Source organism: Lactococcus sp. AK05 (assembly GCF_041026685.1).
Classification (GTDB): domain Bacteria; phylum Bacillota; class Bacilli; order Lactobacillales; family Streptococcaceae; genus Lactococcus; species Lactococcus lactis.
Genome location: NZ_JBFTEI010000001.1, coordinates 865,072 through 922,742, shown reverse-complemented (window position 1 = coordinate 922,742; position 57,671 = coordinate 865,072). Strand labels below are relative to the sequence as shown.

The 57,671-nt window shown below is 34.0% G+C and carries 50 protein-coding genes, 2 riboswitches and 1 other annotated feature (2 of these 53 only partly in view); of the genes, 44 read left to right on the top strand and 6 right to left on the bottom strand.

Annotation, left to right across the window (positions count from 1 at the left end):
* Window positions 1–380, top strand: partial view of a histidine phosphatase family protein gene (locus AB6B24_RS04365; RefSeq protein ID WP_311802738.1) — the 3' portion only. The gene continues 265 nt to the left of window position 1, outside the view; only the last 380 of its 645 coding nucleotides appear in the window; the start codon falls outside the window, past its left edge; it ends in the stop codon at window positions 378–380.
* Here AB6B24_RS04365 and AB6B24_RS04360 read toward each other — a convergent pair.
* The gene (locus AB6B24_RS04360) at window positions 335–1,438 is read right to left on the bottom strand and encodes an SLC13 family permease (protein WP_369164206.1); all 1,104 of its coding nucleotides are present in this window, start codon (window positions 1,436–1,438) and stop codon (window positions 335–337) included. The two genes, AB6B24_RS04365 and AB6B24_RS04360, sit on opposite strands and share 46 nt — an antisense overlap.
* Before the next feature lie 370 nt (window positions 1,439–1,808).
* Between AB6B24_RS04360 and AB6B24_RS04355 the strand changes: the two genes are divergently transcribed.
* The 12 genes from AB6B24_RS04355 (at window position 1,809) to AB6B24_RS04300 (ending at window position 18,182) form a co-directional block, all read left to right on the top strand.
* Window positions 1,809–3,653 carry an AAA family ATPase gene (locus AB6B24_RS04355; protein ID WP_311802736.1) on the top strand — a complete coding sequence of 615 codons (1,845 nt, stop codon included), beginning with the start codon at window positions 1,809–1,811 and terminating at the stop codon, window positions 3,651–3,653.
* Window positions 3,634–4,929, top strand: coding sequence for a 3-isopropylmalate dehydrogenase (locus AB6B24_RS04350; RefSeq protein WP_311802734.1), 1,296 nt, complete (start codon window positions 3,634–3,636; stop codon window positions 4,927–4,929). Before AB6B24_RS04355 ends, AB6B24_RS04350 begins: the two co-directional genes overlap by 20 nt.
* 216 nt (window positions 4,930–5,145) lie before the next feature.
* A complete protein-coding gene (locus tag AB6B24_RS04345; RefSeq protein ID WP_311804186.1) occupies window positions 5,146–6,993 on the top strand; it encodes a sialate O-acetylesterase in 1,848 nt (615 codons plus the stop codon).
* 26 nt (window positions 6,994–7,019) lie between these two features.
* Complete coding sequence (locus AB6B24_RS04340; protein WP_038600713.1) at window positions 7,020–8,327, top strand: ABC transporter substrate-binding protein; 1,308 nt, start codon at window positions 7,020–7,022, stop codon at window positions 8,325–8,327.
* Between the two features lie 67 nt (window positions 8,328–8,394).
* Window positions 8,395–9,339, top strand: a complete 945-nt coding sequence (locus AB6B24_RS04335) for a carbohydrate ABC transporter permease (protein WP_015426534.1) — start codon at window positions 8,395–8,397, stop codon at window positions 9,337–9,339.
* 14 nt (window positions 9,340–9,353) lie between these two features.
* Window positions 9,354–10,196 (top strand): carbohydrate ABC transporter permease, encoded by an 843-nt coding sequence (locus AB6B24_RS04330; RefSeq protein ID WP_031560090.1) that lies wholly within the window; start codon window positions 9,354–9,356, stop codon window positions 10,194–10,196.
* A gap of 1 nt (window position 10,197) precedes the next feature.
* Window positions 10,198–11,331: a glycosyl hydrolase family 8 gene (locus tag AB6B24_RS04325; RefSeq protein ID WP_311802729.1), complete on the top strand. Its 1,134-nt coding sequence runs from the start codon at window positions 10,198–10,200 to the stop codon at window positions 11,329–11,331.
* A 13-nt stretch (window positions 11,332–11,344) separates the two neighbouring features.
* On the top strand, window positions 11,345–11,971 hold the full coding sequence (locus tag AB6B24_RS04320; protein WP_311802727.1) for a polysaccharide deacetylase family protein: 627 nt from the start codon (window positions 11,345–11,347) through the stop codon (window positions 11,969–11,971).
* Window positions 11,972–11,999: 28 nt separating this feature from the next.
* Window positions 12,000–13,994, top strand: coding sequence for an alpha-glucuronidase (locus AB6B24_RS04315; protein ID WP_311804185.1), 1,995 nt, complete (start codon window positions 12,000–12,002; stop codon window positions 13,992–13,994).
* Between the two features lie 203 nt (window positions 13,995–14,197).
* Window positions 14,198–15,946: a metallophosphoesterase gene (locus AB6B24_RS04310; RefSeq protein WP_311802723.1), complete on the top strand. Its 1,749-nt coding sequence runs from the start codon at window positions 14,198–14,200 to the stop codon at window positions 15,944–15,946.
* 26 nt (window positions 15,947–15,972) lie between these two features.
* The gene (locus AB6B24_RS04305; protein WP_311802721.1) at window positions 15,973–16,368 is read left to right on the top strand and encodes a hypothetical protein; all 396 of its coding nucleotides are present in this window, start codon (window positions 15,973–15,975) and stop codon (window positions 16,366–16,368) included.
* Between the two features lie 239 nt (window positions 16,369–16,607).
* Window positions 16,608–18,182: a zinc ABC transporter substrate-binding protein AdcA gene (locus tag AB6B24_RS04300; RefSeq protein ID WP_311802719.1), complete on the top strand. Its 1,575-nt coding sequence runs from the start codon at window positions 16,608–16,610 to the stop codon at window positions 18,180–18,182.
* Window positions 18,183–18,279: 97 nt separating this feature from the next.
* Here AB6B24_RS04300 and AB6B24_RS04295 read toward each other — a convergent pair whose 3' ends face one another.
* Together AB6B24_RS04295 and AB6B24_RS04290 are read right to left on the bottom strand one after the other, a co-directional pair.
* On the bottom strand, window positions 18,280–19,665 hold the full coding sequence (locus tag AB6B24_RS04295; protein ID WP_311802718.1) for a M24 family metallopeptidase: 1,386 nt from the start codon (window positions 19,663–19,665) through the stop codon (window positions 18,280–18,282).
* Entirely contained in the window at window positions 19,658–20,419 is a 762-nt protein-coding gene (locus AB6B24_RS04290) for a DeoR/GlpR family DNA-binding transcription regulator (protein ID WP_311802717.1), read from the bottom strand. Before AB6B24_RS04290 ends, AB6B24_RS04295 begins: the two co-directional genes overlap by 8 nt.
* 195 nt (window positions 20,420–20,614) lie before the next feature.
* On the opposite strand from AB6B24_RS04290, the gene AB6B24_RS04285 reads away from it, so the two are divergent.
* The 7 genes from AB6B24_RS04285 (at window position 20,615) to AB6B24_RS04255 (ending at window position 28,401) form a co-directional block, all read left to right on the top strand.
* Complete coding sequence (locus AB6B24_RS04285; RefSeq protein ID WP_369164202.1) at window positions 20,615–21,346, top strand: alpha/beta hydrolase; 732 nt, start codon at window positions 20,615–20,617, stop codon at window positions 21,344–21,346.
* Between the two features lie 92 nt (window positions 21,347–21,438).
* On the top strand, window positions 21,439–21,984 hold the full coding sequence (locus tag AB6B24_RS04280) for a GNAT family N-acetyltransferase (RefSeq protein ID WP_021462679.1): 546 nt from the start codon (window positions 21,439–21,441) through the stop codon (window positions 21,982–21,984).
* 222 nt (window positions 21,985–22,206) lie between these two features.
* Window positions 22,207–23,055: a ribosome biogenesis GTPase YlqF gene (ylqF, locus tag AB6B24_RS04275; RefSeq protein ID WP_311802713.1), complete on the top strand. Its 849-nt coding sequence runs from the start codon at window positions 22,207–22,209 to the stop codon at window positions 23,053–23,055.
* A gap of 111 nt (window positions 23,056–23,166) precedes the next feature.
* Window positions 23,167–23,943 carry a ribonuclease HII gene (locus AB6B24_RS04270; RefSeq protein ID WP_311802711.1) on the top strand — a complete coding sequence of 259 codons (777 nt, stop codon included), beginning with the start codon at window positions 23,167–23,169 and terminating at the stop codon, window positions 23,941–23,943.
* A gap of 552 nt (window positions 23,944–24,495) precedes the next feature.
* On the top strand, window positions 24,496–25,326 hold the full coding sequence (locus AB6B24_RS04265) for an XRE/MutR family transcriptional regulator (protein ID WP_311802709.1): 831 nt from the start codon (window positions 24,496–24,498) through the stop codon (window positions 25,324–25,326).
* A gap of 143 nt (window positions 25,327–25,469) precedes the next feature.
* Entirely contained in the window at window positions 25,470–26,981 is a 1,512-nt protein-coding gene (gene gadC / locus AB6B24_RS04260; protein WP_038600763.1) for a glutamate:gamma-aminobutyrate antiporter, read from the top strand.
* Window positions 26,982–27,000: 19 nt separating this feature from the next.
* The gene (locus tag AB6B24_RS04255) at window positions 27,001–28,401 is read left to right on the top strand and encodes a glutamate decarboxylase (protein WP_311802706.1); all 1,401 of its coding nucleotides are present in this window, start codon (window positions 27,001–27,003) and stop codon (window positions 28,399–28,401) included.
* A 108-nt stretch (window positions 28,402–28,509) separates the two neighbouring features.
* On the opposite strand, the gene AB6B24_RS04250 is transcribed toward AB6B24_RS04255, so the two are convergent.
* A complete protein-coding gene (locus tag AB6B24_RS04250; protein ID WP_003130180.1) occupies window positions 28,510–29,256 on the bottom strand; it encodes a mechanosensitive ion channel family protein in 747 nt (248 codons plus the stop codon).
* 160 nt (window positions 29,257–29,416) lie between these two features.
* Here AB6B24_RS04250 and AB6B24_RS04245 point away from each other — a divergent pair, with 160 nt between their 5' ends.
* Entirely contained in the window at window positions 29,417–30,439 is a 1,023-nt protein-coding gene (locus AB6B24_RS04245; protein WP_003130182.1) for a branched-chain amino acid aminotransferase, read from the top strand.
* 32 nt (window positions 30,440–30,471) lie between these two features.
* Here the strand turns inward: AB6B24_RS04245 and AB6B24_RS04240 are convergent, their stop codons facing one another.
* Complete coding sequence (locus AB6B24_RS04240; protein ID WP_058204666.1) at window positions 30,472–31,083, bottom strand: sugar O-acetyltransferase; 612 nt, start codon at window positions 31,081–31,083, stop codon at window positions 30,472–30,474.
* 168 nt (window positions 31,084–31,251) lie between these two features.
* Between AB6B24_RS04240 and gltB the strand changes: the two genes are divergently transcribed.
* The 19 genes from gltB to rplL all read left to right on the top strand — a co-directional run bounded on the left by gltB (window position 31,252) and on the right by rplL (window position 51,253).
* On the top strand, window positions 31,252–35,712 hold the full coding sequence (gene gltB / locus AB6B24_RS04235; protein ID WP_369164198.1) for a glutamate synthase large subunit: 4,461 nt from the start codon (window positions 31,252–31,254) through the stop codon (window positions 35,710–35,712).
* Complete coding sequence (locus AB6B24_RS04230) at window positions 35,712–37,151, top strand: glutamate synthase subunit beta (RefSeq protein ID WP_311802703.1); 1,440 nt, start codon at window positions 35,712–35,714, stop codon at window positions 37,149–37,151. The genes gltB and AB6B24_RS04230 overlap by 1 nt, the downstream gene beginning before the upstream one ends.
* 115 nt (window positions 37,152–37,266) lie before the next feature.
* Window positions 37,267–38,526: a diaminopimelate decarboxylase gene (lysA, locus tag AB6B24_RS04225; RefSeq protein WP_311802701.1), complete on the top strand. Its 1,260-nt coding sequence runs from the start codon at window positions 37,267–37,269 to the stop codon at window positions 38,524–38,526.
* A 151-nt stretch (window positions 38,527–38,677) separates the two neighbouring features.
* Window positions 38,678–38,917, top strand: a complete 240-nt coding sequence (locus AB6B24_RS04220) for a YneF family protein (protein ID WP_003130191.1) — start codon at window positions 38,678–38,680, stop codon at window positions 38,915–38,917.
* 154 nt (window positions 38,918–39,071) lie between these two features.
* Complete coding sequence (racE, locus tag AB6B24_RS04215) at window positions 39,072–39,887, top strand: glutamate racemase (protein ID WP_311802699.1); 816 nt, start codon at window positions 39,072–39,074, stop codon at window positions 39,885–39,887.
* Window positions 39,888–40,493, top strand: a complete 606-nt coding sequence (locus AB6B24_RS04210; RefSeq protein ID WP_311802697.1) for a nucleoside-triphosphate diphosphatase — start codon at window positions 39,888–39,890, stop codon at window positions 40,491–40,493. It begins immediately after the preceding gene.
* Between the two features lie 47 nt (window positions 40,494–40,540).
* Window positions 40,541–41,044 (top strand): metallophosphoesterase, encoded by a 504-nt coding sequence (locus tag AB6B24_RS04205; protein WP_021465146.1) that lies wholly within the window; start codon window positions 40,541–40,543, stop codon window positions 41,042–41,044.
* Window positions 41,045–41,074: 30 nt separating this feature from the next.
* The gene (gene cbpB / locus AB6B24_RS04200; RefSeq protein WP_010905865.1) at window positions 41,075–41,536 is read left to right on the top strand and encodes a cyclic-di-AMP-binding protein CbpB; all 462 of its coding nucleotides are present in this window, start codon (window positions 41,075–41,077) and stop codon (window positions 41,534–41,536) included.
* The gene (gene xerD / locus AB6B24_RS04195; protein ID WP_010905864.1) at window positions 41,514–42,230 is read left to right on the top strand and encodes a site-specific tyrosine recombinase XerD; all 717 of its coding nucleotides are present in this window, start codon (window positions 41,514–41,516) and stop codon (window positions 42,228–42,230) included. The genes cbpB and xerD overlap by 23 nt, the downstream gene beginning before the upstream one ends.
* Window positions 42,231–42,259: 29 nt before the next feature.
* Window positions 42,260–42,988: a segregation/condensation protein A gene (locus tag AB6B24_RS04190; RefSeq protein ID WP_153241641.1), complete on the top strand. Its 729-nt coding sequence runs from the start codon at window positions 42,260–42,262 to the stop codon at window positions 42,986–42,988.
* A complete protein-coding gene (gene scpB, locus AB6B24_RS04185; RefSeq protein ID WP_162523687.1) occupies window positions 42,981–43,547 on the top strand; it encodes an SMC-Scp complex subunit ScpB in 567 nt (188 codons plus the stop codon). The genes AB6B24_RS04190 and scpB overlap by 8 nt, the downstream gene beginning before the upstream one ends.
* Window positions 43,534–44,253, top strand: a complete 720-nt coding sequence (locus tag AB6B24_RS04180) for a pseudouridine synthase (protein WP_003130202.1) — start codon at window positions 43,534–43,536, stop codon at window positions 44,251–44,253. Before scpB ends, AB6B24_RS04180 begins: the two co-directional genes overlap by 14 nt.
* Window positions 44,254–44,350: 97 nt before the next feature.
* A riboswitch (FMN riboswitch) is annotated at window positions 44,351–44,487 on the top strand.
* A gap of 114 nt (window positions 44,488–44,601) precedes the next feature.
* A complete protein-coding gene (locus AB6B24_RS04175) occupies window positions 44,602–45,222 on the top strand; it encodes an ECF transporter S component (protein ID WP_003130203.1) in 621 nt (206 codons plus the stop codon).
* A gap of 148 nt (window positions 45,223–45,370) precedes the next feature.
* Window positions 45,371–47,188: an ABC transporter transmembrane domain-containing protein gene (locus tag AB6B24_RS04170; RefSeq protein ID WP_311802694.1), complete on the top strand. Its 1,818-nt coding sequence runs from the start codon at window positions 45,371–45,373 to the stop codon at window positions 47,186–47,188.
* Entirely contained in the window at window positions 47,172–48,998 is a 1,827-nt protein-coding gene (locus AB6B24_RS04165; RefSeq protein WP_311802693.1) for an ABC transporter ATP-binding protein, read from the top strand. Before AB6B24_RS04170 ends, AB6B24_RS04165 begins: the two co-directional genes overlap by 17 nt.
* Before the next feature lie 120 nt (window positions 48,999–49,118).
* A complete protein-coding gene (locus tag AB6B24_RS04160) occupies window positions 49,119–49,877 on the top strand; it encodes a helix-turn-helix transcriptional regulator (protein ID WP_038600812.1) in 759 nt (252 codons plus the stop codon).
* Window positions 49,878–49,892: 15 nt separating this feature from the next.
* Entirely contained in the window at window positions 49,893–50,081 is a 189-nt protein-coding gene (locus tag AB6B24_RS04155; RefSeq protein WP_003130209.1) for a hypothetical protein, read from the top strand.
* A gap of 70 nt (window positions 50,082–50,151) precedes the next feature.
* Window positions 50,152–50,277, top strand: a sequence feature (ribosomal protein L10 leader region).
* Between the two features lie 25 nt (window positions 50,278–50,302).
* On the top strand, window positions 50,303–50,818 hold the full coding sequence (rplJ, locus tag AB6B24_RS04150; protein ID WP_003130213.1) for a 50S ribosomal protein L10: 516 nt from the start codon (window positions 50,303–50,305) through the stop codon (window positions 50,816–50,818).
* 69 nt (window positions 50,819–50,887) lie between these two features.
* Window positions 50,888–51,253, top strand: a complete 366-nt coding sequence (gene rplL, locus AB6B24_RS04145) for a 50S ribosomal protein L7/L12 (RefSeq protein WP_003130214.1) — start codon at window positions 50,888–50,890, stop codon at window positions 51,251–51,253.
* 110 nt (window positions 51,254–51,363) lie between these two features.
* Here the strand turns inward: rplL and AB6B24_RS04140 are convergent, their stop codons facing one another.
* Entirely contained in the window at window positions 51,364–52,041 is a 678-nt protein-coding gene (locus AB6B24_RS04140; protein WP_311802691.1) for a hypothetical protein, read from the bottom strand.
* A 536-nt stretch (window positions 52,042–52,577) separates the two neighbouring features.
* Here AB6B24_RS04140 and wecB point away from each other — a divergent pair.
* From wecB to thiD, 4 genes are all read left to right on the top strand, one after another.
* Window positions 52,578–53,666 carry a non-hydrolyzing UDP-N-acetylglucosamine 2-epimerase gene (gene wecB, locus AB6B24_RS04135; protein ID WP_311802690.1) on the top strand — a complete coding sequence of 363 codons (1,089 nt, stop codon included), beginning with the start codon at window positions 52,578–52,580 and terminating at the stop codon, window positions 53,664–53,666.
* Window positions 53,656–56,130 (top strand): glycosyltransferase, encoded by a 2,475-nt coding sequence (locus AB6B24_RS04130; RefSeq protein ID WP_311805114.1) that lies wholly within the window; start codon window positions 53,656–53,658, stop codon window positions 56,128–56,130. Before wecB ends, AB6B24_RS04130 begins: the two co-directional genes overlap by 11 nt.
* A 101-nt stretch (window positions 56,131–56,231) precedes the next feature.
* Window positions 56,232–56,334, top strand: a riboswitch (TPP riboswitch).
* A gap of 80 nt (window positions 56,335–56,414) precedes the next feature.
* A complete protein-coding gene (thiM, locus tag AB6B24_RS04125; protein ID WP_311802688.1) occupies window positions 56,415–57,167 on the top strand; it encodes a hydroxyethylthiazole kinase in 753 nt (250 codons plus the stop codon).
* Window positions 57,168–57,180: 13 nt separating this feature from the next.
* Window positions 57,181–57,671, top strand: the 5' portion of a protein-coding gene (gene thiD / locus AB6B24_RS04120) for a bifunctional hydroxymethylpyrimidine kinase/phosphomethylpyrimidine kinase (RefSeq protein WP_058204677.1). 313 nt of this gene lie beyond the right edge of the window; the window shows 491 of its 804 coding nt (coding positions 1–491); it begins with the start codon at window positions 57,181–57,183; its stop codon lies beyond the right edge, outside the window.

Below are 57,671 nucleotides of genomic sequence, written 5' to 3'. Positions count from 1 at the left end.
AAACGTATCAAGAAATTGAAAAACTCGCCCCTCTAGAATGGAATAATTTCTTCAATCACCCCTTTAATTACTTTCCATCTAAAGATGGTGAATCCTTTGCTCAACTTGAAGCCAGACTAAAAGTTTTTATCAAAGAAGAAGGACTCAGGGAGCGCTCAGGCAAAATCGCAATCGTTTCTCATCGCATAACGATTAGAATGCTGATTTCTCTCTTATTAAACAACAAAGAGCTCTATGGCAAGATGGACCTTAGCTCGACATCATTGAGTATCATCGAAATAAAAAATAAAAAAGCAAAATTAAAGCTCTTAAACTCTACAGCACACTATCAATATTATCGAAGAAATAAAATCCCAATTCCGATAAAAACAAGTAGATAAAGAAAATTTAAAAGCGTAAAAAGGCCGAAAAATTTCAAGGTAGATTTGTCTTTAACATTCAATTGATATTGCCTTAAGGCTAGCAAGTTAGCCAAAGAAGCCACTAGAGTTCCTAAACCACCGATTGTCACTCCCAAGTATAAAGCAGAAAGTTGTCCGGTAAATTTTGATAGTAAGACAGCAGCAGGAACATTGCTGATGACCTGACTAGATAAGATTGAGGTAAAGAAAATAGAGAGGTCATTATTCATCAGCTGATGAAGCCAATCATGAATCAAAGGAATACGCCCAAGTGCACCAACAATAATAAAGAAATTGATAAAAGTTAAGATGATTCCATAATCCACTTCTTGATAAACTTTTTTCTCGATAAGATAGGCACAGACCAAGCTTGCAATTAAAGAAATCCAAACAGGAATCAGAGCTAATACACCCAAAAGTACAATTAAGGTCGTGAATCCTAACAAATATAGATCTCGTTTTTTGATAGAAAATGCCTTGTTTTCTATCTGGCTGACAGCTCTCTTTGAAAATAATAAGGCACATAAAAATAAAGTCAATAAGCTGACCAATCCTAAAGGTATGGAGAGTTTGAAAAAGTCTAAAAGTTTTAAATGATAATAAGAGACCAAATACAAATTTTGAGGATTACCAATAGGTGTAATCGCACTACCTAAGTTGGCATAAATGGTCATCAAACTAATCAAGCCAATTTTAGGTAACTTCACCTTTCGGTCGATATTAAAAACAATCGGCACCAAAGTTAAAATCGCCACATCATTCGTAAAAAACATCGAACCAAAGAAAGACAAGAGCAGCACCACTAAAGCCACTTGTCTCAAGTTTTGACATTTATCAATAATAAAGGCCGCAAAATATTTTAAAATACCAAGAATTTCAAAAATAGAAATAAGAATAATCAAGCTCAAAAGAGCCAAAATGGTTTTCAAATCAATATCAGAAGCTCTGACCGTCCCAAAAATTAAAGAAAGTAGCGCTATAACGAAAGTAAACAAAAAGGTTTTATTAGAAAAAATACGTTTTAGAGTAGTAGCCATGGCGTCTCCTATTCTGAGGAGTTATTTTAGTTCATTTTAGCATAAAAAAATTAAAGAATAGATAGATATGAATTTGGAAAAAATATAAAAGAATAATGAATTTTAAGAAATTCTAAAACACCGAGTTGTTGGGCTTTTGGTGATTAAAATTTCTTGTTGCTTTGCTTGAGAAATATAAAAATAGATTTGACTACCGCAATAGAACTGTATCAGATCGTTGATAATTATAAATTCCCATGCAAAATAATAAATAATACTACTTTCGGTTTAAAAACCTCCCCAGAATAATAAAGTGGTATACTATAATCATTAACATCTGCATGATATCTAAAAATTACGATTAATAAAAAATGTTGAAAGAGGTTAGGGTGTGTCTAATTTAAAACCAAGAGTATGGAAAATTTCTCAGGGAGGAAATGGTAATACATCTATTCAAAATAGTTCATATAATGATAATAAAGTTTATTTTAGTTTTGACCAAATACAAGAAAAAAGTTATCAATTCGATGGTAATTTCAATAATCGACGAGGAGAAAATCAGATTGCAATATTTAAAGATATTGTAAATATTGGAGACTATGTGATTGTTCCAAAATCTAATCTTCACGGTGCATTTCTAGGGAGAATATCATCAGATTATACTTATCAGGAAAATAGTGGTGAGTACCCGAGAACGAGAAAGTTAGAAACGATTAGTAGACTTGGTAATTTTAAATTAAATAATATAAAAAATAAGTTGAAATGGGAACAGGCTACGATTGAGAAGCTTGATTATGATAATGTTCAAGAATTATATGAGGATTTTGATATAAATGATGATGAAACATTGGAAAAAGATTATCAAAACTTTTTCAACATGCTCAAATTTTGGATTCAACAAACAAATCAAAATATAGCAAATGCTGGACAACGTGTTACATTTAAAGAAATTAGGGAAGTTAACTTAGAAAGGGCAAGTAAAGAATTTATTGATCCCAAATTTGAACCTGAATATATTCACTATTCGAATTTTGATATCCAAATTTCTTTTGTAAGACAAGGAAATTATAAGGGAGAAAAAGTCAATTTCGTTGTTTGGAAACGTGATAATAATAACCAAAGTTGGTGGCTTAATATCAGGTATTCTTATGATAGACAAAAAATAATTTGTAATTATCGATCTGATCTCGAGAATAACACCGATTCCACTCACTTTAAAGAATATATGGAAAGCTATGGATTAAATAAAGAGGCTGTTTTTGAAATATCCGATCTAAACCTTGAAGGTATAAAGGCAAATAATTCAGTAAAAAATTTGTTCAATACTTTCTATGAGATGATTAAAAAGACAAGAAAATATGGGATTGAGTTAAAAGGAAGTATGAAAGCACAAGAATTAACAGATAAATTAAAGCAAAGTTATAATATTATTCTTCGTGGTGCACCTGGGACGGGTAAAACTTATTTATCAAAAGAAATTGCTGCAAACATGATAGGATGTACTACTTCAGAATTAAGTGAAAGCACGCAATTTGAATTTGTTCAATTTCATCCAAGCTATGATTATACTGATTTTGTTGAGGGATTAAGACCAATTCAAAAGGATGGTCAGATCGGGTTTGAAGCTAAAGATGGTATTTTTAAAAGATTTTGTAAATTAGCAGCTCAACATGCAAAAGATAAAAACTTTGTTTTTGTAATAGATGAAATTAATCGAGGAGAAATTTCTAAAATATTCGGTGAATTATTTTTCTCTATAGATCCTGAATATCGTGGAAAAGCTGGAGCAGTTACTACTCAATATTCTAATCTTTTTATAAATGATGACAAGTTTTATATACCAGAAAATGTTTATATTATAGCAACAATGAATGATATTGACCGTTCTGTAGATACTTTTGATTTTGCAATGCGTCGGCGTTTCACTTTTGAGGAAATAACAGCGAATGATTCGCAAATAATGTTGAAAGATAATGAAAGTAAACTTTTAATGAATAGAATTAATGAGCAATTAGTCTTACCTGAATTTGGTTTATCTACAGATTACCAGATAGGAGCAAGTTATTTCAGGATTCTAGAAGGAGAGTATGCTTATTCAAGTAGAGAGCTATGGAACAATAAATTAAGACCCCTATTTAATGATTATTTTCGAGGAGAAAGAAATGTTAGCCAAAAAATAGAAAAATTAGAAAAAGTATATTTTGGGGATGATACTGATGATTTTAATCAAAGATAATAGCGATGTTTCTGAATATAAATCAAATCCTATTATCCAAGAATTAAAAGATAGAGATTTGGCTAATTTGGAGAAAGAGGGATTTATTATCTTTCCCTCTACATTAATTAGGTCAGATGATTTAGATAAAGATTCACAGATTTTTATGTCTCATAATGAGAAAATTAGAACAGGAAACATTGTTGGATTTTTAAAAAAAGGGAAAAAAGAAGTTCGTATCTGCTCTCGTTTTTATGATGCAGGAGTTAATAAGGAAGATTATTTTTTGAGATTTTTACTTCAAAAAGTATTAAATATAAATGTGGTTAACACTAATATTAATACGGATAGCAATAATGAATTTTATGATTTATTAGTTTATCTTTTCCCAATATATTTTGAGAACGCATTAAATAAGGGAGTATATAAGGAGTATACTACTAAGAAATACAATAATGCCAATGTAAAAGGGGTAGTAAATGTTGCGAAACACCTTAAAACTAACATCCCATTTCAAGGTAAAATAGCTTATGAAACAAGAGAGTTTAGTTTTGATAATAAAATTACCCAATTGGTTCGCCATACTTTAGAAAAATTGCGAAAAGATTATGAGTTGAATTTTTTAGGTATAGAAAATATCAAGGAAAATATTCGTTCCATTGAACAGGTGACACAAACATATTCGAAGTATGATAGACTAGATGTTCTACAAGAAAACATATCAAATCCTGTTCGACATGGGTATTTTGAGGAATACTATCTTTTGCAAAAAATATGTATTAAAATTTTAAATGAAAATAAAATAGCTTTTGGAGAAGAGGGCCAAGAGGCTCAGGGAATAATCATTGATGTAGCTTGGCTATGGGAGGAATATTTAAATACTCTTTTAAAAGAAGAATATGAGCATCCACAAAATAAAAATTCTAGTGGAGGCATTTCATTATTTGTAGATAGAACTCATACAATATATCCCGATTTCTATAAAGTTGATAAAACCAAAGTGATTGATGCAAAATATAAAAACTTAGATCAAAGAGGAATGAAGCGAGAGGATAGATACCAGATTATTAGCTACCTCCATATCTTAAAAGCTCAAACTGCAGGAATTGCCTATCCAAGTAGAATGTTTAACCAAAATAAAGATATGGGAATTCTTGATGGGTATGGTGGAAGGTTGTTTAAAATTCCTTTACTAATACCTCAAGATTCTAAAAGTTATGAAGAATTTTGTGAGATTATGCAACAGAGTGAACAAAGGTTTGTTGAGGAACTTGACTTGGACATTTTTGGAATATAAATTCTTATGAATAATTAAATGACATAAAAAGAGTGAGAAACTATCTCACTCTTTTTATTTTTGATAATTTTGTTATTTCACTACTAACAACCCAAAACACAACATTTCCCAGTTCACATCGTAAGAAAAATCAGAAAACCAAACCATGAAAGCGCTATATTTATTTTTAGATAAAAACTTATATATAAGTTTTGTAACAAACGAAAGAGATAAACCATGAAATCATCTATCTTTATTCCATATCTTCTAAGAGATGGTGCAATCTTAAAAAGAAATCAAGAGAACCATTTCTGGGGATATACGGGTTCAGAACAAGAAGTCACATTATCTTATGAGGAAATTATATTAAAAACTAAATCTGACGAAAAAGGTTTTTTCGAAATTATTCTTCCAGCACACGAAGTAAGTGAGAGCATTGACTTCAAAATTTCAACTGTTGATGCAAAAATTGTTCTTAAAGATATTTGTTTTGGTGATGTATTCCTGCTTGGTGGTCAATCCAATATGGAACTTTGGATGGAACGTCTCAAAACCCGCTATCCTGATGAGATTGAACGGGCAAAAAATCCTTGGATTCGCTATTTTGAGGTGCCACAAGAGCCTTCTTTTGATAACATCAAAACAGAATTAAACTCAGGACAATGGAAAAGAGCAATTGGTGAAGATTTAAAGAATTTGTCAGGGATAGGTTATTTTTTTGCTAAAGAAAAATTTTCAGAAGATGGTGTACCAATTGGCTTGATTGCTACAGCAGTAGGTGGGACACCGCTTAATGCTTGGTTGAGTGAAGAGTCTTTAACCAAATTTAATTCTCTTCCACCATCCTATAATGCTTTAAAAAATAAAAAATATCTAAAAGAAATTCAAAATCTTGACCTGCTCTATCAGGATAACTATCAGAAACTTTGCGAAGAAACGGATGAAGGTTTATATCAATCTTGGCAAGACCCTAACTTTGATGATAGGAATTGGTCTGAGATTTCATTAAGTGAGACTTGGAATGAAAAATATACTTTTCCAGGTACACTTTGGTTAAGAAAAAAACTTGAAATTTCAGATGAATTTATTGGAAAAATGGGAGAGTTGGGCTTTGGGACAATGGCCGATGCTGATGTTATCTATGTCAATGGAAAGAAAGTTGGTAGTATTGACTACAAGTATCCACCTAGAAATTACAAAATATCTAAGTTAACAAAAAATTTTACGATTGCAATTCGTCTTAAAATCTATAACGCTCCTGGTGGAATCACACATAGTAAGCCTCATATTCTCTTAGTTGGAGAGAATCGTTTAGATTTAAATCATGGATGGAAAATTAGGCGAAGCAGTACATTGCCTGAACGTCATAAAGCATACTTTATTAATTATGAACCAACTGGTTTATATAATGGTATGATTGCACCTTTACAAAAGTTAAAGTTTGCAGCTATTCTCTGGTATCAGGGTGAAAGTGATGCAGGTAGTCCGCAAAATTATGGCCTACGTTTTCGAGAATTAATCGAAAGTTGGCGAAAACTTTTTAAGCAACCAAATTTACCTTTTCTTTATGTCCAGTTACCAAATTGTGATACTGAAAAAGATGCAGATTGGGCAAGACTTCGTGAAGAACAAAAAGAGGGGCTAAAAATATCACGAACAGCCATGGTCGTGACAATCGGAGATGGAGAAGATGATGATCTCCACCCTTTAAATAAAAAAGATGTCGCTCATAAACTATTAAACGCTTACCATGATGTTAAATTATTCCCAAATGGTTATTGTATAGGTCCTCTTGCTAAAGAAGCTATACAAGCGAAAAAGAATGTCATTATCCTTTCATTTGAAACTTTTGGAAAAAAATTTAACGTTGAGAAAAATAAAAATTTTGAACTTTATCAAGGAGGACATAGTTATAAAGTAAAAACTTACCGTCAAGTTGGGGAGCAAATCATTTTGGAGCTCCCTGCTGACCTATCACTTCAACCTGATGCGAAAATCAGGTACAACTGGAGCAATGCTCCGCAAGCATTTATTTGGAATGAAGAGGGATATCCAGCTTCTCCCTTCGAATTAAATATTCAATAAAAAACTCATAATAGGAGAAAAACAAAATGAATCTCGCCAAAAATTGGAAAAAGCTTTGCCTTGGCTCTGTTGCTTTACTTGCAACTGTAACCCTAGTTGCTTGTGGTACAAGTACAAGTAGTTCGAAAAAATCTGCTGGCAATGCTGATTTGAACAAAAAACAGACTATTACATTATGGTCATTTACTACGATGCAACCACAGATTGATGAATTAAAAAAGGAAAAACCAAATCTTACCATCAAACAAGTTGTTGTTCCCTATGCTAACTTTCAAACAAAACTAGACTCTGTTTTGGGAACAGATAAAGCGCCAGATATGGTGGCGTTAGATGCAGGTTTTGTTGAAAAATATGTTCAATCAGGTAAATTAACAAATCTTGGAGATTACGGAGTTGCTTCAGCCGCCAAGGGAAATTACCAATATACGCTTGATATGGGGAAAGATAGCAAAGGAAAACAAGTAGCAGTTTCTTACCAAGCAGCTCCGGGGGCTTACTACTATAATACTAATGTTTTCCAAAAATATTTAGGTATTGCTCCAAATGACGTAGCTTCTGCTCAGAAAGCTTTGTCTAGTTGGGATGCAATTAAGAAGACTGGCGAAACAATCAAAGAAAAATCTGGTGGACAAGCTTATCTTTTTAGCTCACTTGAAGAAATTTATAATCCAGTTATTGGTGCAAGAAAAGATGGTTGGGTGATTGATAATAAACTTAAAATTGATAGTACAATGACTGATTCATTAGATTTGATGAAAGAAGCTGTTTCAGAAGGTTGGTGTCAAAATACAACACCTCAAACTCCTGACTGGTATGGTGGAATTTCATCTAACAAGATTGGGGCTTATGCAATGCCATCTTGGGGACTCTTTTATTGGTTGAAAAACTATGCTAAGGATACAGCTGGAGCATGGCGCGTGACAGAAGGGCCGGTGTCTTATTCATGGGGTGGCACTTGGCTTGCAGGAGTTCAAGGTTCTAAAAATGCTGATGCAGCTTCAGCACTCGCTGTTTATATGGGAACAAACAAAGAATTCCAAACATGGGATGTCAAAACACAAAATGACTTTGGCTCAGTGAAAGCAATTAATAAAGAACAAGGCAAAGATGCCAAGGTCAGTTTGATTGGTGGACAAAATCCTTATCCTGTTTGGTCAAAAGTTGCAGATACCATTAATGGTAAAAATCAAACACAATATGACCAAAGTATCCAATCAATTTGGATTAATGATGTTGTTAACCCTTATGCTACAGGAAAAGTCACTAAATCTAAAGCACTCGATACATTCAAGTCAGATGTTAAGTCTGCTTATCCTAATATTGAAGTGAAATAAGTACATTTAGAAAACATAAGAGAAGCAAGGACTATGTTTGCTTCTCTTTTTATAGTAAGGAGATAAAATGGAAAACACTAAAAAAAGTGTTCGAAAGAAAAAATCAAATTTTGAGAAATATAATCGTTTTGGTTATTATTTCTTAATTCCATTTTTTGTGGGATTTTTACTTTTTACACTTTATCCAATGATTTATTCAATTGCGATTAGTTTTACCAGTATGAATGGCTGGCAATCTTTTTCAGATGCGACTAATGTTGGCTTACAGAACTTTATAACATTACTGACAAGCACTCCACTTTTTATGAAAGCATTGGGTAACTCAGTAATGCTTTGGATTTTTACTTTTATTCCACAAGTTCTTTTAGCTTTAATTTTAGCAGCTTGGTGGACAAATAGAAAACTAAATTTAAAAGGAAGTGGCTTTTTTAAAACAGTATTTTATTTACCAAACATGATAATGGCAGCTTCTATCGCAGCCTTATTTGGTGGGATATTTGGCTATCCAACAGGTCTTGCAAATTTACTCTTACAAAATCTGCACCTCATTAATCATCCTTTTAATTTCTTTCAATCGGTTTGGGGGACAAGAGGGATTGTAATCTTCATTCAATTTTGGATGTGGTATGGTCAAACCTCGATTGTTTATATTGCAGGGATTACATCAATAGATGAGGGACTCTTTGAAGCAGCTCGAATTGATGGAGCTAGTGATGGTCAAATATTTAGACGAATTACTTTGCCTTTACTGAGACCAATTGTACTTTATACCTTTGTTACCAGCTTTATTGGTGGTTTGCAGGTCTTTGATATTCCTTTTATTATGACCCAAGGTGGCCCACAAAATGGAGTTTATACTCTGTCCATCTTTATTTATAATCAGGCCTTTGCTTATCGTAACTATGGTTTGGCTTCAGCAGCCTCTGTACTTTTATTGATTATTTCCGCTGTTGTTTCTATTCTTATGTTCCGTGGATTTAGAGAAAGAGTAAATATTGGAGGTGAAGAATAATGGAACCTAAAAGTATGAGTAAGCAATTAAGAGCACGTCGAACATTGATTTACATCTTTTTTGGAATCCTGACTTTATTAAGTTTAATTCCATTTATTTATATGTTAGTGAATTCCACGCGCTCTTTAGTCCAAATTACTTCAGGTGTTTCACTTTTACCAGGAAGTTCTTTGGCTCATAATTTACAAATATTAAAAGGTTATGGGATGAATATGTGGCAAGGAATGGGAAATTCAGCTTTTATTTCCATTACTTCCACAGCTATTTCTGTATATTTTTCAGCTTTATCAGCTTATGCATTAACGGCTTATGATTTTAAAGGAAAGAAAATAATCTATGGATTTATAATTGCTTTGATTATGATACCGGGGCAAGTGTCAATGATTGGGTTTTATAAATTCATGATTCAATTAAATTTACTTGATAATTATATTCCATTAATTTTACCTGCAATATGTGCGCCAGCATCCATCTTTTTCCTTTGTGAATATATGAGTACAGTTTATAACAAAGATTATGCTGATTCAGCCAGATTAGATGGGGCCAGTGAGTTGAAAATTTTCCATAGAATTATGCTTCCAATGATGAAACCGGGTTTAGCAACAATGGGTATTTTTGGCTTTATTTTCTCTTGGAATAACTTTATGATGCCATTAATTTTGATTACTAATCAAAAACTATATACCTTACCGATGCAAATACAGGTATTAACCGCAAATGGTGGTGGTGGTCACGTCGTAGAATGGGGAGCAGTATATGTCGGCGTTTCGATTGCAATTGCGCCTACTATTCTCGCTTACTTACTTCTTTCACGCTTTATTATAGGTGGTGGAAATGCAGGAGGTGTTAAGGGGTAACATGGAAAACTTATTACTGAAAGTTGCACCAAAAGAAGAAATAGATAAAAAACTGGAAAATGTCTTTGAAACGCTTTTTGGACAAGATTCTCCTGAACGTATTTATTTTGAAGAAGGGAGTATGGCATATATTGTTGATACAGGCAATGATGATGTCAGAACGGAAGGAATGTCTTATGGGATGATGATTACTTTGCAGTTGGACAAACCAGAAATGTTTTCTCGGTTATGGAAGTGGGTAAAAACCTATATGACAGTGCCTAAGGGTCATGAAAACGAGGGATATTTTATCTGGTCTTGTGCACCTAATGGTCAAGCTAATAGTGACGGTCCGGCTCCAGATGGGGAAGAATATTTTGCGGCAGCATTATTACTGGCTGAAAAGAGATGGAAAATCAAAGAATATGGGGACGAGGCAAGAGCATTACTTCATGCGATGGTTCATAAAGGGGAGAATCAAGGTGGCTATCCTATGTTTGAACCGGAAAATACTTATATTAAGTTTGTGGCTCATCTTCATATGACTGACCCTTCTTATCATTTACCTCATTTCTATCAACTTTATGCCAAATATGGCAATCCAGAAGACTCGGCTTTCTTTCTCAGAGCTGAAGTGGAAGCTCGTAAGTTTTGGCTTAAATCAGCAAATGCTAAGACTGGATTGACACCAGAATATGCGGATTATGAGGGAAAGCCTTATGATATTGATGGCCATTGGACCTTCTTTAGTGATGCTTATCGGACGGTTGCAAGCATTGGCTTAGATTGGCTTTGGGAGCACGAAGAGATTGGACAAAGTCAGATTGCCGTAAATATCCAAAAATTCTTTGAGCCTTATCTTGAAAATGGTGAAGAAATTCCTGTTTTTAAAATTGATGGTCAGCCTTTAAGGAAAGATGAACAGACCGCGGAAGGCTTTCCACCGCTAAAAGTTCATCATCCGATTGGTCTTTGGTCAACTTTAGCTCAAGCCTCACTTGTCACCAATGAGTTTGATTCCACTTTAGCTTTGAAATATCTCAAATACTTCTGGAATTTGAAACTTAGAAGAGGGAAGTATCGTTATTATGATAATCTGCTTTACTTTTTTGCTCTTCTTGCTTTATCTGGAAATTATCAAAAAGAATGGTCATGAAAGGAGAAAGAGAATGACTAAAGAAATTGCTTTAACTTTTGATGATGGGCCTTGGGGAGCAAGGACGCTTTGGGTGCATGACGAACTCATAAAGCGACAAATTCCAGCAACTTTCATGATCTGGGGTGAGCATATGGCAGATTATCCTGAAATTATGAAAGCAGCGGTAGAAAATGAGCTTTTTACTTTTGGAAATCACACATATAGTCATCCTCATTTGACTGACTTATCGGAAGAAGAAGTTTTGTCTGATCTAAAAAGGACAGATGACCTCTTTTACCGACTGACAGGTATGACTTTTGATTTTGTTCGTCCACCATTTGGGGATTGTGATGCTCATACTTTATCTCTCATTAATCGTCCGTTAATCTGTTGGTCTTTGGATACAATGAGTTGGGATCATGGTGATCCGGCTAAATGTTTTGAAGCTATCCATAATGCTAAAGACGGCGATATTGTCTTGATGCATGATTTTCAAGAAGCTGATGTTTTTGCTTTGTCTGCTATTTTAGATTACCTACAAGAAGAGGAGTTTACTTTTAAATCGATTCCTGAACTTTTGGGGACTCAACTTAATGATGAAGCTTATATCTACTACTCAAGGGATAAACGAGAAAAAGTTGGTTTTAAAGGTATTTGACCGTAAGTTTAGATAAGAAAGGGAGAAAATGACGATTGATGAAATGTGGCTGAAGTCTTCAGTCTTGAAAGAAGGACTGGCAGAGGAGATTTTTTATGTTGATGTGGCATTTGAAGATAAAATCACGCTTCGTTTGCGCTCAGAAATCAGTGAATGGTTAGGCTGTCAACTGACAGGAGAAAAGTCAAAAGCAACAGTGGTCTTGTCAGTAAAAAGTGATCTGGATGATAATTTAGAAGCTTATGAAATCAGAGAAAATGAGATTATTGGTGCTTCGTCAGTTGGTTTGCTTTATGGATTTTATGCTTATTTGCGTTTAAAACTAACAGGGGCCAAATTATCTGAAAAATCAGCACCTAATCAAGCTTTGCGGATGATAAATCACTGGGACCAAGTGGATGGTACTATTGAACGTGGCTATGCCGGGGAATCTATTTTCTTTGGTCGCTTTGGTTCAAATGATAACACAGACACAGGATCCTTTGCTGTCAAAGACATTGGAACAGATATTTTTCGTAATGATTTCACGCGCTTAGAAATGTACGCTCGTTTTCTTGCTTCCATTGGAATTAACGCAATTTCACTAAATAATGTGAATGTTAGAGCTTTGGGAACAAACCTGATTATCTCGCCTTACATTGAAAAAGTAGGTGAGATTGCTAGTCTTTTTGCGACTTTTGGTCTCAAGACCTTCTTAGCTATTAATTGGGCAGCACCAAAATTAATTGGTGGACTAGAAACGTCAGATCCCTTGGATGAAAAAGTGTCTTCATGGTGGCAACAAACTATTGACCATATCTATAATGTCATTCCTGATTTTGGTGGTTTTGTTGTTAAAGCAGACTCTGAGGGTGAACCTGGTCCTTATCAATATGGTCGAAATCATGCGGACGGAGCCAATATGCTTGCTAAGCCTTTTGAAAAAAATGGAGGACTTGTCATTTGGCGAACGTTTGTATATAATTCGCAAACGGACTGGCGGAATCGTAAGAATGACCGAGCTAAGGCAGCTTATGAAAACTTTATGCCCCTTGATGGTGATTTTGCGGACAATGTAATTTTACAGATTAAATTTGGTCCTATTGATTTTGGAGTGAGAGAACCTTTGATGCCCTTGTTTGGAGCACTTAAAAAGACTAATCAATTAATGGAATTTCAAATCACGGCCGAGTATTTAGGGCATCAAATTGACTTGAACTATGTTCTTCCTCAATGGTTGGAAATGATTCATTTTGATAACTATGGTCAGCCAAAGGACACAATCAGAGTAAATTCTCCTATAGCGACAAACTCAGGTTTTGTTGCCATTGGTAACGTGGGAATGGATGAAAATTGGTGTGGAAACAAGCTAGCCCAAGCAAATTTTTATAGTTTTGGTCGAATGTGTTGGGCCAATGATTTAACAGCAGCTAAGATTTTGGAAGAATGGATTGCATTGACTTTTCCAGAAGTAAAAGAAGAAGTACGAAAAGAAATTTTTGAGCTCATGATTGATTCTAATCGAACATATGAACTCTACAATGCGCCACTTGGTGTGGGTTCAATGATGCTTCCTCATTATCACTATGGCCCTTCCGTCAATGGTTATGAATATGATCGTTGGGGAGCCTATCATTTTGCTGACCGCAATGGTCTTGGAATAGATCGAACAAGTGCGACAGGAACTGGTTATGCGAGCCTTTATACCCCGGAAGTATCCAAGATTTTTGAAGATAAAAGTCAAACTCAAGATGAAATTCTACTTTTTTTCCATTATGTCGAATATGGACAACTTTTAAAGAATGGGAAAACACTAATTCAGACCATTTATGACCAGCATTTTGAAGGCTTTGAGCGAGTAGAGTCTTATCTTAAAAGTTGGCAGACATTGATTGGAGAAATTGATGAGCCAACTTATAATAATGTGCTCGAACGCTTAAATCTACAATTGGAAAATGCCAGAAATTGGCGAGATCAAGTTAATACTTATTTTTATCGAATGTCTGGTATTCCAGATGAAAAAGGTCGGGAAATTTATCAATGATTTTAGAAAAATAGCTAGTATGATATACTAGCTATTTTTTAGTTTATACGATTGATTTTACAAGCATTTTTAAATAGTTTATTTGATATAATGGATTTAGATAAAAACAGGACATAATCTTTAATTAAATCTAATAAAATTTTACTGATGTTAAAGAGTAAAATTTATTAAGGTTAGTTAAAAAATAGAAGGGTTTAGATATCTTGAAGGCTAAAAATGAAATTTCTAAAGAGCGAAAAGAAACCGTAGAAACTGCGATAGAAATTAAAAAAAATAATCTTGAAATCAGTCAAAATTTATTAGAAGGTCGATTTGAACTTTATCCAAAAAATCGTCGTCGTTCAGTCAATAAAGTTATTTATCAGAGCCAGTATTTTCAATTAGTTTATAATCTAAATCACAAATCTTTAGCAATTGAGAGTAAGGGGGATTTAATCTACTCTGCAATTCCTTATGATACAGGAAGAAATTATATACAGAAAGCCTCTATTCAAGCAATCTTGCATCCGAATGAAACAAGAAAATATATTGAAAGTCATGAAAATAATATAAAAAAATATTTGGCTTTATCTATTTTTCAATTAACAGGACAAAGAGTTGGACTTGATTCCAATGAAGTAAAGGAGGCTTATCAACAAATTTTTATGGACCCTTTGTTTGAAATGCAAGTCTTGGGAAGACTGATGCAACATGATGAAACGGGCCCTCTTTCTGCTAATCTGGCTGGAAAATTTTTACACAGTGAAAATAGAAAAACTGGGATTTCGTCTTATTTAGCCGAATACTTGAAATTTGTTGTTGAAGTGACGCAGAATTTACCGATTTCAACGGATGGTAAAAATGTTCATTTGCTTGATTCTGCATATGAACAACCAAAAGAAAATATTTATCTTGACCAAAGTAAGAATTTAGCATTATCAGGTCAGTCAGATTTGGAAGTTGGTTTAGAAAATCTTCCTGTCCCACTTAAATTAGAAATTGAAAACATTCAAATTGCTGAACCTATTAAAGAAGTGGTGACCAAACCACTACTGAAATCAAATGTGGGTAATCAATTGAGGAATTTACGAAAAAATTATGTTGCACATAGTCAAAATCCTAAAGACCTTGAGCAGTACTTTGAAAATGTTCATTCTACTGAAAATGATAATAAAATTAATGTTATTTCAGATATTGATAGTCGGGATGGAAAACTTCCTTTCTCTAATCCTAACTTCAATATTTTAGTAGGAAATATTTCTGATTCTGTAGTTTCAGATTCAAAAATACAAGGTATTTATGTTATTGGAAATCATGAGCTATCAGATATTCTTTCAGAACAAAAGATTTTTTCTAAAAGTAAATGGGATGATTTTAGAGAAAAAGAATGGTTTAAAGATTTAGTTTTAGACCCAGATCAGGCATGGCCAAAATTACCAACAGGTGATAATTCCTTTTACGAACTCATAAAAGAGGAGTTAGCGCAAAATTATCCCAAAATGAAGATATTAAATAATGAATCGGTGATTTATGAGGGGGTGCGTTATATTGGCTTAACCATACCAGTGGCTCTTGCGAAGCGAAAGAAAGAACTGCAAAATTTTATTGCTATTGAACTGAAAAGACTTCTTGCTCAAGATAAACAAATTCCAACAGTAGTTGTTTCTCATGCTCCATTATTTAATGAATTAAGCATGCTTTCACCAAAGAGCAGCTCCTATAACAAATCTTATAAATGTGCTCATAGGGGGATATTAAGTTTATTCGAAGATTTTAATATTATTGGAGCAATTCATGGCCACCATCACATTCCAGCCTCATCAGGTCAATCAAAAATGGTCAAATTTTCTAACAAAAATATCTTTGTAGTTTGTTCTATTTATTCAAAAATTAATACAGGATTTGAGCTCGCAAAATTGTTACCTGATACGAATATGGAGAAACTTTTAGGACTTAAGAAAGATAAAAATTAATAAAATATTTATTAGGAGAAGGATGAATGAAAAAATTTTTTATTGGGATACTTTCACTACTCATACTTTTTACAGTTACGGCTTGCAGTAAGACCAATAGTTCATCAAAAGATAGCAGTCAAAGTACGACAAAATTGATAGGAGAGTCTTCCAAAGAGACTCAAACAAAACAAGCTAGTTCAACAGAACTGAGTAGCAGTTGTAGGCAACAAAGCTCAGAAAATATATACTATGTTCAATTAAAAAAGGCGTGGCAAGATGAATTAGATTACATTAATTCGATAAGTGATTCGCATATCAAACAGGCAGTTCAATCACCTGAATCTGCCGCAATCTTTAAATCTAATGAATTAGTCAATCAACATCCTGAAGACACCTCTGTAATCAATGAAAATTTGAAAAAGGTACTTTCAGGTCAATGAGGAAATTAAATGAATAATCTAAAAAGACTTTGTAATTAAGTCTTTTTTTATAAACTTAAATTACTTAACCGGTTGACAAATTATAAAACTTTAGATATACTTAACTGGTTAACTATATAAGGAGGTGTCTTTTGAAAAGTGAAATTTAATAGAAATTAAATATTTTTTTGACTATAAAGTTAACCGGTTAATCAACTACTAACTGGTTTGATATTTATCTCTAGAGTAAATGAGTAAAGATGATTATTTTTAGGAGGATTTTAAGAGTGAACTTAATCAAGTATAAGAAAAAATGGATTATTAGTGTATGTTTAGGATTAGTGGCTTTAATATTTTTAGCTGCTTGTCAGAATACAAATTCAAAAGAAAATGAAAAAAACGCCAGTTCAAAACTATCAGTTGTTACCACTTTTTATCCCGTTTATGAATTCACAAAGAATGTTGTGGGTGAGGCTGGAGAAGTATCACTATTAGTAGCAGCAGGTACAGAGCCTCATGATTATGAGCCTTCAGCAAAAGATATGTTGAAAATTAATCAATCAGATCTTTTTGTTTATCATAATGATAATATGGAAACTTGGGTAGGAAAGTTGAAAAATACTTTGGGAGAAAAATCGCCCAAGATTATCGAAGGAACAAGAGAAATTGTTTTACTTCCAGGTTCTGATGATGAGCATGAGCACTCAGAAAATGAAAGTGATCATCATCATGAGTATGACCCACATACTTGGCTTTCACCAAAGATGGCGATTAAAGAAGTAAAGACAATTGAAGCTCAATTAAAGAAACTCTATCCTAAACAAGCTAATCTTTTCAATGAAAATGCTGAAAAATATGTTAAAAAATTAAGTAAACTTGATCAAAAATACAGTGAAGAACTAAAAGATGCTAAGCAGAAAAATTTTGTGACTCAACATGCTGCTTTCCGCTATTTAGCATTAGACTATGGTCTTAATCAATTGTCTATTGCAGGTTTAAATCCTGACAAAGAGCCTTCAGCTAAAAGATTGGGGGAATTAAAAAAATATGTTGAAGCTAATAGTATTCAGTATATTTATTTTGAAAAAAATGCTAATGATAAATTTGCCAAAACACTCGCCAAAGAAGCAAAAGTAAAAGTTGAGGTGCTTAATCCATTAGAAAGTTTGACGAAGAAAGAACTTTCAGAAGGCGGGAATTATATCAAAGTTATGGAACAAAATTTAATAGCCCTGAAGAAAACAACAGAAACTGAAGGAAAAGAAATTCAGGCAGAAGAGAAAAGTAAAGAACTAAAAACGGTTGCCAATGGTTATTTTCCTGATGTTGATGTGAAAAACCGTTCCTTAAGTGATTATAGTGGAAATTGGCAATCTGTCTATCCTCTCTTGGAAAAAGGAACATTAGACCAAGTGTTTGAGCTTAAATCAAAAATTAATAAAGATATGTCAGCTGCTGACTATAAGGATTATTACACAAAGGGTTATAAAACGGATGTTGACCAAATTTTAATAGATGATAAAACGATGAGTTTCGTTAAAAATGGGGTAAAAGAGAGCTATACATATCAATATAAAGGCTTCAAAATTCTAAACTATAGTAAAGGAAACCGAGGGGTTCGCTATTTATTTGAATCAAATGATCCCAAAGCTGGTGAATTTAAATATGTTCAATTTAGTGATCATAATATTAGCCCCGTAAAGACAAGTCATTTTCATATTTTCCATGGTGGAGAAAGCCAAGAAAAAGTTTTGGCTGAATTAGAAAATTGGCCAACTTATTATCCGAAAAAGTTGACGGGCTTTGAGATTGCTCAAGAAATGATTGCACATTAGAAGTAGTAGATATTTGTCTACGTAAATATTCAAACATATTAAAAAAAGAAAGAAGAATTCTGCTGAATAGAATTCTTCTTTTTTATAAGTATTAACTTTATTTAACTTTCAAAGCTTTCGACTTTTCTAAGAGGAAAGGTCTTAGGTAGCCCACTGTATTTGATAAAGGGAGCACATCTGGACTTAAATTGATGTTTAATTCATTTATGAGGTAGTTTCTTCGTGTTATAATTCTTTGCCATAGTTCGGGATATTCATTTTTAAGCTCATTTTGAAGTGACTGATCAGCAACAGCTACGCATTCTTCAGCACTTACGCCTGCTAAACCTTCCACAGATGGAATAATATCAATTTGGAAAATCATTCCACTAGCAATTTTCAGTTTTGAATTTTGATAGAAAGGAGAGGCCATCCATTCTTCATCAGCGACATAGTGTCCTGGATTTAAATGCCAATTATACTTTGCTTTTGACAAATTTTCATCAATCATTTTATAAAAATCATTTCCCAACATCCCGATGGAAATATTTTCTAGCCAAGAAACGACTCCTTTATAATAAGGAATGACAAGATCAGTAAGATAATGTTTTTGATTATCTGGCAATTCTTTTTCCTCATTAATTAAAAAACCAGTTCGACTAGACAAGCCTCCTTTGAAACCTGTTGTCATTGAAATTGGTTCGCCAAAATTTATTTCTTTATAAGTGGGATAGAAGTTGGCTTTTTTAAATCTTTCTCCAGAAGCTGCAATTGTAATTACAGAATGGGCTTGCCCTTCGTCAGAGAGTATTGCGCCAATTTCACTTTCTTTCATTCCTATTTTAAGCTGATTCATGGCATTTAGAATGCAACGAGAGGCAAGATTTGCTCCATATTCATAATGCGCGAGTTCGTTTGCATTGTTTATCGTCCGAATTCCTTTTGGACCAATGAGGAGGTGAGCAGCGTTAGTTACAATTGTATCTGTTGAGAGTGAATTCTTTACTGCGTCTACGATAAAGTAGGGAAGATCAAATAATTCTGAAGGCTCTTCATTTTGTGTGGTAAACATCTTCCAGCCAATCAAGCCGATTTTTTTGTTTTTATAAAGTTCTAACTCCTTAAAAATCTGAGTTAGACTTTTTTCGTTATCCATGGGTTGATTTGGCAAAGAAAATTGAGGGTAATGAATAAGGTTAGCTTCAATTCTTGAGTGTTTAGACATTTTTAAATTCTCATTACCCAAAACAAGTGTGGCTTTATCATTTTTATCAATAATGAGTAATCCTTCTTCAAAACGTGGAATAAATCCAGTAAAGTATTCAAAATTGCTGCCATGTTCTTTGTCTGCATAGATAATTAATGCATCGTATTGTTCTTTAGCCATTATTGTTAAAAGTTTTTCTTTTCGGTCCTTTAATGTTTTGTCCGTTAGTGTAACCGGTGGAACATTGTTAAAGAGCTTTGGTTCGTTTATTTTTTCGTAAACAATTTCTTTATTCATTTATAGTCACCACTTTCACATTATTATCATTTAAATTATTCATCAATTCACCTTCAATTTTTTCATCGGTGATGAGATAGTCTATTTCTTTTAAATCACAAATTTTAAAGAATCCTTCTTTATTAAGTTTGGTATGATCTGCTAAGGCTATGACTTGCTTTCCTTGTTGAATCATTTTTCTTTTGACGAGGCCTTCCTCTTCAGTATGAATAAATAAACCATTATTAGAAAGAGCGAAAACGCCTAAAATTGTAAAATCAACTTGATATTGAGAGAGTTTTTCAACGGTTTCCTCGCCGTACAAGAATAGTTGATTCTTGTTTAATTTTCCGGGAAGAAGTTGTACAGTTGCGTTCTCATACTTCGAAAGTAATATTGCATTGGTGAGGGAGTTTGTGATGGTTGAGATAGAGAAGTTATCAAGTTGTTTTATAGCAGCTTCGACGGTTGTTGATGAATCAAAAATAAGAGTGCTATGATCTTTTATGAGATTTTTTATTTTACTTGCTATTTTTTTCTTTAAACTGCTGGAAATATTTGAGCGTTCTTCATAATTCAAAATCTCAGCCTCTTTGCCGATTGGAATTGCTCCACCGTGAACACGATGCAATTTTTTTCTGGATTCTAACTTTATTAAATCTCTCCTAATTGTATCTTTTGAAACTTCAAGTTTTTGAGCTAGAAAATCAATTGTGGCACTGCCTTCTTTATCAACGATTTGGCTAATTTTGGATAGTCTTTCTTCTAATAACATTCTCTCTCCTTTTTAACTATCATAACATAGCGCATAAAAATAAGCAATATACTGCAATTATTTAATTTAAAATATGATAAAAATGCAAGATAATGCAAATAGATTTTTTATCTTATTATTATAAATATATAATCGTTTTAGTTTTTGTTGTCATGTTATAATAATTATAATATCAATATGGAGAATGAAGTAAGAATGAAAAAAAGTAAGTTAAAGAAAATTTTAGGTTTTTCGGGAGTGGTAATACTGATAATTGCTACTTTTATATTTTTTTACCTTAAGACGAATAGCTATCATCCTACTTCTGAAGGTTTAAAAATTTCACAAAAAGCTGAAGTTCAGAATGATACTCTTGTATTTAAAGGAAATCCTAATAAAACAAGCATTATCTTTTATCAGGGGGCTCTAGTAGATAATAAGAGGTATAGTATTTGGGCAAATAAACTTGCTAAAGTAGGATATACGGTTTATCTAATAAAAGAACCTTTAAATTTAGCGGTGTTGAATCCAGATAAAGCTTCTACAATTATTAAAGCGAATAAAATCAATAAATATGTGGTCGGTGGCCATTCATTAGGTGGGGTGATTGCAAGTCGGTTTGCAGAAAAAAGAATATCTGATTCATCATTAAAAGGAGTCTTCTTTTTAGCTAGTTATCCTGATAAAAAAGGAAGTCTAACTAATTTTAATGGAGGCATATTATCTATAGTTGGTTCTCAAGATGGGGTCCTAAACTGGTCATCATATCAAAAGGCAAAACAATATCTTCCACAACAAACGAAGTATATCACTATAGAAGGTGGAAACCATAGTGGATTTGGGAGCTATGGTTTTCAAAAAGGAGATAAAAAGGCGTCAATTTCTAATCTTCAACAGCAAGAAGCAATCTTTCAAACATTAAATAATTGGCTTATAAGACTAGATTAGATACTTTATACTAATAGTAAAAGGACTTCATTATGACCTCTAAATCTTTTTTGATATAATCGATATATTACCCTTAAAGTAGAGGAGAAATAATGAATTTAGAAATAAAAAATGTATCTAAAACTTTACCGGAATATCGTCAAGCCATAGATTTAGTTAAAAATTCTTTTCCTAAAGAAGAACAATATCCAATTTGGCTGTTAAAACTTTGGGCTTTGAAGAAAAATGTACATTTTTGGGCGTTCTATCAAAATGATGAATTTTGTGGTATTTCTTACCTTGTGAGTCATGAAGAGATGACTTTTGTTTTATATTTAGCAGTTAATAATCAGGTTCAGTCTAAAGGTTATGGTTCAGCGATTTTAGAAACTTTAAAAGAAAAATTTTCAGGTAAAAATATTACTTTGAACATTGAGAGACTTGATCCGAGTGCAGATAATTATGAACAGAGAGTAAAACGTCTAAAATTCTATAAAAAGAATGGCTTTTATGATACAGACTACACGATTACTGATCGGGGAGAAACTTTCTTAACTTTGACAACATCACCTTCTTTCTCTGTGGAGGTTTTTAAAAAGGTCTTAAGAGAATTAACTTTGGGTCTTGATTTATTAAAAATCGGAAAATCTGAATCCTGAAAATTGAGGATTACAAAAAAAGTTGAAAAATGCTAAAATGGATAAGGTAATCTTTGTCCATTTTTTATATTCTTTTGGGTTTAAAAGAGGGCAAAAATTAGAATTCAAATTTGTATTCTTTTAGTAGAATAAAAACTCAGCTAAGTCTTGATTCTTATCTGAATGTGAAATTAGAAATATATAAAAGCTGTAGAGATTACAGTTGATTTGAGGAGTATTAATATGGTGATACAATGGTTTCCTGGGCATATGTCCAAAGCACGTCGTCAGGTGCAAGAAAATTTAAAATATGTTGATTTTGTGATTGAATTGGTTGATGCTCGTCTCCCTATTTCTTCACGTAATCCGATGTTGGGGCAAATTATTGGGGATAAACCAAGAATTATTGCTTTAAATAAAGCTGATTTAGCTGATTCTAATGCAGTAGCACAATGGATTGAATATTTTGATGAACAAGGTTTTATAACTTTAGCCATTAATTCTAAAGAAGAATATACAGCAAAAAGATTAACTGTTGCTGCTAAAAAATTGATGGCTGATAAGGTCGCTCATGATAAAGAGCGTGGCATTGCTCATACTACTTTGCGAACAATGATTATCGGAATTCCGAATGTAGGGAAGTCAACTTTGATGAATCGCTTAGCAGGTAAAAAAGTTGCAGTGACTGGAAACCGTCCAGGGGTAACTAAGGGTCAACAATGGATTCGAACCAATAAAGAATTAGAATTATTGGACACACCAGGTATTCTTTGGCCAAAATTTGAAGATCAACTTGTTGGTTTAAAATTAGCTTTGACTGGGGCAATTAAGGATGATTTATTGCCAATGGATGAGGTAACAATTTTTGGATTAAATTATTTTTTGAAGAATTATCGAACAGTCACAATGAAACGATATCGAATGACAGAAGAAGATTTGGAGCTTGAAATTCCAGATTTAATTATGGAGTTGACCGCAAGATTTGGTTTCCGTGATGATTATGATCGCTTCTATAATATGTTCGTCAAAGATGTTCGAGATGGAAAACTGGGCTTGTTCTGTTTGGACGAAGTCGGAGTTGACGGACTTTGATTTTATGATTGTGTGATTACTGACAGATTTTCAGTGTCAATAACATAAATAATATTATGTAAAATTACTGACAGAAAAGCTGTCAGTAATTTTTGAGAGTTGGTGAGTAAAATGGGACAAACCATTAAAGAAATTAAAGCGACCTTAGCCAAATTGACAGACTTGTCAGCAAAAGAATTCTTAGAATATGAAGCTGATGAAAGGGTTGGGGTTCAAGCAGCACTTAAAAGTAGGAAAAAACAAATTTTAGCAGAGTTAGCAGAAGAGGCTCGTTTGGAACAAATGTTGGAATTTGAGAAAGAACTTTACGGTCAAGGAATTCAATTAATTGCAGGTATTGATGAAGTTGGTCGTGGACCACTTGCTGGTCCTGTAGTGACTGCGGCAGTCATTTTACCTAAAAATTGTAAAATTCGGGGTTTAAATGATAGTAAAAAAGTGCCAAAATCAAAACATCATGCTATTCTATCTGAAATTCAAGAAAAAGCTTTAGCAATAGGAATTGGGATTGTTGATGCAGAAAAAATTGATGAAGTAAATATTTATGAAGCAACAAAAATTGCAATGATTCAAGCAGTATCAAAATTATCTGTTAAACCTGAGCATCTCTTAATTGATGCTATGGTTTTGGATTTACCTATTGCACAGACAAAAATTATTCACGGAGATGCTCGCTCAGCCTCGATTGCAGCGGCCTCAATTGTTGCTAAAGTAACTCGTGATGAAATGATGAAAGAGTTTGCTCGTGAATTTCCTGAGTATGATTTTGAACATAATGCTGGTTATGGAACAGCAAAACATCTTGAAGCTCTAACAAAATATGGTATCACAAGGATTCATCGCAAGTCCTATGAGCCGATTAAAACAATGGTCAATTTTAAATCGTAGATTCTGTCAGTAAAAATATGTAAAACGTGAACCTTATCTGTTCACGTTTTTTTGCTGACAGGTCTGTCAGTAATTATTTAGGCTATTACTTCTTTAATAAAAACTAATTTTATATTAACCTAAATGACATAATAAATAAAGAGATTTTTTTATAGAATTAGTTACTCATAAAATATTTGAAATTGGTATAGTTACATCTGTTATAATTTCCAATATTTTTTAATAATAATTATTTTAACAAAAGACTTATATCAAAATTCTGATAGATCAGATGATGAGCCCAGTATAAGCTTTTAAACTGTTTTCTTTAATATCCTAAGAGAAATATAAAGTAATATAAATGTTTTTTATTATAAATTATGTAAGATATACTTTTTGTATGAACTGGTATAAATTTGACGACTAAGTTCTAAATAAGTTATAATCTCAATTGCGTAATTTCTTAAATACAGAAATAACAGCTACATTGATATACTGATTAAAGAGTATAGCTAATGAACTGTTATAAATCTTGAAAAAACAATAAAAATAATAGTTTGGGGGATGTTGAGAATGTATAAAAAATATGGAGATTGTTTTAAAAAGTTACGAAACCAAAAGAATTTAGGATTATCATACTTTAGTAAATTAGGAATAGACCGTTCAAATATATCTAGATTTGAACATGGAAAGTGTATGATGAGTTTTGAGCGCATAGATTTGATGTTAGAAGAAATGCAAGTGCCATTAGCTGAGTACGAATTGATAGTAAATAATTATATGCCGAATTTCCAAGAATTTTTTATATTAGAATTGGAAAAAGCTGAATTTAGTCAAAATCGAGATAAAATAAAAGAGTTATATTCTGAGGTTAAAGAAACAGGGAATCATTTACTGACGATTACCGTTAAAACGAAGCTTGGGACTATTAGTCAGACAGAAGTTAAGGAAATTGAAACTTATCTTTGTAATATTGAAGAGTGGGGATATTTTGAACTAACTTTATTCTATTTTGTATCTGATTATCTCAATGTCAATCAATTGGAATTGTTGCTTTTTAACTTTGACAAAAGATGTGAAAATTACTGTAGAGTCTTAAAATATAGAAGGAGACTATTGCAAATAGCCTATAAAAGCGTTGCGATATACGCGGCTAATGGAGAAAGAGCAAAAGCCGAAAATATTTTAGAAATGACTAAAAAATATCGAACTGTAGGTGTCGATTTATATTCTGAAGTATTAAGACATCTTGCCAGAGGTATCATTATTTTTAATTTTGAAAATGCAGAAGTAGGAGAAGAAAAAATAAATTATGCGCTTGAAACTTTGGAAGAATTTGGAGGAATGAAGATAAAAGAATTCTACCAGAAAAAAATGGAAAAGTATTTGAAAAAGTCAGTTTAGTCTCTTTTGAGCTGTTGCTTTAAAGCAACAGCTCAAAAGAGATTTTTTTTATCCTGGAGCATATACTAGAAAATGAAGATGAGTTGTATGAAGCTATATAACATATCTTTTAAAAAATTCAATCATAAATATAAGGAGGTATGATGAATCAAAAAAAATTATCATTATTCGGTTTTTTTGCATTAACCGCTTCAATGGTTTTGACTGTCTATGAGTATCCTACTTTTGCCACGTCAAAATTACATTTGGTGTTCTTTTTACTTCTCGGAGGACTACTCTGGTTTTTGCCCGTAGCGCTCTGTGCAGCAGAAATGGCGACGGTTGAAGGTTGGAAAAATGGTGGAATTTTTAGTTGGGTAAGCCAAACTTTAGGGGAGCGCTTTGGTTTTGCAGCCATATTTTTTCAGTGGTTCCAAATTACAGTTGGCTTTGTCACTATGATCTATTTCATTTTAGGGGCCCTCTCTTATGTGTTAAATTTTCAGGCACTTAATACAGATCCATTGATTAAATTTATTGGTTTACTAATCATTTTTTGGGGATTGACATTTTCTCAGTTAGGTGGGACACAAAGAACGGCAAAATTGGTAAAAGCTGGTTTCATAGTTGGAATAGTGATTCCATCGATGATCTTGTTTGGATTAGCTGCTGCATATTTTATCGGAGGTAATCCGATAGAGATACCAATTAATAAGCATGCTTTTGTACCAGATTTTTCACAAGTATCAACTTTAGTAGTTTTTGTTTCTTTTATTCTTGCTTATATGGGGGTAGAAGCTTCAGCTTCGCACATTAATGAACTTGAAAATCCAAAGAGAAATTATCCCTTAGCAATGATTTTATTAGTAATTTTAGCTATTTCTTTAGATGCCATAGGTGGATTTTCTGTAGCAGCGGTTATTCCTCAAAAAGACTTATCATTAAGTGCAGGGGTAATTCAAACTTTTCAAACGTTAATCTTACATTTTAATCATCATTTGGGATGGTTAGTTAAAGTAATTGCACTAATGATTGCCTTTGGGGTTATGGGAGAAGTGAGTTCATGGGTTGTTGGTCCTTCTAGAGGGATGTTTGCAGCAGCACAAAGAGGCTTATTACCAAAATTTTTACGTAAAACAAATACGCATGAAGTCCCTGTTCCTTTAGTTATGATTCAAGGAATCATTGTTACACTTTGGGGCGCTGTATTAACTTTTGGAGGAGGAGGAAATAATTTATCTTTCTTAGTTGCCATTTCACTGACAGTAGTGATTTATTTGGTAGGTTATCTCTTATTCTTTATTGGTTACTTTGTTTTAATCTATAAAAAACAAAATTTAAAGCGTACTTATAATGTTCCAGGTAAAAGAGTTGGAAAAACAATCATTGCGGGAATTGGATTTTTATTATCAATTTTTGCTCTATTTATTTCCTTTGTTCCTCCAGCATCAATTGCGAAAAATGAGACTCATACTTATCAAATGATACTTCTTATAAGCTTTGTTGTGACCGCTATCTTGCCATTTATTGTTTATGAATTGCATGATAAAAGGGGACATGATACTATTGAAGAACCAAGGCACTTTAAAGCAAGAGATGTGAACCCCGCGATTTATCCAGCAGCTCGTGGTGAGCATCATATTATTAAAAAAGAAGAACATATCTTAAAACATTAAAAAATTGGAGGATGTACCTATGTTATACGGAAAAGAAAATCGCGATGAAGCAGAGTTCTTGGAACCAATTTTTGGTTCAGAAAGTGAACAAGTGGATTTGCCTAAATATAAATTAGCTCAACAATCAATTGAGCCTCGAGTGGCCTATCAGTTAGTTCAAGATGAAATGTTAGATGAAGGGAATGCTCGTTTAAATTTAGCCACATTCTGTCAAACTTATATGGAACCTGAAGCAGTCAAGCTAATGAGTCAGACCTTGGAAAAAAATGCGATTGATAAATCGGAATATCCAAGAACAACTGAAATTGAAAACCGTTGCGTCAACATGATTGCTGACCTTTGGAATGCGAGTGAAAAAGAAAAATTTATGGGGACTTCAACAATTGGTTCTTCAGAAGCTTGTATGCTTGGTGGAATGGCCATGAAGTTTTCTTGGCGCAAGCGAGCAGAAAAATTAGGATTAGACATTAATGCGAAAAAGCCAAACTTAGTTATTTCATCTGGTTATCAAGTTTGCTGGGAAAAATTCTGTGTTTATTGGGATATTGAAATGCGAGAAGTGCCAATGGATAGAGAACATATGTCAATCAATTTGGATAAAGTGATGGATTATGTTGATGAATATACGATTGGGGTAGTTGGAATTATGGGGATTACTTATACTGGTCGTTATGATGATATCAAAGCTTTGGATAATTTGATTGAAGAATATAATAAACAGACAGACTATAAAGTTTATATTCACGTAGATGCTGCTTCAGGAGGGCTTTATGCTCCCTTTGTTGAGCCAGAACTTGAGTGGGACTTCCGTTTGAAAAATGTCATTTCAATCAATACCTCAGGTCATAAATATGGGTTAGTTTATCCTGGTGTAGGTTGGGTTTTGTGGCGTGACAAAAAATATTTACCAGAAGAATTAATTTTTAAAGTAAGTTATCTTGGAGGAGAACTACCAACGATGGCCATTAATTTTTCTCATAGTGCCTCTCAATTAATTGGTCAATATTATAATTTTGTACGTTATGGATTTGATGGATATAAAGCTATTCATGAGAGAACGCATAAAGTAGCTATGTTTTTAGCAAAAGAAATTGAAAAAACTGGATTGTTTGAAATTATGAACGATGGGTCACAATTGCCAATTGTCTGCTATAAATTAAAAGAAGATTCAAATCGGGATTGGAATCTTTATGATTTGGCGGACCGTTTATTAATGAAGGGATGGCAAGTGCCTGCTTATCCACTTCCCAAAAATTTGGAAAATGAAATCATTCAACGCATAGTGATTCGAGCAGATTTTGGGATGAATATGGCATTTAACTATGTTCAAGATATGCAAGAAGCAATTGAGGCTTTAAATAAGGCTCATATTCTATACCATGAGGAACCTGAAAATAAAACTTATGGCTTTACTCACTAAAAAAAGCTGATATTCATCTTAGGAAAAAATAAAAGCGATATAGTTAATCTATATCGCTTTTATTTTGATGATAAATTTTTTTCTATCTAGTCATAAGTCTGTCAGTGATTATTTTTCATAATATTTATCTAAAATCTCCATTTTTAAAGGAGTAATCTTAGATAATGGGGCTGTTAAACTTGTTCTTAAGAAGAGTTTGTCTTCAATGTTGATAATTCCTAAATATTTAAGTTGAGGATAATTTGCATTAACTTCCATAATCTGATTTTTTCTTTCAATCAGATTTTCACTTGTTACTGGCACATCAAGATTGACAGTTCTTTCTTTGTATGAATAGTTTTTGAGGGCAGCAATATTTCGATTAGGAATAAAAGTCGTTGCGCCATCAGCGCCAATTACTGTAATTGAACGAATTCCTACAGTTTTTACGACCCCTTCGATGTCAAGGCCAGCAAAAGCCACAGTATCTCCAACGTTGATTTGATGTTCAACGATAATAAAGAAGCCATTGATAATATCAGCGACTAAATCTCGCCCAGCAAAACCTAGAGCAACTCCGAGAATACCAGCACCAGCAAGGATATTTGCAACAGGAATTCCGATGACTCCTAGAACAGTATAGATATAAAGAAAAACTGTAAGATAATGGATGGCACTGGTTGTCAGTCGAGAGAGGGTTAAAATTCTCGAAGTATCTGTCCATTTTTGCTCACTATAATTTTTAAATAAGCGTTTAACGATACGAGAGCCGGCTTGATAGAGAATAAAAAAAAGAATACTAATTAATAAAATTGTAATTGCTTTATCTAATAAAAATAAACCAAAGTCTTCCCAGTTTGTTTTTAATAAGTTCATTTTTGCTCCTTTGTTCAGTAATTTTATAAATTCATTTATAGAGAAATTGACTATATTTGAAAAAATTGTTTGAACTTTTACTGAATTTCATGAATATTTTCTTGTTTTATGTTACAGAAAATAATATAATCTATTATAACAAAAAAATTTGGAGGATGTTATGGCAATTAATTTAGACTGGGAAAATTTAGGATTCAGTTATCGGAACTTACCTTTTCGTTATATCGCTCGTTTTAAAGATGGAAAATGGAGTGCTGGAGAACTAACAGGAGATAATCAACTTCATATTAGTGAATCATCACCTGCTTTGCATTATGGTCAACAAGGTTTTGAAGGATTAAAAGCCTATCGAACAAAGGATGGTTCAATCCAACTTTTCCGTCCTGACCAAAATGCTGCTCGTTTGCAAAATACGGCGCGTCGACTTTGCATGGCAGAAGTTCCAACTGAAATGTTTATTGATGCAGTTAAACAAGTGGTGAAAGCCAACGAAGATTTTGTGCCTCCTTACGGAACGGGTGCAACGCTCTATCTCCGTCCACTTTTGATTGGGGTTGGTGATGTTATTGGTGTAAAACCTGCTGATGAATATATTTTCACCGTTTTTGCTATGCCAGTTGGTTCTTATTTTAAAGGCGGATTGGCTCCTTCAAAATTTGTAATTTCAAGAGATTATGATAGGGCAGCTCCACTTGGTACAGGTGGTGCCAAAGTTGGAGGAAATTATGCAGCTTCTTTACAAGCAGAAGTTGGTGCCAAAGCTTCAGGCTATGCAGATGCAATTTATCTTGACCCAAGCACACATACTAAAATTGAAGAAGTCGGGGCAGCAAATTTCTTTGGAATTACAGCTGATAATGAATTTATCACACCATTGAGTCCATCTATCTTACCTTCAATTACTAAATATTCTCTTCTTTATTTAGCTGAACATCGTTTGGGACTCAAAGCGATTGAGGGTGAAGTTTATGCCAAAGATTTAGGTAAATTTGTTGAAGCAGGAGCTTGTGGCACAGCAGCAATTATCTCTCCAATTGGTCGTATTGACGATGGAGAAGATTCTTATATTTTCCATTCAGAAACAGAAGTAGGACCAACGGTTAAACGTTTATATGATGAGTTGGTTGGCATTCAGTTTGGTGATGTTGAAGCACCAGAAGGCTGGATAGTTAAAGTTGATTAATTTAAAAAGCTAAAGAATACTCTTTAGCTTTTTTATTTTGAAATAAATAATTTATCTTTTTTAATCCATTCTTGATCCTCTGTTCGAATTGGACGAATCACTTGGCAAGGATTACCAGCAGCAATCACATTTTCTGGAATATCTTTGGTAACGACGCTTCCTGCACCAATAATACTATTGTCACCAATGCTTACACCAGGAAGAAGGCTGACATTTGCCCCCAGCCAAACTTGGTTCCCAACTGTAATTGGCTTTGAATAAACCCCACCAGCAGTTCTTAAACTTGGATCTTCCGAATGATTGGCAGCAAATAAACCACAGCGGGGGCCAAAGTAAACATTATTGCCAATCGTGACCTGATTACAGTCTAAAATAATCATATCATGATTAATGAGGACATTATCGCCAATTCTTATATTGAAGCCAAATTCACAGCGAAAATTAGATTCAATATAAGGATTTTTACCTAAATGTTCAAAAAGATTTTCTAAGATTTCTGGATGATAACCCTCATTGTTATTAATTTTTTGATTATAACGGCGGCTTTCAAAAAGGGCATGGTTACGATATTCAGACAAGTCTAAATCGGCGTCATCGTATGTTTTTCCTGAATTAATTAGTGTCTTTAATTGTTCCTTATTCATTCTTTTATCTTATGATTTTAGTTTCTTTTTGTCAATTGTAAGGGTTTTTATATTTTTGATAAAGCTACTAAAAATTACATTTATATATAATTGTCAGAATATATTGATATTTCATCGGAATTTTAGTAGAATAAAAGAACCAAATTGTAAAATAAAAGAGGTTGTGTTATGAATAAAAAAGCTAAACAAGCCATGAAAACGACACTTTGGCAGCCTGATTTTGAATCGGATGCTTGTGGAATGGGCTTCATTGCCCAAATTGACGGGAAAGCTAGTCACCTTTTAGTTGATAGAGCGCTGACCATGTTAACAAGGATGAATCATCGTGGTGGAACGGGTGCTGAACCAGAAACCGGAGATGGGGCAGGTATTTTACTTGCTTTGCCTGATGAATTCTTTCGTAAAATTGCAAAAGAACATGATGTAGAACTACCAAAACTTGGTGATTATGCCGTAGGGCAATTTTTCTTATCACGTAAGGAAAATAAAAAACATCAAGAATTAGAAGCGATTAAGGCAGCTGTTAAGGCTCAAGGCTATGAAGTCTTATTGACGCGCACAGTTCCTTTTAATTTTGAAGCATGTGGAGCAACGGCTCAAGGAATTATGCCGTCTTTTGTTCAAGTTTTTATTGAGAAAAAATCATCTGAAAAACCTGTCAGCGAAATTTCTAATTTTGAAAATGATTTATTTATTATCAGACGAAATCTTGAGAAACGTTTTGACGAAGAGGAATTATATATTTGTTCATTATCTAGTCAGACGGTCGTTTATAAGGGAATGCTTCACGCTTATCAAGTAAAACTCTTTTATCCTGATTTGTCTGATGAAGATTTCAAAAGTCATATTGCACTGACACATAGCCGTTTTTCTACCAATACTTTTCCCTCTTGGAATCGGGCTCAACCTTTTCGTTTTCTAGCACATAATGGCGAAATTAACACGCTTCGTGGAGCTGAAAACTGGATGAAAGTCAACGATATTGAAATGTACAATGAAGAAAATTCTGATTCAGCCAAATTAGAAAATTGTATGGAGTATTTCTATCGAAATGGTCGAGAACTTCCAGAAAGTTTACTGACCATGATTCCTGAGGCTTGGGGAGAACAAACTGGCTTAAGTCCAGAATTGAAAGCTTTTTACGAATATTCAACTGCTCATATTGCGCCTTGGGATGGACCGGCAGCTTTAGTATTTACTGACGGAAAAACCGTTGGGGCAAGACTTGATCGGAATGGTTTAAGACCAAGTCGTTATCTTGTGACAAAGGATAATTTTATCATTCTGTCAAGCGAATCTGGTGTGGTTGATATCCCATCCGATGAAATCATTGAAAAATCAGTTCTTGGACCTGGTAATATGTTGTTAGTAAATACTGACGAAGGAAAAATTATTCGTAATGAAGAAGTTAAGAGTTATTATGCTAATAAATATCCCTACCAAGAATTTCTGTCAGCAGGTTTGAAAAAACTGTCAGCATTGACAGAAAGTGAAAAAACAAATCCAATTCCGTCAGCAAAAATGAATACCTTATGGAAATTATTTGGTTATACTGACGAAGTCATTCGGACAGTGCTTTTACCAATGGCGGAATCAGCCAATGAACCTACAATTTCAATGGGCTTTGATGCTCCTTTGGCAGTTTTATCTGACCAAGCTCAATCACTTTATAATTTCTTCAAACAACAATTTGCTCAAGTGACCAATCCGCCAATTGATGCGATTAGGGAACAAATTGTCATTGGAACAGAAACCTATTTGGGAGAAGATGGGAATCCAGCAAAAATTACAGGTGAAAATGTCCGTAAGTTAAAATTAGACAGTCCAGTCCTTTCAACGGCTGATTTTGAAAAAATCTTAGCATTGAAGGAAGAACATTATCATACAGAAGTTATTTCCACCCTATATGATAAGGATGATCTTTTAGAAAATGCATTGAACAAACTCTTTTATAAGGCAGAAAGTTTGATTAATCAAGGAACAACTATTATCGTGCTTTCTGACCGTGACTTTGCTGAAAATAAAGTGCCGATGCCTATTTTACTTGCTTTGTCAGGACTTTATCATTATATGTTAGGACGTCATAATGCGTCTAAATTTGCAATTATTGTAGACACAGCTGAGGTCTGTGAAGTTCATCAATTTGCAGCGCTTGTAGGTTATGGCGTTTCAGGAATTCATCCTTATGGTGCATACGCAACCCTTTCAGACTGGGGTATGGGAGCACCTGAACAACTTGAAAATTTCCGTCATGCGGCAGAAAAAGGTATTGTTAAGGTCATGAGCCGGATGGGAATTTCAACAATTGTCGGTTATAAAGGGGCTCAACTTTTTGAAGCAATTGGTTTATCTAAAGAAGTTGTTGACAAGTACTTCACAGGTACGAGTACAAGAATTGGTGGACTTTCTCTTGCCCAAATTGAGGACGAATATCGTTTGCGATATGAGAAAGCTTATGGACATCGAGCACAGGATTTATTGGAAACAGGCGGTTCTTTCCAATACCGGGCGGATGAAGGAGAACATCATATCTATGACCCACAAATGATTTACCAAATTCAAAATGCTGTCCGTCAAAATGATTTTGAAAAATATAAAAAATATAGTCAGTATCTAAATGATATTGCTATAAAAACGCCGACAAGCTTACGTCACACTTGGAAAATCAAATCTGATCGGAAGTCCATTCAGATGAGCGAAGTAGAACCAGCTCGTGAAATTGTTAAACGTTTCAAAATTGGGGCCATGTCATTTGGATCATTGTCACAAGAGGCTCACGAATGTATTGCTCAAGCCATGAACTCTATTGGTGCAAAATCCAATTCGGGTGAAGGTGGTGAAAATGCAAAACGTTATGGCACAATCAATAATTCTAAAATTAAACAAGTCGCCTCTGGACGATTTGGTGTGTCAGCTGCTTATTTAATGTCTGCCGAAGAGATTCAAATTAAAATTTCGCAAGGTGCTAAACCAGGTGAAGGGGGGCAATTGCCAGGTAAAAAAGCTTTTCCTTGGGTGGCAGAAGTTCGAAACTCAACTCCAGGGGTAAGTTTAATTTCACCACCGCCTCATCATGATATTTATTCCATTGAAGATTTGTCGCAACTTATTTTTGACTTGAAAAAAATTAATCCTTATGCAAAAATCAACGTTAAGTTGGTTTCATCGACTGGTGTTGGAACAATTGCTACAGGATGTGTTAAAGCCGGAGCTGATAAAGTTGTTATTTCTGGCTATGATGGAGGAACCGGAGCAAGTCCTAGAAACTCAACAAGAGATGCAGGTCTCCCTTGGGAAATGGGACTGGCAGAAGCACATCAAACGCTTAGTTTGAACAATTTACGTGACCGAATGATTTTGGAAACTGATGGTAAAGTAGTCACAGGTCGAGATATTGCGATTGCTGCAATGCTAGGTGCTGAAGAATATTCATTTGGTAGTTTAGCTTTGGTTGCGATTGGATGTATCATGACAAGAAATTGTCATTTAAATACTTGTCCCGTAGGTATTGCCACACAAAATCCTAGATTAAGAGCAAATTTTGCTGGAAAACCAGAGCACATTGTGCGTTTAATGGAATTTATGGCTGAGGAAGTTCGAGAACTTTTAGCCGAACTTGGTTTTAGAACAATCAATGAATTGGTAGGTCATGCCGAGCTCTTGCAAGCTAAAGAAGATTTACCAGCTAAAATGCGAGGTTTGGACTTTAGCCGTATGCTTGGTCATGCCTTACCGATTGCAACAAGACATAGTGATCCTTTTGCTAATCCTCGTGCTTGGAAAGAGTTAGACCAATTTACGGAGGCTACACTTAATAATGGTTCTCAGGCAACGGTTCATGGCACGATTAAAAATATTAATCGAACAACGACCGCGCGGATGGCAGGTTGGATTGCTGAACGTTATGGTAATTTTGGTCTAAAAGATGCTTCTGTTTGCTATGAATATGAAGGGGTTGCTGGCCAGTCCTTTGGCTCTTACGCAACCGCTGGTATGGAGGTTACTTTGATTGGCGAAGCCAATGATTATATTGGAAAATCATTGTCAGGTGGCCGTTTGATTGTAAAACCACCTCTAGATGCCGCTTATGATATTGAAAATACTTCTATTGTGGGGAATGTTTCGCTCTTTGGGGCTATCGGTGGCGAAGCATATTTCCGAGGTCGTGCAGGTGAGCGCTGTGGTGTCCGAAATTCAGGAGCACATTTTGTTGTGGAAGGAACGGGTGACCATGGTTGTGAATACATGACTGGTGGTATCGCTGTTGTTCTTGGTACAACAGGTCGTAATTTTGCGGCTGGGATGTCTGGTGGTATCGCTTATGTTTATGATGTCGCTGGCAATTTTGAAAATAAAGTGAATCGGGAAATGGTAGATCTTTATGCTTTAGATGAAACTTCAGGTGATGAAGTTTTAGAAGAATTATTGAAGAAACATTTGAATTATACTGATTCAGCAAAAGCAAAATTTATTTTAGAACATTGGCAAACAGAACGCGAAAAATTTGTCAAAGTTTATCCAAGAGAATATCATCATATTAAAAATGTTGAAGAAGATTTGGCTAAAACAGGTTTGTCAGGCGAAGCGCTTACAATGACAACCTTTAAAAAAGTAACGGAGGTGAGCTAATGGCTGATCCAAATGGATTTTTAAATTATCCAAGAAATGATAATCCTTACCGTGAATTAGCGGAGCGGATAAAGGATTTTGCTGAACTGCAAGTTCCCTTATCTACTGAAGAACGACAAAAACAAGCGGCACGTTGTATGCATTGTGATGTTCCTTTTTGCCATCAAGGGATATTTTATGGGGGCAAACGGGCTGTCTCAGGTTGTCCAAATGATAATCATATTCCAGAGTGGAATGATTTGATTTATCGAGGACTACAAAGAAAAGCCTATGAACGTTTGATTTTAACCAATCCTTTTCCAGAATTTACTGGCAGAGTCTGTCCTGCTCCTTGTGAAAAATCTTGTGCTGAGGCCTTAAACGGTGCAGGAGTAACCATTAAAGATAATGAACGTTTCTTAGGTGATTTAGGAAATGATGAAGGTTGGGTGGCTGAAATTGGCAAAGCGGCGGAGCCAACAGGTTATAAAATAGCGATTATTGGGTCTGGACCTGCCGGTCTGTCAGCTGCTTGGCGTCTTAATCAATTGGGACATAGCGTTACTGTTTTTGAAAAATCAGATCGTTTGGGCGGCTTATTGATGTACGGCATTCCAAATATGAAATTGGATAAAAAAGTCGTTCAAAAACGGATTGATTTAATGACAGAACTTGGTGTGACTTTTGTCACCAATACTGAGATTGGAAAGACAATCAGTTACGAAGACCTGTCAGTAAATTTTGATAGAATTATTTTGGCGATTGGCGCAGGAATTCCACGTGATTTAAATATTTCAGGCCGTGAAGCAGTTGGAATTCGATTTGCCATTGATTTTCTGACAGAAACGACTAAAACTGTCCTTGAAGAGGGCGAAGATAATATTAGTCAATCATTAAAAGGAAAAAAAGTAGTTGTCATTGGTGGTGGAGATACAGGGAACGATTGTATCGGAACGGCAGTTCGTTTAGGAGCAACTTCGGTTTCTCAATTAGAAATCACACCAAGTTTACCTACTAATCGTTTAGATAATAACCCTTGGCCTGAGTGGCCAATGACCTTGAGAGCAGGTTATGGGCAAAAAGAAGCAGAATTTGTGGGAAATACTGATTTGACAACCTACCAAATGACTGCAACAGCTTTCCAAACTAATGCTGAAGGTCAACTTACAGGTTTAAAAGTAGCCAAAGTTGGACCTGACTTCAAGGCAGTAGAAGGGACTGAACAAGTAATTGAAGCTGACTTAGTTTTACTTGCTATGGGATTTGTTGGGACTGACACAGGATTACTGGATAAATTTGGTGTTCAAGAAATTTATGATGACTATCGAACAAATAATGACAAAGTTCTAGTAGCAGGCGATGCCAGACGAGGTCCGTCTTTGGTTATTTGGGCAATCCGTGAAGGAAGAAAAACAGCCGAAATTGTTGATGAACAATTAATAAAAGTCGCTACAGCATAATTTATCATTCTGTCAGTAAAAAAAGTTTCTGTCAGTAAAAATGGCAGGAACTTTTTTGTGTCCAAGCTTTTGATGATATGCTATACTTATAAATAATCTAAAAATGAGGTGAGAGATGAAGACACCATTTGTAACAAAAGAACAATTAGAACAAATCACAAAGGAATTTCCAACACCATTTCATCTTTATGATGAAAAAGGAATTCGTCAAAAAGCGCGTGACCTTCACAAAGCCTTTGCTTGGAATAAAGGATTTAAAGAATTTTTTGCTGTGAAAGCGACACCCACACCAGCTATTTTAAAAATTCTTCATGAAGAGGGGTGTGGAGTTGATTGCGCCTCTTATGTCGAATTGTTACTTTCCGAAAAATGTGGGTTTGACGGCTCTGAGATGATGTTTTCATCAAACGATACTCCAGCTGAAGAATTTCAATTTGCTAATCAATTGGGTGCGACAATCAATCTTGATGCCTATGAAGATATTGAATTTTTGAAAAATCTGACAAATTTTGTTTTTCCGGAAACAATGAGTTTGAGATACAATCCCGGTGGAGTTTTTGCCATGGGAACAAAAATTATGGATAATCCAGAAGAATCTAAATTCGGAATGACAAAAGCCCAACTCATCCAAGGAATTAAAGATTTGCAAAAATTAGGAGTGAAAAAATTTGGAATGCATAGTTTTTTGGCTTCAAATACAGTGACAAATGATTATTACCCAGAACTTGCCCGCAAGCTCTTTAAGCTTGCTTTAGAAATTCGAGAGGAAACTGGAATTACCCTTGATTTCATTAACTTATCAGGCGGAATTGGTGTGAACTATCGTCCTGATGAGGAGGCAAATGATATTGCAAAAATCGGACAAGGTGTTCACAAAGCTTATGATGAAGTTTTGAGCGCTAACGGAATAGAAAATCTAAAAATTTATACCGAATTGGGACGTTTTATGCTTGCTCCACACGGTCATTTGATTACAAAAGTTTTGCATCTTAAAGAAACTTATCGAAAATATGTTGGCGTTGATGCATCAGCAGTTAACTTGATGCGTCCAGCCTTTTATGATGCTTATCACCACATCACAGTTGCTGGAAAAGAAAATGATGAAGCGACTGAAATTTATGATATTACAGGTTCTTTATGTGAGAATAATGATAAATTTGCAAAAGAAAGAGCCTTTCCTCAAATAGAAATAGGGGATTTATTAGTGATTCATGATACTGGTGCTCACGGATTCTCAATGGGTTATCAGTATAATGCTAAATTAAGAAGTGCCGAAGTTTTGCTTCAAGAAGATGGAAAGACTCGTTTAATTCGTCGAGCAGAAAAGCCAGCTGATTATTTTGCAACATTGGATAGTTTTGATTTTACAATTTGAGAAATAAAAAGTTACTGACAGCTCCGTCAGTAACTTTTGCCTCATTTATCCTTTCTGTCAGTAATATAAAGTGCTGACAAAAGGACTAAAATTTGATATAATAAGATGTCATCAATGGCGAAAGCGTTTCGCCAAAATTAGGAGATTCAAAATGAATTTAATCTTAGCTATTTTGCTTATGGTTGTATGCCTTTTGGCGGGTTTTTTCTTGGGAACATGGTTCTCACAACGCCAAACAAAAAAATTACTTATGGATAACCCACCCCTTAATGAAGATGCTGTTCGTCTTATGATGGGATCTATGGGACGTAAACCAAGTGAAGTTCAAGTCCAACAAGTTCTTCGCCAAATTCGTGCTGCTGCAAAGCAATCAGACACAAACAAAAAATAAGCTATCATATACGCTGAGCGAAGCAGTAGAACACAAGTTCTAAACTCTCTCAGCGTTTGCTTTTATCATCATAAATAAAGTATCCATTATATTAAAAAATACAGATTTTGGATAAGAAAGAATTTGAATTAGATATTTTAAAAGGAGAAGAAAAATGGACAATCGACCAATCGGCCTCTTAGATTCTGGTGTTGGTGGACTGACTGTTGCTCGCGAACTCCTTAGACAACTCCCAAATGAAGAAATTGTCTACATAGGAGATACAAGAAGAGCTCCTTATGGTCCGCGTAGTCGTGAACAGATCATTGCGTTCACTTGGGACATGGTTAATTTTTTACTATCAAAAGATGTGAAAATGATTGTAATGGCCTGTAATACAGCAACAGCGATGGCCTTAGAAATTGTAAAAGAAAAACTAGATATACCGGTGATTGGTGTCATCCTACCCGGAGCAAGCTCAGCGATTCAAAAAACAAAAACAAACAAAATTGGTGTAATCGCCACTCAAGCTTCAATTCGTTCAGATGAATATCATAAAACAATTGCTCGTAAATCATCAGCAGTAGAAGTATATAGCCTAGCATGTCCAAAATTTGTTTCAATCGTTGAATCAAATGAAATGGAATCTGAAATTGCTAGAAAAGTTGTATCAGAAAGTCTTGTTCCACTAATTGGAAAAGTAGACACCTTAATTCTCGGTTGTACTCACTATCCTCTCTTACGTTCCTTAATCCAAGAAACAATGGGAAAAGAGGTGCGTTTGATTGATTCTGGAGCAGAGGCTGTACGAGATATCTCTGTTCTGCTCAACTATTTTTCAATAAATGGACAAGAACGTCAACCATTAAAACATCGTTTCTATACTACTGCGGGCGTTAATTCATTTCGAGAAATTGCAGAAAAATGGTTAAACATCGGACAACTTCAGATTGAACATACTGAAATAGAGAATTTCAATAAGGAAAAATAAATGGAAAAAACACTTATTATCGCAACAAGAAATTCAGGAAAAACAAAAGAATTTAAAAAATTATTTGCTGATTTCGGTTATGAAATCAAAGATTTAACAGATTATCCAGAACTTCCTGAAATTGAAGAAACTGGAACAACCTTTGAAGAAAATGCTCGTTTAAAAGCAGAACAAATCGCTGAACTTACTGGGCAAGTAGTTATTGGCGATGATTCAGGACTTTGTGTTGATGTCCTTGGTGGTTTGCCTGGCATTTGGTCGCATCGTTTCTCAGCTCCAGATCCTACTGATGAGAAAAATATCGCAAAACTTTTGCACGAACTGGCTCCAACGGCAATTACTCCAGAACGTAGAAGCGCACATTTTCATACTACGCTTGTGGCGGCAAAACCAGGCCGTGAGAGTTTAGTTGTAGAAGCAGATTGGGATGGCTATATTGCTCTCGCTCCTAAAGGAGAAAATGGTTTTGGCTATGATCCTATTTTCATGGTTGATGCCTTTAGAACAGCCGCAGAATTATCAGAAAAAGAAAAAAACCAAGTCTCTCATCGCGGACAAGCCTTGAGAAAATTAATGGCTGAACTTCCTGAGTGGCTTGACAAATAAGTTTAAATAAATTAACATAAATATAATTATGTAAAAGAGGGACGCTTATGTTTGTAGTAATGTCTGATTCACATTATGACCGCGATGTGGTTGAATCCATAAAATCAAAATATTTGAATGAAGCAACTGCTATCTTTCATTGCGGAGATTCTGAACTTCCTAGTTCTGATGAAATTTGGCAAGGAATAACTGTTGTTGCTGGGAACTGTGATTATGATAGTGGATATCATGATTTTCTTACTCAAGAAGTTGAAGGAAAAAAGGTATTAATTACACATGGTCATCTTTTTTATGTTGGTTTAGGATTGGACCGTTATTCTTATTTTGCTGAGGAAAAGAACGCAGATATCGCGCTTTTTGGACATATCCATCAACCAGTAGCACAAAAAATTAATAATATACTTTATGTAAATCCAGGTTCAGTTGCACAACCTAGAGGGAAGTATGATATCAAAATGTATGCTATAATTGAGATTGAAGGAGAAGAGTTCAAAGTTTCTTATCGAAATCTGCAACATGAACCTATCCCGGAACTACAGTTCAGACTCTAAGTCTACAAAGCTCTTTAAGGAGTAATTTGCATGATTGATAAAAAGATTGAGGATTTTATCTTGAATCAAAGTGAAACCTTTATGATTCCTGCCTCAAATGTTGCTGTACTTTATGCTGAGCATAATATTGCTCATGCAAAACTGATGCTTAGTCAGTATAAGTATTCACGAGTTCCAGTTTTAAATGAAAAAAAAGAATACGTTGGTGTTTTGGGTTTAACAGAAATCGTTGAATTTGAAATGGAACAGAATTTCTTTTTTGAAAAATTACATAATACATCAATTTCGGAAATAGTTAATAAAGATGTTCAAACAGTTGGACCATCAGTAACCTTGGAAGAAATGATGCACAAATTAATTAAGGAGCCATTTCTCCCAGTAGTCAAAAGACAGGAATTTATGGGGATTGTTGTTAGGCAAGAAATATTAAAGGCCTTTAGTGCCTTTGCTCACGACTTTACAAAATATTATGAAATTACCAAACGAGATTGACGAGTATTTAGCAAGCAGAAATTTTTCAGAGAATACTCGTTCAAATTACCATTATGATTTAGTTTCTTTGCAGGCTTTCTTTGAAGATAAGTCACTCACAACAGAAAACTTAGAACTTTACAAAATTCAAATTAGTAATCTTTCGCCAGCAGCACAGCGAAGGAAGATTTCGAGTGCAAATCAATATTTGCTTTTCCTGTATCAAAGACAAAAAGTTGACCAGTACTTTAAAATTAAACAAGTCGTTCAAAAAAAATCACAGACTGCTCAAAGTTATCATCCAATGATTAAGGAATTTCCTGAGTTCTATGGTCCTTTGACCTGTCCAGGACAATTTTTAGCCTTATTAATTTTAGAATTTGGTTTAAATTTTGCTGAGATACAAAAATTGAAATGGGAAAATTTTAATTGGAACTTTAAATATCTCACGATTGAAAAAGCAGGAATAAAACGAGTTTTACCAATTAGAGAAAAATTTGCCATAAGAGTTAAAGCCATTAATAATGCTGATGAATTATTCGCAAAATCTCGTCAATTTCTTTATACTGAATTGAAAAAATTTACGAACTATTCTTCCAAAGAAATTAGAGAACAGTATATCTTGCATCAGGTTAAAGCAGGGAAGTCAATTTATGAACTGGCAACTCTACTTGGTTTAACGACTATTACAACGCTTGAAAAATATTATAGATAGGAATTTACACTATTTTTATTATGTAAACTATGATTAAAGAAATCAATATAAAAATTAAAAACTTCGAGGGTCCTCTCGACCTTTTATTGCATTTGGTAAGTCAGTATGAAATGGATATTTTTGAAGTTCCATTGGTACCAGTTATTGAGCAATATCTTATCTATATTCAAACCATGAAAGAACTTGAATTGGAAGTAGCTGGAGAGTACATGTTAATGGCAAGTCAACTGATGTTAATTAAATCAAGAAGACTTTTACCGACAGTTACCGAAACTTTTATTGAAGATACAGAACAACTTGAGTATGATTTATTGGCTCAAATTGATGAATATCGGAAATATAAAATGTTGTCACAAGATTTAGATGAACTTCATCAGGAACGTAGTCACTTTTATTCAAAAGCTAAGACAGAAATTATCACTGATGAAACTGTGCTTTTGCAGGATAAATCTGCTTTAGATTTATTTCTAGCTTTTACCAAAATTCTTGAGTTGCAAAGACAACATTTTCAAGACGAAAATACAAAAATAGCAGCTGAGAAATTTACAATTGCTGATAAGATTTTAGAGTTAAGTACTAGATTTACAGAACAAAAAATATGTAAATTTTCAGATTTGTTTTCTAGCTCTACTAATAAAGATGAACTCGTCACCACTTTTATGGCTCTTTTAGAATTAATCAAAAATCAACAGATTTCTTTTTCTCAAGAAGAGCTTTTTGGAGAAATTATTTTAGAAAGAAAAGAAACTAGTGAATAAGACAGCAAGTTGTGAACTCTTACTTTTTGTATCTGGCGAATCTGGTTTAACTTTGGCAGAATTGTCAGCATTGACAGAAATGTCTAAACAAGCTTGTCAGCAACAAATTGATTACTTAAAAGAAAAATATCATTCTGATGAAGAATCTGCTTTAACGATTATTGAAACTGCAGGTAAATATCGTATGGCTACAAAAGAAGAGTTTGCAGAAATTCTTAAAAACTATGCCAAAACTCCTCTTAATCAATCGTTGTCAAAATCAGCTCTTGAAGTTTTATCAATTATTGCTTATAAGCAACCTTTAACTCGACTCGAAATCGATCAGCTCCGCGGAGTGAATTCCTCAGGTGTTCTCTCAACACTTCGTGCTTTTGATTTGGTTGAAAAGGTCGGGCAAGTTGAAGCACCAGGACGTCCAAGTCTTTATGCAACAACTGAATTTTTCTTAGACTATATTGGGATTAATCATTTAGATGAATTACCTGAAATAGATGAGTCAAGATTTATCGCAGAAGAACAAACCTTATTTAACGAAAGTGAAGAAAATGAGAATCAATAAATATTTGGCCCATGCAGGTGTGGCAAGCAGACGTAAAGCAGAAGAACTAATTTTAGCGGGAAAAGTAACGGTAAATAATGTTCCAATGACAAACTTGGGTTATCAAGTTTCAACTGGAGATATCGTTGAAGTTAATGGAGTAGCAGTTTATAACGAAGAACCCGTTTATTATCTTCTAAATAAACCAAGAGGCTATATTTCTTCAGTTAGCGATGACAAAGGACGTCAAACGGTAATGGATTTAATGCCACAAGTTAAAGAACGTATTTACCCTGTGGGACGTTTGGACTGGGATACAAGCGGTTTGCTTTTGCTTACAAACGATGGTGAATTTACGAATATGATGACTCACCCACGTCATGGTGTTGATAAGGTCTATGTTGCTAAGGTAGAAGGTCAAGCGAACAAAGAAAACTTGCGTCCTTTAACTTTAGGTATGACTATTGAAGGTAAAAAAGTTAGTCCCGCCCGTTATGAGATTATCAAACAAGAGAAAACAAAAAATCATTCGATTGTTAGTTTAACTATCCATGAAGGACAAAATCATCAAGTTAAAAAAATGTTTGCGGCTGCAGGACTTCCAGTACAAAAATTGAGTCGTATTCAATATGGAACTCTTACATTGGATGGACTTCCAACAGGACAATTTCGTCGTTTGAGTAAAAAAGAAGTTTCTCAATTGATTAATGCAGCCCAAGGAAATTAAGTGATTATTATAAAAGACAATTCTGATAAAGAGTTGTTTTTTTATTTCTTAAGCAAATCTTATTCTTGATAAGCAAACTATTTTTGTGCTATAATAAAATTATCTTCAGGGCACCGTGTAATTCGGGACCGGCGGTAAATAGGGCTTTGACCTTATGACTCCGCGATTCGCTACGGCGATTGAAGCAGTGAGAATCTGCTAGCGACAGTAAAGTCTGGATGGAAGAAGATGAACAATTTTTGTAGTGTAATCAACTTCGGTTGGATTACTGTTTTTAGCCAAACCAAAAATGTCTATCAACTTCCTCGAAATTTGAAGAATTATTTTCTCATATTTGGAGGTTTTTTTATGTCTAAAACACGTCGGATGGTATTAATTGCCATGCTTGCTGCACTATCAACAATCTTATTATTGCCGATTTTGCAGTTTCCGCTATTGCCTGGAATTGATTTTATGAAAGTTGAACTCTCAATCATTCCAGTACTTATTGGAGTCTTTACTTTGGGATTGGGTGATGGATTTATTATCCTCTTTATTCGCTCTATCTTATGGTATCTCCTATTTAATCAAGGGCCATCAACTTGGATTGGTGTGCCGATGAACTTCATTGCTTTGGGAATCTTCATGGCAATTGTTTGGTTCTTTACAAAGAAAAAATTCTCAATCAAAAACTATACAGTTGGTGTAGTTTTAGCAGCCATCGCATCAGTTCTTGTGATGATGGTGTTGAATGTTTTCTACGCACTCCCTCTCTATCGTTTAGCTGCTGGCTTTGATGTTGATAAAATTTTTGTTGGAGCAACTCATCTTTTTAATATGGGTTCTCTATCAGTTACTTTGAATCCAACTTATCTTTTAACAGTAGTTTTACCTTTTAATGCTTTGCAGTACATCATCTTTGCTCTGGTATTTGGTTTGATTGTTGCAGTGTTCAAGAAAAACAAAGTCGTAAAATTTTATAATGCTTAATAAAAAAAGAAATTTCATTGATTTGAAGTTTCTTTTTTTATTTAAATAGTAAATAAGTGGGAATCTCACTTCATATAGTCTGTTTTAAACGCTTTCTTTATGGTATACTAATATTTAGAATATTATAAAATAAAATGGAATAGACTGTATGAAAATTTTTAAAGATTTATGGTGGTTTTTTAAGGCAGAGAGAAAAGGTTATGGCGTTGGTCTATTAGCCCTTTTTATTGTTTCTTTAACTCACTTGATTCCGCCTTTAATTATCGGAAAAATTATTGACCATATTGTTAAGCGTAACCTTACTTTACCCTTAATTTTGAGTTTTTCTGGTATTTTATTGGTTACTGCACTCGTTGAATATGGCTTTCGTTTTCTTTGGTCTACAAATATTTGGGGTGAAGCCTTTAAACTGGAAAAAATAATCCGTAGTCGGCTTTTTAGGCATTTTTTAAGAATGGATACCCTTTTTTATCAGAGAAATCGGACTGGCGATTTGATGGCTCATGCGACAAATGACCTACAAGCGATACAGAGTGTTGCTGGACTTGGTGTTTTGACTTGGGCAGATTCTTTAATGACGGGCGGGATGACAATCATTGCTATGCTCTTATTTATCGACTGGCGTTTGACAATTATTGCTGTCCTTCCTTTGCCTTTACTCGCGCTAGTATCTAAAGTTTTAGGGGATAAAATTCATGTAAGTTTTGAACATGCCCAAGAAACCTTCTCTGAAATGAATGATAAAGTCCAAGAATCGATTACAGGAATGAAAGCAATCAAATCTTTTGGTGAAGAAGAACAAGATATGGCTGATTTCCAAGTTAAGTTAGATAATATTGATAAAGCCTTTATCAGGGTCAATTGGATTGACTCAATGTACGATCCTTTAATCACTTTAATTGTTGGTTTATCTTATACTTTAACCATTCTTTTAGGGGGCTACTATGTTGTTCACCATGTTTTAACGATTGGACAGTTGGTTGCTTTTATGACTTATATCGGAAATTTGGTCTGGCCGATGTTTGCTATTGGTGTTCTTTTTAATGTTATTGAACGTGGAAGAGCTTCATACAGTCGAGTAGAAAAATTATTAGCTCAAAAAGCGGAATCAAAAATTTCTGAAGGTACTTTGAAAATGCCAAAAGAAGGTCAACTCCTTTTTGATATTGAAAGTTTTACTTATCCAAATGAGAATGAAGGGCGCAATCTGGAGAAAGTTCAATTTAATTTAAAAGAAGGTCATGTTTTAGGTTTGGTCGGACGAACAGGTGCAGGAAAATCAACGATTATTAAACTTTTAATGCGAGAGTTTGACCATTACAAAGGACATATTACTTTTGCTGACCATGATATTATGGATTATCAATTAGATGAATATTTGCCAGCGATTGGTTATGTTCCGCAAGAACATTTTCTATTTTCGATGTCTGTCAGAGATAATATTCGCTTTGCTAAGATGTCAGCGAGTCAAGAAGAAGTTGAAATTGCAGCTAAAACAGCTGGAATTCATGATGATATTATTGCTTTTCCTGAAGGTTATGATACTTTGGTTGGCGAGCGTGGCGTTTCGCTTTCTGGTGGACAAAAGCAAAGGTTATCTATTGCGAGGGCGCTACTTATTCAGCCTAAATTATTAATTTTAGACGATGCGCTGTCAGCTGTTGATGCCAAGACTGAACAGTTAATTTTGTCAAATCTGAAGGCCTTACGTCATGAAAGTTCAACGCTGGTTGTCAGTCACAGATTGTCATCAGTAATGGAAGCTAATGAAATTCTCGTGCTAGACGAAGGAAAAGTGATTGAGCGTGGCTTGCATGAAGCTTTGATTAAATCTGGAGGTTGGTATGCTCAAATGTGGCAAATGCAACAGATTGAAAGTCATTTGACAGCGAATGATGAAGATGAGAATTTACTGACAGGTTCGTCAGTAAATCGGGAAGGAGAAGAAAATGGAGAAATCTACTGACAAAATGTCTGTCAGAGAAAGTTGGCAAGTTTTTAAATTTATTTTCAAATTCTTATTACCTTTCAAAAAGTATTTCGTTTGGGCTTTTGTTTTTAGTGTAATTACAACTGCTCTTGCTTCAATTATGCCTTTTGTTTTGTCCGTTTTTATGGATTCTTATTTGACACCTATGAAAGCGACTGACCAGATTATTTTCTATTTTGCAGGTCTTTATTTGATTTTAGCAATAATTAATTCAATTGCTTTCTTTTTCAAATGGAATTATCTGCAAAATGGTTCGATTTTTGTTAATCAATACATTCGTAAGAAAGTTTATCGAAAAATTCATCAGCTAGGCATGCGATATTTTGACCAAAAACCGACGGGTTGGTTAATCACCAGAATCACAAATGACACTGATTTATTTGATTTCTGGCAGACTTTGTTTAATGCATTAACAAGTTTGCTTTCTATTATCATTGCCTTCATTGCTTTGTTTATTATTGACCACCAAATTGCGCTTGTGATGTTGTTGATTCTTCCCCTATTGATTTTGGCAGTACTGATTTATCAAAAAGTGAGTACAAAAGTTTATCAAGCCATGCTTGCTAAGCGTTCAGAATTGAATACGAAATTAAATGAATACATTTCTGGGATGAGAATTATTCAACAATTTCGTCAAGAGAGCAGACTAGGAAATGAATTTGAAAAAACAAATGATGAATATTATGGTTATCGAAAACGAGTGATTCAAATTAATGGGATTTTGTTGAGCCCTTTGGTTAATTTTTTGATGGCCATCTCAATTGTTGTTGTCTTGTTGATGTATTCTAATCGAAGTCTACATGCAGTGGTTGAGGCTGGTTTAATTTATGCTTTCATCAGTAATGTACAAATTTACTTTAATCCTATTTCAGGATTGATGGATTCATTATCAAACTTTTCAAATGGATTGGTGGCCTCTAGTCGCATTAAGACAATCATGGAAGAAAAAGAATTTGCGCCACAACAAGGAATTTCAACTTCTGTCAGTAAAAATGTTGATGAAAAATTTACTGACAGAAAATCTGTCAGCAATTCTCCAATCATTCAAGAAGGAAAAATTGAATTTCGCAATGTCAGTTTTTCATATGACGGAGAACATCAAGTTTTGAAAAATATCTCATTCATTGTGAATCCTGGAGAAACGCTTGCTTTTGTAGGTCATACAGGTTCGGGGAAATCGAGTATTATCAATGTCTTTATGCGATTCTATGAATTTACAGAAGGTCAAGTTTTGATTGATGATCAGGACATTAGAAGTTATTCAAAAGAAGAACTTCGGGAAAAAATTGGTTTAGTATTGCAAGATTCCTTTATGTTTGTTGCGTCAGTTACTGACAATATCAAAATGATGAATCCACAGATTACTGACCAAGCAGCCAAAGAAGCGGCTCGATTTGTTCAAGCTGACAAATTCATCAAAGATTTAGAAAATGGTTACGAAACCAAAGTAATTGAAGGTGGAGCTGCCTTCTCGGCCGGTGAACGTCAATTAATTAACTTTGCTCGAACGATTGTGCGTAATCCGAAAATTCTCTTATTAGATGAAGCAACAGCCAATATTGATACTGAAACTGAATCGCTTATTCAAGAAGGTCTGACAAATATGCGGCAAAATCGAACGACAATGGCAATTGCTCACCGTTTATCAACAATTAAAGATGCTGACCAAATTTTAGTCCTGAACAAGGGAGAAATTATTGAGCGAGGAAATCATGACCAACTTTTAGAGCTTAATGGTTATTATGCAGACATGTATCGAATTCAAACTTTACAAAAAGAGCTATGAAAAACCACTGCTATCAGTGGTTTTTCGTTTATCAGTTTTTCTGATAAAAAATATTGACAAAAAATAAAATAAGCGATATAATATAAGAAAGATTGATAAAGAATCGGGAAGGGAGAGTTTATGAATTTTGGTCAGAATTTAAAAAAATTAAGAAAAAATGCAAAATTGACACAAAGTCAATTAGCAGAAAAGCTAGGAATGAAGCAAAATGCTTATGTACTTTGGGAACAAAAATCAACCAACCCAACGTTAGAATTATTAGAAAAACTAGCAGATATCTATGATTTACCTATTCAAGAATTAATCAAAGAAACTGATAATAATGCAGAAAAACAATTAATCGATAATTATCGTTCACTGACTGGAGAACAACAAGAATCAGTTATTAATTTTACAGATTTTCTCATTGAACAAAATAAAACAGAGCTTATTAATTTGAAAACTTACAGACGTTCTTCTTTAGATTATGCCATTGTTGAAGATGAAGAATTATCGGCAGGTTTTGGTCAATCTCAAAGCAATACAGGGGGCCACTACAAAGCTTACACGTCTGAAACTCTTGGGCGATATGATGGTGCAGCCAGAGTAAAAGGGGAATCGATGGAACCTGAATTCCCTAATTTTTCTATTGCAACATTCTTACACACGGGTTTTGGTCGGAGTGGGGATATTTACGCCATTGCTGAAGGAGATTTGGGCGAAGAACGTTTGTATATCAAACAAGTATTTGAAGAAGAAGATGGACAATTTAGAATTCATTCACTCAATCCAGATCCACAATACAAGGATTTTTATCTAGGACAGGAAGATAATTTCCGAATTATTGGACCAGTAGTTGATAATTTTGAAGAAATTGAAGAATCACAGATTATAGATTAAAATGAGGGCTTAAAAATGAATTGGATAAGAGAAATTTTACCAATACTGGGAATTGGATCAATTTTTGCAATTGCTTATGAATTAGTTTTATGGCTTTCACAGAAATTGATAGAAAATGATAGCAAAGAGAAAATAAAAAAGGAAAAAAAGATTGTTAACGTCAAATTTTTTCATCTTTCAAAAAACCAAAAGAACATTGCATGAACTAAAATAAAAAAGAAAAAAGAATAAGTTTAGTCTTGCAATTTCAAAAAAACTTTGATATACTTATTTACGGTTCTAAATGAACTGACCGAAGACAGTAGGGGACGAAAGTCATAAACTTCCTACCGAGGACAAATATCAAAATGATAATTGAACTCTCTATGTCTTTTGTGTGTAGAGATTTTTTATTTCTACAACCAAAATAAAATGGAGGTAAAAAAATGAGCGATTACAAAGTAAATGAAGCAACAATTGCTAAGAAAGCAGAATTGGTTGATGTTTACGCACAAAAAATGACTGAAGCAGCATCTATCGTTGTTGCAGATTCACGTGGTTTGTCAGTTGATCAAGATACTCAACTTCGTAAACAACTTCGTGAAGCAGGCGTTGAATTCAAAGTCGTTAAAAACTCAGTTTTGCGTCGTGCAGCTGAAAAAGCTGGTCTTGAAGGTTTGTCAGAAGCATTCTCTGGCCCATCAGCAGTAGCATTTTCTAACGAAGATGTTGTAGCACCAGCAAAAGTTTTGGCTGACTTTGCAAAAGATGCTGAAAATCTTGAAATCAAAGCTGGTGTTATCGAAGGTAAAGTTTCTTCTAAAGAAGAAATCCAAGCTATTGCGTCTCTTCCAAGCCGCGATGGACTTCTTTCTATGCTTCTTTCAGTGCTTCAAGCACCTGTCCGCAACGTGGCTCTTGCAGTCAAAGCTGTTGCAGAAAAAGAAGAATCAGCTGCTTAATTATAAGCAACATTACTTATATCGGCGGATTTACGCAACAAACTAAAAAATTAATAGGAGAATATTAAAATGGCATTGAACATTGAAAACATCGTTGCTGAACTTGAAAACGCAACAATCCTTGAACTTTCTGAACTTGTAAAAGCAATCGAAGAAAAATTTGACGTAACAGCAGCAGCTCCAGTTGCAGCAGCAGCAGGTGCTGGTGATGCAGCAGCAGCTAAAGATTCATTCGACGTTGAATTGACATCAGCTGGCGACAAAAAAGTTGCAGTAATCAAAGAAGTACGTGGAATCACTGGTCTTGGACTTAAAGAAGCTAAAGAACTCGTTGATGGTGCACCAACAATGATCAAAGAAGGTCTTTCTGAATCAGAAGCTAACGAAGTTAAAGAAAAACTTGAAGCAGCTGGTGCTTCAATCACACTTAAATAAGAATTTTATTCTTGTTTAAAAAGAAAATTGAATATTATCGATTTTCTATTAAAAATACTACCAAGTTTGTTCTTGGTAGTATTTTTTTGCTATCTATGAGTCTCAAATTTTCAAAATACTTCTTCAAATAGAGCAATAAGTTTTACTGGCCCAATACCAGCAGGAATAATCGTATAGGGTTCAAAAATTGTTTGTTCAGTGGAATCGATGATGCTTGTCCAGCCGGCAAAGTCGTAGCCACGCAACTCGGGTTTTAGATAGGGAATGAAATTTTTTTCAACTGTTCGTACATCTGAGGGGTGGGTCCAGGAGAGTTCGACCTTGTTTATTGTGCGAGAAGAATAGCGAATTTCGTATTCTAATGGAGTCCACTGGGCATATAAATCATATTCTTTACCAACATTTTGAAGATAATCACCTGCAGTCCAAAGGAAATCGGGGCTTATTCCTGTTTTGTGTAAGGCAGAATTTGCACCAGCATAGAGTGCAGCTTGCTCGCGGGAGATATTATGCGGGATCACATAATGACTATCGCGAACAATTTTCCAACCTTCAAAGTGGTAACCAGGTAGAGTGAGCGAAAAATCAGCAATTTCATGTTCTGTTTGACTAACGTTTGAACTAATTGTCAATCCGACTTGTCGCTTATTATCAAAAATAGGCTGATAATCTTGTCTATTTTCAAACTTTACAGATGGACTAGTGCCACTATTTTTAATAAAGTTTTTCATTTTATCAGTGATGTTAAAATAATAGTTAAAAGTTGTTGATTGCTTGTTTGGATTCATAGGAGACTCCTTTCTCATCATTCAAAAAATAAAAAGTAAAAGCTCAATTTATAATTACAATCTTATTTTATAATATTTTTATTATAAACGATAATGATTTGTGTATCTGTAAAGTGAAGAGCTCACTGTTAATTCCAATAATTGTTTACAGATTAAAGAATATCTTGTGTTTTCAGACTTGAAAATAAATCAAAATTCACAATATTTCAATTGAATATATTTTAAAGAAAGAGAATTTATCTCTTTTTTTTTTGACAATGAGTGTCTACAAAAAATGAATAAAGTGCTACTGAAAATTTATTTTGTCAAATATAATCAATGATTGTCAGCTAATAATTACAAAATTAATTGATTTATGTATTTTATTAATAGATTAATAGATTAATAAATTCCAAATTTAATCTTATTTCATGCAACATATTTGCTCTTGAATTCAATATCTATTAGAATAGAAGTAAAGTAGTAAATAAATTACAACAGGAATTTTTTTAGATGAAGCAAAAAGTATATTTATAAAAATAGATGGTGAGGTAGAGATGAAAAAGTTACTCTTTATATTTGGGACTAGGCCAGAATTTATTAAAGTTTATCCAGTAATCCAAGAGGCGAAAAGGCAAGGTAATCCAATTGTTCTGGTTAACACAGGGCAGCACAAAGAAATGCTTAATGAACTTTTAGATGAATTTTCTGTGGAAGTTGATTACGATTTAAAAATCATGGAAAAATATGCTGGTTTATCAGAAATTGTGGCAGGATCAATTAGCGGTCTTGACCCAATTATTAAAAAGGAACAACCAGATGTCATCTTAGTTCATGGTGATACTGCAGCTACTTTGGCTGGAAGTTTGGTTGCTTATTTTAATCAAATAAAGTTGGCACATATTGAAGCAGGTTTGCGAACTTACAATAAATTTTCACCATTTCCTGAAGAAATGAATCGTCAAATTGTTGGTTTGATGGCTGATTATCATTTTACACCAACGGAAATGACGAAAGAAAATCTTTTAAAAGAAGGTAAGCCAAAAAATCAGGTTTTTGTAGTTGGAAACAGTGCTATAGATATGTTTCAGTATACTTTAAAGGAAGATTATACAAATGAAGCTTTATCATGGCAAGCTGACAAGAAAATGATTTTAGTGACGGCTCACCGTCGTGAAAATTTGAGTGATTTAGAAGAAATTTTTGATGGAATTGCAGAGATTGCTGATGAATTTAAAGAAACACGTAAAATCATTTATCCAATTCATATGAATCCAATCATTCGTGAAAAAGCGCAAAAATTACTGGAACATAGTAATATTAAAATCATTGACCCGCTGGATACAATTAACTTTCATAATGTGATGCGTCATGCCGAGTTGATTTTAACTGACTCTGGTGGAATTCAAGAAGAAGCAGCTTTCTTAGGAATTCCAGTGCTTGTTTTACGTGATACAACTGAAAGACCCGAGGGTGTATTGGCTGGTACTTTAAAACTTGTGGGGACTTCAAAAGAAAATATTGTTAATGAGACTCGGACTTTACTGACAGACAAGACTAAATATGAAAGGATGTCAGGAAGTAAGAATCCTTATGGTGATGGAACGACTTCCTTACAGATTATTAATATTCTAAATGAAAAATAAAAAAATTAATTTAAAGTCTTTCCAGTCTGTCTGTCTCATTTTTATCTTCCTTTTTAATTTTGAGTTTATTTTCCGCTTATCAAATTTTACTTCTAGAGAAAAATTCTTTACCATTCTCTTTTTTGTGGCTCCTTTGATGCTTAGCTCATTTTTTATCATTACGGATAGCGAAAAAATTCCGAATTCAGTTAGAAATTTGAGTATTCTCGGTGTCTTTGGTTTCCTGATGTATGGTTCCAATCGCTTAATCGTTTCCTTGACTTACCTCATAGGTGGGGAACATGCTGTTCCACAGTTATTTCCCTTCCGATTTTTGATTGCGATCTTCATTTTACTTTGTTGTGCTTTAGCTTATTATGTTTCAACAAAGAAGAGGTTAATTTATAAATTAGCAACATTGATTGCTTCTTTGTGGTTCGTTACATTGCCAATTATAACGATTCAATTCATTATTAAATTCTTGGTTGAACATCAGGGGTTTGATTTCTCGATTGTCAGTAATATGGATATCAGGTATCTGATCGTACCATTTATGCCAATCATGTATTTGAGTTTTTATAAATTTAGTGGGATTGATGCCAAGCAATTAGGAAAGAATATCAAATATACGGTTTATGTTCTTTTAGTTGTCTACATCGTTGCATTAATCGTTTATTCAGGAACTCAAGTAAATATTACCTTTAATTTTGCTCAAGAAGGTTTCTTTAATAGTATTGAGCTTAATTATAATGTCTTTTTGGCACATTGGATAGAAGGATTGACTGTATTTTCTCAATTCGTCCTACCAATTATTGCTTTTGCTTTAGTTATTGGATATAAGGGAGAAAAATCAAAGAAAAAGATACTGTCATTAAAACCAATTTATGTATTGATACTGGTTGCTCTGGGAGTTTATGCTTATCTTTTCTTTCTTAATCCACCAACTAATTTTATTCATTTTAATAACAAAATTTTCAATAGTTATTTTGCGCTACAAATTTTTGAAGTTGTTGTGATTATGCTTTTGACAATCTATACAGGTTTGAAAAAATTTATCAGACCAAGAACGAAGATATTGCTATATATTGGTTCAAGCTTGCCTTTCCTCTATTTATATATTGTAAGATATCATTATTGGAAACAAAGTTATTTGGTTTTTGATATTTTTGATCGTATCAATTATATTTTCTTTATTTTTTCAGTTTTCGTATTTCTTTACTATACGGTAGAAGTCGTTATTTTGTGGTATTCATATAATAAAAGACAAAAGATAACGGCATTAGATTTCAAAGATGAGAAAATAAAAAAACAATTTCATATTTACGTTTTGATTCCGTGTTTGAATGAAGAATTGGTTATTCAAACGACTTTGAAAAGTATTTTGAAAAATAATTATGAGAATTTGGTAGTAACAGTTATTGATGATGCAAGTGATGATCGGAGCTTAGAAAAAATTTCTGAAATTCAAGATTCTCGATTGAATGTTCTAAGACGTATTAAACCTAATGCGCAAAAAGGAAAAGGGACGGCTTTGAATTGGGCTTATTATCAAATTAGTGAGCAAATTCAAGAAGCTGGAATTGCTCCGGAGGATGTTCTTATTGCGATAATTGATGCCGATACAAAACTTGATAACAATTATTTTGAAAAAGTAAATATGGCTTTCAATCATGATGCTAAGCTTACTGGTTTGCAATCCAAGGTTCGTGTTGCCAATTTGCTTAAAGATGCTTCACAAGACTTGGAATTTTCTGAAATTATCAATGCGACACAGATGTTTCGGACTTTGACCAATACAGTTGCTTTTGGTGGAAATGGGCAGTTCTGTAAATTAAGTACTCTTCAGGCATTGAATGAAGATCCTTGGACAGATTCACTTGTTGAAGATTTTGATTTATCAACTCGTCTCTTTCTTTCAGATATTGAAGTTAAAAATGCTCAGTTCGATGATATTTACATTGAACAAACAGGGATTATCAATGATAATGAAGCTTTGGTTAAACAACGAGTGCGGTGGGCACAGGGAAATATTCAATCTTCAAAATATATTTTGCCGACGATTCGGTCAAAAAAATTGCAGAATAAACAGAAGTTTGAATTATTGATGACCCTACTGAAACCCTGGTTAATGGGGATTGAATATATCATTGTAATTTATACACTGATTATGATTGTTAATTCTGCTATCCTATCAGGGATTACTCAATCACTTAAAATTGTTGTTGTACTTTTTATCGTGATGTCAATTTATATTATCTTTGTGAATTTTGTATGGGCTATTCTTTATAACAAAGGAAAATCTCAAGAAAAAACAAGGGTGTGGGATGTAGTGAAAGATACGGTTAATCTGACGAAATTTCTATTTATTTTAACTCAAATTTATCCGCAGTCAGCCATTCGATATTTCAACTCTAAAAATGATTGGGTAAAAACTAATCGCCAAGAAGAAAGTGTTGACCCTCATATTGATGAGCATAAAAAATAAGAAAAACCTGCCTTTTTGGCTAGGTTTTTTCTTTTGTAGATTTGCGAAATTAGTTTTTTTAGTTTAAATATGTTAAAGTAGTTGTAGTTTTAAAAATAAATCTATCACACAATGGGTACTGGTAAAAACTAATATTACCGGTTGAGAAAGACCATCAGACTTGAACAGGTTAAGACCTGCGTAAGAATGTGTCCGAGTTTTAATTGTATTTTCTTTATGAAAATCTTTTAGCTTACTTTCTTATCATACTAGAGCCCTCCTTGTGTCTATAAAGGAGTTTTTTGATGTCAATTTTAGAAAAGATTAAAGAAAAACAACCACTTATCTTAAATTTAGCGAATTTTGTAACTCCACAAAGAGTTGCGGATGCGATTAGTTTTGCTGGTGGTTCACCATTAATGACTGCGGAAATTTCAGAAAGTGAAACTTTAGTTGAAATTGCAGATGCTGTAGTGGTAAATATTGGTACCATTTCAGAAAAGGATTATCCGCTTTTTTTGACTATTTGTCAGTTAGCAAATCAAAAGCACAAACCTTTAATTTTGGACCCAGTTGCTGTCAATGTCCCTTTTAGAGCAAATTTTGTCAAAAGATTAATACAAGAGGTAAAATTTGATATCATTCGTGGGAATTCAGCGGAAATTGCTTGGTTTGCTGATAAAGAAAGCTTGAACAAAGGAATTGATGCACTTGAGTCAAATTTAGAAGTTGAGCACGCGCGAGTTGCTGCTCAAAAAACAGGGGCAGTCATTATTCAAACTGGAAAAGTTGATGTTATTTCTAATGGGTTCGAGGAATTATTTGTTGAAACTGATAGTCCACTTTTTAAAATTAATGTTGGCTGTGGGGACATGCTGTCAGCAATTGTTGGAACTTTTGCGGCTGTATCTGATGATTTATTTAAGGCGGCTCATGAAGCGACAGAATTCTTCGGTGAATCTGGTGTGAAAGCTACTGATCAAGTAGAAAATCTACCAGGAAATTTTGTGAATCGTCTTCTTGATAAAATATATCAAGCGACGCAAGAGGTTATGTAAGGGAGAAAAAGAAATGATTGATGTTTCTCAAGTTGTGACAATCGCTGGAATTGATTCTTCTGGTGGGGCTGGTATTAATGCTGACCTAAAAACTTTTCATAATCAAAAAGTATATTCGGCAACAATTGTGACAGGGCTGACAGCGCAAAATACCTATGGAGTACAAGAAATTTTACCGACAAATAAAGCTTTTATTTTGGCTCAATTTGACTCAGTATTTTCTGATTTGGAAATTTCGGCAGCTAAAACGGGGGCACTTTTTGATACTGCTCAAGTTGAAGCGGTAATTCAAGGCTTGAAAAAATATAAACCGAAGCATTTGGTGGTGGATCCAGTAATGGTGGCTAAAGGCGGGGCAATTCTTTTGACAAGAGAAGCCATTGATTTGATAAAAAATGAATTGTTACCTTTAGCAGAATTGGTCACTCCCAATTTGGAAGAGGCAGAGGTTATGTGTGGCTATAAAATTACTGACGAAAAGGAAATTTTAAAAGCCCTTCATGA

Bases quoted from the DNA above. Each gene is read 5' to 3' on its own strand.
- AB6B24_RS04360 (WP_369164206.1), bottom strand. From the start codon at position 1,438: ATGGCTACTACTCTAAAACGTATTTTTTCTAATAAAACCTTTTTGTTT.
- AB6B24_RS04350 (WP_311802734.1), top strand. From the start codon at position 3,634: ATGATTTTAATCAAAGATAATAGCGATGTTTCTGAATATAAATCAAAT.
- AB6B24_RS04345 (WP_311804186.1), top strand. From the start codon at position 5,146: ATGAAATCATCTATCTTTATTCCATATCTTCTAAGAGATGGTGCAATC.
- AB6B24_RS04340 (WP_038600713.1), top strand. From the start codon at position 7,020: ATGAATCTCGCCAAAAATTGGAAAAAGCTTTGCCTTGGCTCTGTTGCT.
- AB6B24_RS04335 (WP_015426534.1), top strand. From the start codon at position 8,395: ATGGAAAACACTAAAAAAAGTGTTCGAAAGAAAAAATCAAATTTTGAG.
- AB6B24_RS04330 (WP_031560090.1), top strand. From the start codon at position 9,354: ATGAGTAAGCAATTAAGAGCACGTCGAACATTGATTTACATCTTTTTT.
- AB6B24_RS04325 (WP_311802729.1), top strand. From the start codon at position 10,198: ATGGAAAACTTATTACTGAAAGTTGCACCAAAAGAAGAAATAGATAAA.
- AB6B24_RS04320 (WP_311802727.1), top strand. From the start codon at position 11,345: ATGACTAAAGAAATTGCTTTAACTTTTGATGATGGGCCTTGGGGAGCA.
- AB6B24_RS04315 (WP_311804185.1), top strand. From the start codon at position 12,000: ATGACGATTGATGAAATGTGGCTGAAGTCTTCAGTCTTGAAAGAAGGA.
- AB6B24_RS04305 (WP_311802721.1), top strand. From the start codon at position 15,973: ATGAAAAAATTTTTTATTGGGATACTTTCACTACTCATACTTTTTACA.
- AB6B24_RS04300 (WP_311802719.1), top strand. From the start codon at position 16,608: ATGATTATTTTTAGGAGGATTTTAAGAGTGAACTTAATCAAGTATAAG.
- AB6B24_RS04295 (WP_311802718.1), bottom strand. From the start codon at position 19,665: ATGAATAAAGAAATTGTTTACGAAAAAATAAACGAACCAAAGCTCTTT.
- AB6B24_RS04290 (WP_311802717.1), bottom strand. From the start codon at position 20,419: ATGTTATTAGAAGAAAGACTATCCAAAATTAGCCAAATCGTTGATAAA.
- AB6B24_RS04285 (WP_369164202.1), top strand. From the start codon at position 20,615: ATGAAAAAAAGTAAGTTAAAGAAAATTTTAGGTTTTTCGGGAGTGGTA.
- AB6B24_RS04280 (WP_021462679.1), top strand. From the start codon at position 21,439: ATGAATTTAGAAATAAAAAATGTATCTAAAACTTTACCGGAATATCGT.
- ylqF (WP_311802713.1), top strand. From the start codon at position 22,207: ATGGTGATACAATGGTTTCCTGGGCATATGTCCAAAGCACGTCGTCAG.
- AB6B24_RS04270 (WP_311802711.1), top strand. From the start codon at position 23,167: ATGGGACAAACCATTAAAGAAATTAAAGCGACCTTAGCCAAATTGACA.
- AB6B24_RS04265 (WP_311802709.1), top strand. From the start codon at position 24,496: ATGTATAAAAAATATGGAGATTGTTTTAAAAAGTTACGAAACCAAAAG.
- gadC (WP_038600763.1), top strand. From the start codon at position 25,470: ATGAATCAAAAAAAATTATCATTATTCGGTTTTTTTGCATTAACCGCT.
- AB6B24_RS04255 (WP_311802706.1), top strand. From the start codon at position 27,001: ATGTTATACGGAAAAGAAAATCGCGATGAAGCAGAGTTCTTGGAACCA.
- AB6B24_RS04250 (WP_003130180.1), bottom strand. From the start codon at position 29,256: ATGAACTTATTAAAAACAAACTGGGAAGACTTTGGTTTATTTTTATTA.
- AB6B24_RS04245 (WP_003130182.1), top strand. From the start codon at position 29,417: ATGGCAATTAATTTAGACTGGGAAAATTTAGGATTCAGTTATCGGAAC.
- AB6B24_RS04240 (WP_058204666.1), bottom strand. From the start codon at position 31,083: ATGAATAAGGAACAATTAAAGACACTAATTAATTCAGGAAAAACATAC.
- gltB (WP_369164198.1), top strand. From the start codon at position 31,252: ATGAATAAAAAAGCTAAACAAGCCATGAAAACGACACTTTGGCAGCCT.
- AB6B24_RS04230 (WP_311802703.1), top strand. From the start codon at position 35,712: ATGGCTGATCCAAATGGATTTTTAAATTATCCAAGAAATGATAATCCT.
- lysA (WP_311802701.1), top strand. From the start codon at position 37,267: ATGAAGACACCATTTGTAACAAAAGAACAATTAGAACAAATCACAAAG.
- AB6B24_RS04220 (WP_003130191.1), top strand. From the start codon at position 38,678: ATGAATTTAATCTTAGCTATTTTGCTTATGGTTGTATGCCTTTTGGCG.
- racE (WP_311802699.1), top strand. From the start codon at position 39,072: ATGGACAATCGACCAATCGGCCTCTTAGATTCTGGTGTTGGTGGACTG.
- AB6B24_RS04210 (WP_311802697.1), top strand. From the start codon at position 39,888: ATGGAAAAAACACTTATTATCGCAACAAGAAATTCAGGAAAAACAAAA.
- AB6B24_RS04205 (WP_021465146.1), top strand. From the start codon at position 40,541: ATGTTTGTAGTAATGTCTGATTCACATTATGACCGCGATGTGGTTGAA.
- cbpB (WP_010905865.1), top strand. From the start codon at position 41,075: ATGATTGATAAAAAGATTGAGGATTTTATCTTGAATCAAAGTGAAACC.
- xerD (WP_010905864.1), top strand. From the start codon at position 41,514: ATGAAATTACCAAACGAGATTGACGAGTATTTAGCAAGCAGAAATTTT.
- AB6B24_RS04190 (WP_153241641.1), top strand. From the start codon at position 42,260: ATGATTAAAGAAATCAATATAAAAATTAAAAACTTCGAGGGTCCTCTC.
- AB6B24_RS04180 (WP_003130202.1), top strand. From the start codon at position 43,534: ATGAGAATCAATAAATATTTGGCCCATGCAGGTGTGGCAAGCAGACGT.
- AB6B24_RS04175 (WP_003130203.1), top strand. From the start codon at position 44,602: ATGTCTAAAACACGTCGGATGGTATTAATTGCCATGCTTGCTGCACTA.
- AB6B24_RS04170 (WP_311802694.1), top strand. From the start codon at position 45,371: ATGAAAATTTTTAAAGATTTATGGTGGTTTTTTAAGGCAGAGAGAAAA.
- AB6B24_RS04165 (WP_311802693.1), top strand. From the start codon at position 47,172: ATGGAGAAATCTACTGACAAAATGTCTGTCAGAGAAAGTTGGCAAGTT.
- AB6B24_RS04160 (WP_038600812.1), top strand. From the start codon at position 49,119: ATGAATTTTGGTCAGAATTTAAAAAAATTAAGAAAAAATGCAAAATTG.
- AB6B24_RS04155 (WP_003130209.1), top strand. From the start codon at position 49,893: ATGAATTGGATAAGAGAAATTTTACCAATACTGGGAATTGGATCAATT.
- rplJ (WP_003130213.1), top strand. From the start codon at position 50,303: ATGAGCGATTACAAAGTAAATGAAGCAACAATTGCTAAGAAAGCAGAA.
- rplL (WP_003130214.1), top strand. From the start codon at position 50,888: ATGGCATTGAACATTGAAAACATCGTTGCTGAACTTGAAAACGCAACA.
- AB6B24_RS04140 (WP_311802691.1), bottom strand. From the start codon at position 52,041: ATGAATCCAAACAAGCAATCAACAACTTTTAACTATTATTTTAACATC.
- wecB (WP_311802690.1), top strand. From the start codon at position 52,578: ATGAAAAAGTTACTCTTTATATTTGGGACTAGGCCAGAATTTATTAAA.
- AB6B24_RS04130 (WP_311805114.1), top strand. From the start codon at position 53,656: ATGAAAAATAAAAAAATTAATTTAAAGTCTTTCCAGTCTGTCTGTCTC.
- thiM (WP_311802688.1), top strand. From the start codon at position 56,415: ATGTCAATTTTAGAAAAGATTAAAGAAAAACAACCACTTATCTTAAAT.